52 protein-coding genes (2 of these 52 running past the window's edge) are annotated in these 56,824 nt (G+C 74.1%); 24 read left to right on the top strand and 28 right to left on the bottom strand.

What is annotated here, in order from left to right:
• Nucleotides 1-139 carry the final stretch of a VanZ family protein gene (locus AOM05_RS03320; protein WP_062519411.1) on the top strand. It extends 1,013 nt beyond the left edge of the window, so only the last 139 of its 1,152 coding nucleotides appear in the window; its start codon lies beyond the left edge, outside the window; its stop codon occupies nt 137-139.
• On the opposite strand, the gene AOM05_RS03315 is transcribed toward AOM05_RS03320, so the two are convergent.
• From AOM05_RS03315 to AOM05_RS14550, 3 genes are all read right to left on the bottom strand, one after another.
• Nucleotides 136-1,326 (bottom strand): sensor histidine kinase, encoded by a 1,191-nt coding sequence (locus AOM05_RS03315; RefSeq protein WP_062519408.1) that lies wholly within the window; start codon nt 1,324-1,326, stop codon nt 136-138. The genes AOM05_RS03320 and AOM05_RS03315 overlap by 4 nt on opposite strands.
• Nucleotides 1,323-1,994, bottom strand: coding sequence for a response regulator transcription factor (locus tag AOM05_RS03310; RefSeq protein WP_062519407.1), 672 nt, complete (start codon nt 1,992-1,994; stop codon nt 1,323-1,325). The genes AOM05_RS03315 and AOM05_RS03310 overlap by 4 nt, the downstream gene beginning before the upstream one ends.
• Nucleotides 1,995-2,108: 114 nt before the next feature.
• Entirely contained in the window at nt 2,109-3,209 is a 1,101-nt protein-coding gene (locus AOM05_RS14550; RefSeq protein WP_228373186.1) for a hypothetical protein, read from the bottom strand.
• Nucleotides 3,210-3,280: 71 nt separating this feature from the next.
• Between AOM05_RS14550 and AOM05_RS03300 the strand changes: the two genes are divergently transcribed.
• The 5 genes from AOM05_RS03300 to AOM05_RS03285 all read left to right on the top strand — a co-directional run bounded on the left by AOM05_RS03300 (nt 3,281) and on the right by AOM05_RS03285 (nt 7,490).
• Nucleotides 3,281-4,141, top strand: a complete 861-nt coding sequence (locus tag AOM05_RS03300; protein WP_062519403.1) for an ATP-grasp domain-containing protein — start codon at nt 3,281-3,283, stop codon at nt 4,139-4,141.
• 270 nt (nt 4,142-4,411) lie between these two features.
• Nucleotides 4,412-5,491 (top strand): TerC family protein, encoded by a 1,080-nt coding sequence (locus AOM05_RS03295; protein WP_082097218.1) that lies wholly within the window; start codon nt 4,412-4,414, stop codon nt 5,489-5,491.
• A gap of 70 nt (nt 5,492-5,561) precedes the next feature.
• Nucleotides 5,562-5,726: a hypothetical protein gene (locus AOM05_RS14385; RefSeq protein WP_169746526.1), complete on the top strand. Its 165-nt coding sequence runs from the start codon at nt 5,562-5,564 to the stop codon at nt 5,724-5,726.
• Nucleotides 5,727-5,821: 95 nt separating this feature from the next.
• Nucleotides 5,822-6,292 carry an SRPBCC family protein gene (locus AOM05_RS03290; RefSeq protein ID WP_062519401.1) on the top strand — a complete coding sequence of 157 codons (471 nt, stop codon included), beginning with the start codon at nt 5,822-5,824 and terminating at the stop codon, nt 6,290-6,292.
• A 28-nt stretch (nt 6,293-6,320) separates the two neighbouring features.
• On the top strand, nt 6,321-7,490 hold the full coding sequence (locus AOM05_RS03285) for a MalY/PatB family protein (RefSeq protein ID WP_062519398.1): 1,170 nt from the start codon (nt 6,321-6,323) through the stop codon (nt 7,488-7,490).
• Here AOM05_RS03285 and AOM05_RS03280 read toward each other — a convergent pair.
• Nucleotides 7,457-8,128, bottom strand: coding sequence for a class I SAM-dependent methyltransferase (locus AOM05_RS03280; protein ID WP_062519396.1), 672 nt, complete (start codon nt 8,126-8,128; stop codon nt 7,457-7,459). The two genes, AOM05_RS03285 and AOM05_RS03280, sit on opposite strands and share 34 nt — an antisense overlap.
• Before the next feature lie 74 nt (nt 8,129-8,202).
• On the opposite strand from AOM05_RS03280, the gene AOM05_RS03275 reads away from it, so the two are divergent.
• The 5 genes from AOM05_RS03275 to AOM05_RS03255 all read left to right on the top strand — a co-directional run bounded on the left by AOM05_RS03275 (nt 8,203) and on the right by AOM05_RS03255 (nt 12,106).
• Complete coding sequence (locus AOM05_RS03275) at nt 8,203-8,763, top strand: hypothetical protein (protein WP_156165009.1); 561 nt, start codon at nt 8,203-8,205, stop codon at nt 8,761-8,763.
• A gap of 83 nt (nt 8,764-8,846) precedes the next feature.
• Complete coding sequence (locus AOM05_RS03270) at nt 8,847-9,341, top strand: copper chaperone PCu(A)C (protein ID WP_062519393.1); 495 nt, start codon at nt 8,847-8,849, stop codon at nt 9,339-9,341.
• Nucleotides 9,338-10,576: a Dyp-type peroxidase gene (locus AOM05_RS03265; RefSeq protein ID WP_062519391.1), complete on the top strand. Its 1,239-nt coding sequence runs from the start codon at nt 9,338-9,340 to the stop codon at nt 10,574-10,576. The genes AOM05_RS03270 and AOM05_RS03265 overlap by 4 nt, the downstream gene beginning before the upstream one ends.
• A gap of 25 nt (nt 10,577-10,601) precedes the next feature.
• Entirely contained in the window at nt 10,602-11,210 is a 609-nt protein-coding gene (locus AOM05_RS03260; RefSeq protein WP_062519388.1) for an RBBP9/YdeN family alpha/beta hydrolase, read from the top strand.
• Entirely contained in the window at nt 11,207-12,106 is a 900-nt protein-coding gene (locus tag AOM05_RS03255; protein ID WP_062519386.1) for a phosphotransferase, read from the top strand. The genes AOM05_RS03260 and AOM05_RS03255 overlap by 4 nt, the downstream gene beginning before the upstream one ends.
• Nucleotides 12,107-12,115: 9 nt before the next feature.
• Here the strand turns inward: AOM05_RS03255 and AOM05_RS03250 are convergent, their stop codons facing one another.
• Nucleotides 12,116-12,949, bottom strand: a complete 834-nt coding sequence (locus tag AOM05_RS03250) for a siderophore-interacting protein (protein WP_062519384.1) — start codon at nt 12,947-12,949, stop codon at nt 12,116-12,118.
• A gap of 152 nt (nt 12,950-13,101) precedes the next feature.
• Between AOM05_RS03250 and AOM05_RS03245 the strand changes: the two genes are divergently transcribed.
• The 7 genes from AOM05_RS03245 (at nt 13,102) to AOM05_RS03215 (ending at nt 18,945) form a co-directional block, all read left to right on the top strand.
• A complete protein-coding gene (locus AOM05_RS03245; RefSeq protein WP_062519382.1) occupies nt 13,102-13,668 on the top strand; it encodes a GNAT family N-acetyltransferase in 567 nt (188 codons plus the stop codon).
• 93 nt (nt 13,669-13,761) lie between these two features.
• Nucleotides 13,762-14,661 carry a phosphotransferase gene (locus AOM05_RS03240; RefSeq protein WP_062519380.1) on the top strand — a complete coding sequence of 300 codons (900 nt, stop codon included), beginning with the start codon at nt 13,762-13,764 and terminating at the stop codon, nt 14,659-14,661.
• Between the two features lie 77 nt (nt 14,662-14,738).
• Nucleotides 14,739-15,185 carry a DUF6174 domain-containing protein gene (locus tag AOM05_RS03235; protein ID WP_062519378.1) on the top strand — a complete coding sequence of 149 codons (447 nt, stop codon included), beginning with the start codon at nt 14,739-14,741 and terminating at the stop codon, nt 15,183-15,185.
• 49 nt (nt 15,186-15,234) lie between these two features.
• Complete coding sequence (locus tag AOM05_RS03230; protein ID WP_062519376.1) at nt 15,235-15,714, top strand: cation:proton antiporter regulatory subunit; 480 nt, start codon at nt 15,235-15,237, stop codon at nt 15,712-15,714.
• A gap of 3 nt (nt 15,715-15,717) precedes the next feature.
• The gene (locus AOM05_RS03225; protein WP_082097215.1) at nt 15,718-16,962 is read left to right on the top strand and encodes a cation:proton antiporter; all 1,245 of its coding nucleotides are present in this window, start codon (nt 15,718-15,720) and stop codon (nt 16,960-16,962) included.
• 120 nt (nt 16,963-17,082) lie between these two features.
• Nucleotides 17,083-18,423, top strand: a complete 1,341-nt coding sequence (locus AOM05_RS03220) for an MFS transporter (protein WP_062519375.1) — start codon at nt 17,083-17,085, stop codon at nt 18,421-18,423.
• A gap of 15 nt (nt 18,424-18,438) precedes the next feature.
• On the top strand, nt 18,439-18,945 hold the full coding sequence (locus AOM05_RS03215) for a GNAT family N-acetyltransferase (protein WP_062519373.1): 507 nt from the start codon (nt 18,439-18,441) through the stop codon (nt 18,943-18,945).
• Here the strand turns inward: AOM05_RS03215 and AOM05_RS03210 are convergent.
• Nucleotides 18,935-19,657, bottom strand: coding sequence for a type IV toxin-antitoxin system AbiEi family antitoxin domain-containing protein (locus tag AOM05_RS03210; RefSeq protein ID WP_062519372.1), 723 nt, complete (start codon nt 19,655-19,657; stop codon nt 18,935-18,937). The genes AOM05_RS03215 and AOM05_RS03210 overlap by 11 nt on opposite strands.
• Before the next feature lie 419 nt (nt 19,658-20,076).
• On the opposite strand from AOM05_RS03210, the gene AOM05_RS03205 reads away from it, so the two are divergent.
• Together AOM05_RS03205 and AOM05_RS03200 are read left to right on the top strand one after the other, a co-directional pair.
• Nucleotides 20,077-20,442, top strand: a complete 366-nt coding sequence (locus AOM05_RS03205) for a VOC family protein (RefSeq protein WP_062519371.1) — start codon at nt 20,077-20,079, stop codon at nt 20,440-20,442.
• Nucleotides 20,443-20,515: 73 nt separating this feature from the next.
• Nucleotides 20,516-20,929, top strand: coding sequence for a type IV pilin protein (locus tag AOM05_RS03200; protein WP_169746711.1), 414 nt, complete (start codon nt 20,516-20,518; stop codon nt 20,927-20,929).
• A 59-nt stretch (nt 20,930-20,988) separates the two neighbouring features.
• On the opposite strand, the gene metE is transcribed toward AOM05_RS03200, so the two are convergent.
• From metE to AOM05_RS03180, 4 genes are all read right to left on the bottom strand, one after another.
• Nucleotides 20,989-23,313 (bottom strand): 5-methyltetrahydropteroyltriglutamate--homocysteine S-methyltransferase, encoded by a 2,325-nt coding sequence (gene metE, locus AOM05_RS03195; protein WP_062519368.1) that lies wholly within the window; start codon nt 23,311-23,313, stop codon nt 20,989-20,991.
• 158 nt (nt 23,314-23,471) lie between these two features.
• A complete protein-coding gene (locus tag AOM05_RS03190) occupies nt 23,472-23,969 on the bottom strand; it encodes a GNAT family N-acetyltransferase (protein WP_062519367.1) in 498 nt (165 codons plus the stop codon).
• Entirely contained in the window at nt 23,966-24,406 is a 441-nt protein-coding gene (locus AOM05_RS03185; RefSeq protein WP_062519365.1) for an OsmC family protein, read from the bottom strand. Before AOM05_RS03185 ends, AOM05_RS03190 begins: the two co-directional genes overlap by 4 nt.
• A 52-nt stretch (nt 24,407-24,458) precedes the next feature.
• A complete protein-coding gene (locus tag AOM05_RS03180) occupies nt 24,459-25,346 on the bottom strand; it encodes a methylenetetrahydrofolate reductase (protein WP_062519363.1) in 888 nt (295 codons plus the stop codon).
• Between the two features lie 132 nt (nt 25,347-25,478).
• Between AOM05_RS03180 and AOM05_RS03175 the strand changes: the two genes are divergently transcribed.
• Nucleotides 25,479-26,045: a DNA-3-methyladenine glycosylase I gene (locus AOM05_RS03175; RefSeq protein ID WP_062519361.1), complete on the top strand. Its 567-nt coding sequence runs from the start codon at nt 25,479-25,481 to the stop codon at nt 26,043-26,045.
• Between the two features lie 128 nt (nt 26,046-26,173).
• Here the strand turns inward: AOM05_RS03175 and AOM05_RS03170 are convergent, their stop codons facing one another.
• From AOM05_RS03170 to gcvP, 12 genes are all read right to left on the bottom strand, one after another.
• Nucleotides 26,174-26,686 (bottom strand): (deoxy)nucleoside triphosphate pyrophosphohydrolase, encoded by a 513-nt coding sequence (locus tag AOM05_RS03170; RefSeq protein ID WP_062519359.1) that lies wholly within the window; start codon nt 26,684-26,686, stop codon nt 26,174-26,176.
• A 16-nt stretch (nt 26,687-26,702) separates the two neighbouring features.
• The gene (gene gcvH, locus AOM05_RS03165; protein ID WP_062519357.1) at nt 26,703-27,086 is read right to left on the bottom strand and encodes a glycine cleavage system protein GcvH; all 384 of its coding nucleotides are present in this window, start codon (nt 27,084-27,086) and stop codon (nt 26,703-26,705) included.
• A 62-nt stretch (nt 27,087-27,148) separates the two neighbouring features.
• Nucleotides 27,149-28,279, bottom strand: coding sequence for a glycine cleavage system aminomethyltransferase GcvT (gene gcvT, locus AOM05_RS03160; RefSeq protein ID WP_062519355.1), 1,131 nt, complete (start codon nt 28,277-28,279; stop codon nt 27,149-27,151).
• Between the two features lie 39 nt (nt 28,280-28,318).
• On the bottom strand, nt 28,319-28,858 hold the full coding sequence (locus AOM05_RS03155; RefSeq protein ID WP_062519353.1) for a hypothetical protein: 540 nt from the start codon (nt 28,856-28,858) through the stop codon (nt 28,319-28,321).
• Nucleotides 28,855-29,670 carry a PP2C family protein-serine/threonine phosphatase gene (locus AOM05_RS03150; RefSeq protein ID WP_062519351.1) on the bottom strand — a complete coding sequence of 272 codons (816 nt, stop codon included), beginning with the start codon at nt 29,668-29,670 and terminating at the stop codon, nt 28,855-28,857. Before AOM05_RS03150 ends, AOM05_RS03155 begins: the two co-directional genes overlap by 4 nt.
• A complete protein-coding gene (locus AOM05_RS03145) occupies nt 29,667-31,379 on the bottom strand; it encodes an FHA domain-containing protein (RefSeq protein WP_062519349.1) in 1,713 nt (570 codons plus the stop codon). Before AOM05_RS03145 ends, AOM05_RS03150 begins: the two co-directional genes overlap by 4 nt.
• A gap of 25 nt (nt 31,380-31,404) precedes the next feature.
• Nucleotides 31,405-33,936, bottom strand: coding sequence for a transglutaminase-like domain-containing protein (locus AOM05_RS03140; protein WP_062519347.1), 2,532 nt, complete (start codon nt 33,934-33,936; stop codon nt 31,405-31,407).
• Nucleotides 33,933-35,300: a DUF58 domain-containing protein gene (locus AOM05_RS03135; protein WP_062519345.1), complete on the bottom strand. Its 1,368-nt coding sequence runs from the start codon at nt 35,298-35,300 to the stop codon at nt 33,933-33,935. Before AOM05_RS03135 ends, AOM05_RS03140 begins: the two co-directional genes overlap by 4 nt.
• Complete coding sequence (locus AOM05_RS03130) at nt 35,297-36,256, bottom strand: AAA family ATPase (protein WP_062519343.1); 960 nt, start codon at nt 36,254-36,256, stop codon at nt 35,297-35,299. Before AOM05_RS03130 ends, AOM05_RS03135 begins: the two co-directional genes overlap by 4 nt.
• A gap of 52 nt (nt 36,257-36,308) precedes the next feature.
• Nucleotides 36,309-42,209 carry an Ig-like domain-containing protein gene (locus AOM05_RS03125; protein WP_062519341.1) on the bottom strand — a complete coding sequence of 1,967 codons (5,901 nt, stop codon included), beginning with the start codon at nt 42,207-42,209 and terminating at the stop codon, nt 36,309-36,311.
• Entirely contained in the window at nt 42,206-43,285 is a 1,080-nt protein-coding gene (locus tag AOM05_RS03120) for a serine/threonine-protein kinase (RefSeq protein WP_062519339.1), read from the bottom strand. Before AOM05_RS03120 ends, AOM05_RS03125 begins: the two co-directional genes overlap by 4 nt.
• 97 nt (nt 43,286-43,382) lie before the next feature.
• Nucleotides 43,383-46,250 (bottom strand): aminomethyl-transferring glycine dehydrogenase, encoded by a 2,868-nt coding sequence (gene gcvP, locus AOM05_RS03115; protein ID WP_062519337.1) that lies wholly within the window; start codon nt 46,248-46,250, stop codon nt 43,383-43,385.
• Between the two features lie 110 nt (nt 46,251-46,360).
• Between gcvP and AOM05_RS03110 the strand changes: the two genes are divergently transcribed.
• Nucleotides 46,361-47,404, top strand: a complete 1,044-nt coding sequence (locus AOM05_RS03110; protein WP_062519636.1) for a glycosyltransferase family 2 protein — start codon at nt 46,361-46,363, stop codon at nt 47,402-47,404.
• Here the strand turns inward: AOM05_RS03110 and AOM05_RS03105 are convergent.
• Together AOM05_RS03105 and AOM05_RS03100 are read right to left on the bottom strand one after the other, a co-directional pair.
• Complete coding sequence (locus tag AOM05_RS03105) at nt 47,319-48,266, bottom strand: lysylphosphatidylglycerol synthase transmembrane domain-containing protein (protein WP_156165008.1); 948 nt, start codon at nt 48,264-48,266, stop codon at nt 47,319-47,321. The two genes, AOM05_RS03110 and AOM05_RS03105, sit on opposite strands and share 86 nt — an antisense overlap.
• Complete coding sequence (locus AOM05_RS03100; protein ID WP_062519333.1) at nt 48,263-49,132, bottom strand: NAD-dependent epimerase/dehydratase family protein; 870 nt, start codon at nt 49,130-49,132, stop codon at nt 48,263-48,265. The genes AOM05_RS03105 and AOM05_RS03100 overlap by 4 nt, the downstream gene beginning before the upstream one ends.
• 33 nt (nt 49,133-49,165) lie before the next feature.
• On the opposite strand from AOM05_RS03100, the gene AOM05_RS03095 reads away from it, so the two are divergent.
• The gene (locus AOM05_RS03095; RefSeq protein ID WP_062519331.1) at nt 49,166-50,347 is read left to right on the top strand and encodes a glycosyltransferase; all 1,182 of its coding nucleotides are present in this window, start codon (nt 49,166-49,168) and stop codon (nt 50,345-50,347) included.
• Nucleotides 50,348-50,496: 149 nt separating this feature from the next.
• Here the strand turns inward: AOM05_RS03095 and rfbB are convergent, their stop codons facing one another.
• Both rfbB and rfbA read right to left on the bottom strand, forming a co-directional pair.
• Nucleotides 50,497-51,489: a dTDP-glucose 4,6-dehydratase gene (gene rfbB / locus AOM05_RS03090; RefSeq protein WP_062519329.1), complete on the bottom strand. Its 993-nt coding sequence runs from the start codon at nt 51,487-51,489 to the stop codon at nt 50,497-50,499.
• Nucleotides 51,486-52,379: a glucose-1-phosphate thymidylyltransferase RfbA gene (rfbA, locus tag AOM05_RS03085; RefSeq protein ID WP_062519327.1), complete on the bottom strand. Its 894-nt coding sequence runs from the start codon at nt 52,377-52,379 to the stop codon at nt 51,486-51,488. The genes rfbB and rfbA overlap by 4 nt, the downstream gene beginning before the upstream one ends.
• A 172-nt stretch (nt 52,380-52,551) precedes the next feature.
• On the opposite strand from rfbA, the gene AOM05_RS03080 reads away from it, so the two are divergent.
• Nucleotides 52,552-54,990, top strand: coding sequence for a glycogen/starch/alpha-glucan phosphorylase (locus AOM05_RS03080; RefSeq protein WP_082097250.1), 2,439 nt, complete (start codon nt 52,552-52,554; stop codon nt 54,988-54,990).
• A 67-nt stretch (nt 54,991-55,057) separates the two neighbouring features.
• Here the strand turns inward: AOM05_RS03080 and AOM05_RS03075 are convergent, their stop codons facing one another.
• Together AOM05_RS03075 and AOM05_RS03070 are read right to left on the bottom strand one after the other, a co-directional pair.
• Nucleotides 55,058-56,611: a peroxidase family protein gene (locus AOM05_RS03075; protein WP_062519323.1), complete on the bottom strand. Its 1,554-nt coding sequence runs from the start codon at nt 56,609-56,611 to the stop codon at nt 55,058-55,060.
• 135 nt (nt 56,612-56,746) lie between these two features.
• Nucleotides 56,747-56,824 carry the 3' end of a low molecular weight protein-tyrosine-phosphatase gene (locus AOM05_RS03070; protein WP_062519321.1) on the bottom strand. It continues 429 nt past the right edge of the window, so only the last 78 of its 507 coding nucleotides appear in the window; its start codon lies beyond the right edge, outside the window; it ends in the stop codon at nt 56,747-56,749.

Here is a 56,824-nt window from a genome sequence, read left to right as displayed (position 1 = left end):
CGACCGCCGCTCCCTCAGCGACCTGGTGTCCGGCACCACGATGGTGACGCGGACGGCGTTGCGTTCCGTCCAGGCGGACGCGACGGACGCGTCCACCGCCGCGGGCGCGGGGACGATGCGCGGGCCGGGCGGGTCCTAGCCGTCGCCGTCCGCGCGGGCCGGCAGGGACACGCGGATGCTCAGGCCGCCCTCCTCGCCCGGCCACGCGTCGATGACGCCCGCGTGCACCTGGGTGACCCGCGCCACGATCGGCAGGCCCAGCCCGTGACCTGCGACCTCGGAGCGCTGGTCGCCCCGCGAGAAGCGCTCGAACAGCGCGGGGATCTCGGCGGACGCGAGCCGGGGGCCCGAGTTGGACACCTCGAGGAAGGCCCGCCCGTTCGCGCTCCACACGCGGCACCGGACCCAGCCGCCCGCCCCGGCGTTGTAGCGCAGCGCGTTGTCCACCAGGTTCGCCACCAGGCGCTCGAGGAGCACCGGGTCGCCCAGCACGGGCGCGTCGGCGAGGTCGAGGTCGATCACCAGCCCCGCCTCGGTCGCGCGCGGGGAGGCGCCGGACACCACCTCGGCGGCGACATCGGCCAGGTCCACCGGCTGGCGGGTGTGGATCACGTCGTCGGCGCGGGCGAGCGTGAGGAGGCTGGTCATGAGCGAGTCGGCGCGGCCCACCTGCTGCTCGACCTTCTCCGCGAGCTCGCGCGCCTGGCGGGACGGGCGCGCGGAGGTGAGCACGTTGTCGGCGGAGGCGCGCAGCACGGCCAGCGGCGTGCGGAGCTCGTGAGAGGCGTCCGCGGCGAAGCGCTGGCGCGAGTCGAACGCCGACTCGAGGCGCGCGAGCATCCCGTTGAAGGCGCGGCGCAGCCGCATGAACTCGTCGTCGGCGCCGGCCTCGGGCAGCCGCCGGTCCAGCGTGCGCTCGGACAGGGTGCTCGCGGCGTGCGAGATCTCGTCGATGGGACGCAGCACGCGCCCCGCGAGCCACCACGCGAGCCCGACCGCGATGAGCGCGGACAGCGCGAAGGCCACCAGCGAGCGCGTCAGCAGGTCGTCGAGCACGTTCTGGCGCGCCTGCTGCGCGATCTGCTCGAGCGCCAGCGCCACCGCGTCGTCCGGCCGCGCGGACGGCATCGGGCCGCCGTCCGGGGCGCCGGGGGCGGTGAGGCCCTGCTCCTCGAGCGCCTCCTCGAGCAGCTGCTGGCGCTCGGCCTGCTGCGCCTCGGGGGTGGTGGCGCTCGCCACGAAGAGGTAGGCGGTGGTGACCAGCACGCCCGCGAGCACCACGAACAGCAGCGCGAACAGCGCGGTCAGCTTCACGCGGATGGTCATGAGCCGCCCTCCCCGCGCAGCACGTAGCCCACGCCCTTGACGGTCTCGATGATCGCGGGCTCGCCCAGCTTGCGCCGCAGGGTGACCATGGTGACCCGCACGGCGTTGGTGAGCGGGTCCGCGTACTCGTCCCACACCTTCTCCAGCAGCGTCTCCGAGGACACCACGCGGCCGGGCTGCGCGGCGAGGACCTCGAGGACCCCGAACTCCTTGGGCGACAGCGTGATCGCCCGCTCGCCCCGGGTGACCACGTGCTCGTCGGGCCGGATCTCCAGGTCCCCGATGCGCACGTAGGGGCGCGGCGCCGCGCCCGCACGCCTGCCGAGCGTCCGCACCCGCGCCGCGAGCTCCGCCATCGCGAACGGCTTCGCCAGGTAGTCGTCGGCGCCGAGCCCGAGGCCCTCGACGATGTCCTCGAGGCGCCCCGCGGCGGTGAGCATGAGGATGCGCGGCGGCTCCGGGGCGGCGGTCAGGGTGCGGCACACGTCGTCGCCGGACACGCGCGGCAGGTCGCGGTCGAGCACCACCACGTCGTACGCGCTGGAGGCGGCCTTCTCGAGCGCCTCCGCGCCGTCCCGCGCGATGTCCACCGCCAGGCCCACGCGGCGCAGCCCCGTCGCGACCTCGCGCGCGAGGACAGCGTGGTCCTCGACCACCAGCACCCTCACGCGGGCCTCCTCTCGAGCGGGCCGTGGCCGCGCGCGCCATGCGCGTCGCGGTCGGCCGGACCAGCCTAGGCGAGCGCGGGTTCGGCGAACGTAAGGGGGCTCACGGCGCGGTCCTCACGGGCCGAAGCTCTCGACCTCCTCGGGGTCGCCGCCCACGCTCAGCCGGTACACGGATTCGCGGTCGCCCTTGGTGCAGACGGCCTGCAGCGCGCCCGGGTCCTCGTAGGCGCCGGGCGCGTACGTGCCTGGGGCGGGCCGGCACAGCAGCCGGGGCAGGGTCGCGGTCTCGACGCGCCATTCGTCGCTCTCGAGGTCCGCGACCACCCACGTGCCTGTCCCCTTGGAGCCGGGGTTCTTCACCGAGCGGTCGAGCCGCTGCGCCAGGAACACCGCGAGCGTGCCCTCCTGGTTCAGCCAGGCCTCGACGCCCGGGTCGCCGCGGTGGTTGACCGCGCCGTCCTCGATGAGGTTGTCCAACGGCTTCTGCGCCGCGAACCCCGTGAAGTCCGCGCCCGCCTCGCGCACGAACAGCGACTGCAGGTCCCCGTACGGCGAGTACCCGCCCCAGAGGGTGCCGCCCGACGCGAAGTCCCCGATCGGCCGCACGTTCCACACGGTGCCATCGCGGCCCACCTGGGGATCCGGGATGGCGCTCCCGCCCCACTCGACCGTCGAGTCCCCGGTGTCGAGGCCCACCTGCACCACCTGGAAGCCGTCGCCCGCGGAGTGCCGCGCCGTCCACGCGAGGCGCGCGTCGAGGTCGGCCTCGAGCACCTCGACCGCGACGTCGGTGCGGAGGTCGTACAGCTTGAGGAGGTCGCCTCCCGGCGCCACGAGGTACAGGGCCTGCGCGACCCCCGGGACCCACGCATCGTCCCCCGCGGAGCGGACCTCCACGGTCCATCCGTCGCCCACGCACTCCCACGTCGCGTCGGTCATCTCGCGGGCGCGCGGCATGCCGTCGGCGTCGCCCTTGACGTACGGCGGCCTGTCGCGGTTCGCGAGCGCCTCCCAGTCGCAGCCGGCGGGCTCGGTGGCGGCGGTCGCGGTGGGCGACGCGCTGGGCGTGGGGGTGGACGATGCGGCGGGCTCGGCGGCCGCGCTCTCCTGCGACACCAGCGGGGCGACAGTGAGGTACGAGCCGTACAGCAGGACGGCGCCCACGACCGCGCCAGCGGTCGCGGCGAGCACAGAACCCCAGCGCGGCATCGCCACCTCCTGACCGTGAGGGTAGCCGCGCCTCGGCGCCGCGCGGGGCCGTCCACGCCGGGCGCTAGGTTGTCCGCATGACCGCCCGCATCGCCATCGTCACCACGCTCGAGCTGTCCGTCCCCGACGCCGACGAGGACCTGCTGCTCCCGCACCTGCCCGAGGCGGCGCTGGTCGCGTGGGACGACCCGTCCGTCGACTGGTCGGCGTACGACGTCGCGATCCTGCGCAGCACCTGGAACTACCACGACCGCCTGGGCGACTTCCTCGCGTGGGCGCGCGCCGCATCGTCCCTCACGCGCCTGCTCAACCCGGTCGCGACGGTCGAGTGGAACACCGACAAGCGCTACCTGGGCGACCTGGCGGCGGCCGGCTTCCCGACGGTGCCCACCACGTTCGTGGCGCCGGGCGAGCGGGTGGACGATGCGGTGGTCGCCCTGGACGGGCACCTGGTGGTGAAGCCGTCGGTGGGCGCGGGTTCCAACGGGGCGCGGCTGTTCGACGGGGAGCCCGACGCGGCCCTCGCTCACGTGGACGCGCTGCACGCGCAGGGCAAGGTCGCGATGATCCAGCCGTACCTCGCCGAGGTCGACACCGCGGGCGAGACCGCGCTGGTCTACCTGGGAGGACGCTTCTCGCACGCCGCACGCAAGGCCGCGATCCTGTCGCGCGACATGTCGTGGGAGACGGGCCTGTACGCCGACGAGAAGGTGGTGGCGACCACCGCGACGGAGGCCGAGCGGAACCTCGCGGACCGCATCATCGCGGCGCTGCCCGGCTTGGGCCACCCCGGCCTCGCGTTCGTGCGCGTGGACCTGCTGCCCACCGCGGACGGGCCCGTGGTGCTCGAGCTCGAGCTGACCGAGCCGAGCCTGTTCCTCGCGCTCGGCGAGGGCGCGCCGCAGCGGGCGGCGGAGGCGTTCCGCGCGCTGCTCTGACCCCGCCCGCGTGCACCTCTCCACACCAGATGTGCACCTCTCCACCGAGAACCCGTGTTCTGCGGCGCGAGACGCGTCAATGAAGCGATTCACCCGCGAACGCGTGTGGAGAGGTGCACAAGCGCCGCGCATCCCTTACTCTTGTCCACCGAGGGGAGTACTTCTCAAGCCCCGTTCCGGTCAGTACGAGATCTCCGTGGATCCTCCCGGGCGGGCGCCGCATCAGCGGCGAAGGAGACCTCAGGCACTTTCGCGTACCTGAGGAGCCCCATGTCCCCCCTCGTCCTCGAGGCCGCAGCGACGGACACCGCGCTGCACTCCATCGCCACCCCGGGCCTGTGGATCGGCACCATCGCCGCCGTCATCGGCCTGCTGATCTTCGACTTCATCGTCACCCGCAAGCCGCACGAGGTCTCCTTCAAGGAGGCCGTCGGCTGGTCGATCTTCTACATCGCCATCCCCCTCGCGTTCGGCGCGTGGGTGTGGGCCGCGCACGGCTCCGACATCGGCGTGAAGTACTACACGGGCTACATCGTCGAGAAGTCGCTGTCCGTCGACAACCTCTTCGTTTTCATCCTCATCCTCAGCGCGTTCGCCGTGCCGCGAGTGCTGCAGCAGCGCGTGCTGCTCATCGGCGTCGCCGGCGCGATCGTGCTGCGCGGCATCTTCATCGCGCTGGGCGCGGGCCTCATCGCGACGTTCGACTGGACGTTCCTGCTGTTCGGCGCGATCCTGCTCGCCACCGCGATCAAGGTCTACCGCGACGCGCGCAGCGACCACGACGAGGAGATCGACCCGTCGCAGATGCGGATCGTCAAGGTCCTCAGCCGGTTCTTCCCCGTCAGCGGCGAGTACGAGGGCACCAAGGCCACCGTGATCCGCAACGGCCGCCGCGCCCTCACCCCGCTCGCGCTGGTGATGGCCGCGATCATCGTGACCGACGTGGTGTTCGCCGTGGACTCCGTCCCCGCCGTGTACGGCATCACCGCGGACCCGTACCTGGTGTTCGCGACCAACGCGTTCGCGCTGCTGGGCCTGCGCGCCCTGTACTTCGTGCTCGAGGGCGCGCTGTCGAAGCTGGTGCACCTGGGCTACGGACTGTCGATCATCCTGGGCTTCATCGGCGTCAAGCTGGTGCTCCACTGGGCCCACGGCGTGTGGCCCGGCGTCCCGACCGTGCCCACCACGTGGTCGCTGCTCGTGATCATCGGCGTGCTCGCGATCACCACCGCCACCAGCCTGCGCGCCTCGAAGCGGATGGAGCGCGAGGAGGCGATCGCCGCGGCGGCCGCCCACCACGGCTTCGTCGACCCCACGCCCGAGCCGGCGTCCGACCACCCGCGCGACTGACGTCGCCGCGGAGGCCCCGTCGGGAAGTCCCGGCGGGGCTTCTGCGTTGGACACCCACGGAGGCGCATTCATGAGACGCAGGTTCGGACGCTGGATGTTCATGGCGATCGCCATCCCCGTCGCCGCATGGGCGCTGGGCAAGGTCGCCGACAAGGTGGAGGAGCGCAACGGTCCCGACTCCAAGGCCGCCAAGGGCCTGAGGGTGGGCAAGCAGGTGCTCCGCCCGGGATCCTGAACGGCTCCCGCGGCGCTCCGGTTGACGCACGACGCGCCTGCTACCAGGCTGAGGGCAGGACGGGCCATCCGCCCGACCGACCCAGGGAGCGTGGGATGGACATCTCGTTCGAGGCGCCCGCCGAGCCTCCTGTCCTGGTGGCGACGGCGCGGCTCGCGTTTCCGCTGAGCCGCGTGTGGACGGCCGTGACCGAGCCCCTGTACGTGCAGCAGTGGTGGGCGCCCCACGGCTACGTCAACCGGTCCGTGGACATGGACGTCGAGCCGGGCGGCACGTGGCGCGTGGTGCAGTCCGACCCGGAGGGCAACACGTTCTCCTTCTACGGCCGCTACGACAAGGTCGAGCCGCAGTCGCAGCTCACCTACACGTTCATCTCGGAGCTGTTCCCCGACGTGCTCACGTGGATGCGAATCGACATGGGTGCGACGCCGGCCGGCACCATGCTCGCCACCAGCCACCTGTTCCCCGACGACTACCACCGCACGGGCTACCTCAACCTGGGCGGCGTGGCGCGCATGCGCGAGTCCGCGGAGCGCCTGGAGTCGCTCCTGCGCTCGATGTCGTGAGACGCACGGCTCGGCTAGTGTCGGGCACATGATCGCGGACCCGTTCTCCGTCCCCCTCGACCGCCTGCGCACGCGCACCTCCGCGAAGTGGCGCCACTACGAGCCCGACGTGCTCCCGCTCTGGGTCGCGGAGATGGACGTCGACCTCGCCGACCCGATCAGGGAGGCGCTCGAGGCCGCCGTCCGCGACGGCGACCTCGGCTACCCGGGCTCCACCCCGTACGTGCCGGCCTTCGTCGACTTCGCGCGCCGGACGTGGGGCTGGGAGGTGGACGATGCGCGGGTCACCCCGGTCTCCAGCGTGATCGAGGGCTACGTGGACGCCCTGGTCGAGCTCACCGACCTCGGCGGCGAGGTGATCGTCAACCCGCCGGTCTACCCGCCGTTCTTCCTGTACCTGCGCCAGGCCGGGCGGGAGATCCGCGAGGCGCCGCTGGGCAAGGACCTGCGGCTCGACCTCGCGGCGATCGAGCGCGCGATGGTCGAGGCGACCACGGGCGGGCGCCGCGCCGCCTACCTGCTGTGCAACCCGCACAACCCGGGCGGCACGGTCCACACGCGCGAGGAGCTCGAGGGCCTGGCGGCGCTGTCGCAGCGGTACGGCGTGCGGGTGGTCTCGGACGAGATCCACGCGCCCATCGTGTTCCCCGACGCGACGTTCGTGCCCTACCTCGAGGTGGACCCGACGGGCATGGCGCTGCACGCCGCGTCGAAGGCGTGGAACCTCGCCGCGATCCCGGCGGCGCTGCTGATCGGCGGCCCCGACTCCGAGGGCTTCGAGTCCCACCGCGCGGGCAAGCACCACGGCCCCACGCACCTGGGCGTCATCGCGCAGACCGCGGCGTACCAGCACGGCGGGGAGTGGCTCGAGGCGATGCTCGCGGGGCTCGACCGCAACCGGTTCCTGGTGCGCGACCTGCTCGCGGAGCACGCTCCCCAGGTGCGCTACACGGTCCCCGAGGGCACGTACCTGACGTGGCTCGACTTCGGGCAGCTGCTGGGCGACGAGCCCGCGTACGCGCTGATCGACCACGGCCGCGTCGCGCTCAACAACGGCCCTTACTTCGGCACCGGCGGGGCGGGCCACGCGCGGCTCAACATCGCGACGTCACCGGCGATCCTCGAGGAGGCCGTCCGCCGCATCGCGACGGGCATCGCGCGGGCTCAGGACGCGGGCCTGTCCCAGGTGAGCGTGTAGCGCCACAGCAGGTCGCGCGTGTAGACCGAGCCGGGGACGATGCGCGGGGCGGCCTCGCGCACGTCCGCGAACGAGTGCGGGGCGGGCCAGGTGCAGTCGCAGCCGTGGTCCCAGTAGCCGCGGAACAGGCGGTGGAACTTGTCGACGAACGTCGCCCACACGTCGCGGGGCAGGTCCTGGGGCCAGTTCGATTTGGCCATCCCCACCACGAGCAGGCGGCCGCCGGGGGCGACCAGGTCGCGCAGCCGCGCGAGACCCTGCTCGAGGTCGAGGTGGTGCAGCACGGCCGAGGCGGTCACCACGTCGTACGTGCCCAGGTCCGACGCCATCGCGTCGCCGACCTTGTAGGTGATCGACGGGGACTCGGCGGGCTCCTCCTCGGTGGAGGTGAGCAGCTCGACCGTGTGGCCCTGGGTGCGCGCACGCGCGATCGCCGCGGGGTCCGTGTCGATGCCCGTCACCTCGAGGCCGCGCGCCGCGAGCTGCCGCGCGAGGTAGCCCTCGCCGCAGCCCACGTCGAGCGCGGTCCTGGCCGTGTCGGGGATGGTGCCCAGCAGGGGCGACATCGAGTGGATGTTGTAGTTCCAGCGCTGGTGGTCGGGCCGCTCCTTCGGGGCCTCGGCGGTCTGCTCGCTCATGACGCACCATCATCCCTCACACGGAGCGGGACCTCGGTCCGCCCCGTGGGAGAATCGCGCCCGTGGAGGCGAACGTGACACGGCTCGGGCGCGCGCTCGGCGCCTCGCTGCTGTCGACGTTCTCCGCGCTCGCGCTGCACGTGCTCGCCGGGGGCGCGACCCCCGCGCCGCTCGCCGTCGCGGCGCCGCTGCTCGCGGCCTTCGCGGTCGCGTTCCAGCTCGCCGGCCGCCCGCTCGGGCGGTGGCGGCTCGCCGCGATCGTCGCCGCGAGCCAGCTCGCGCTCCACACCACGTTCTCGATGGGCGCGCACTCGTCCGCGGCCGCGACGGACCACGCGCACCACGGCGCGCCGGTCCTCGACGGCGCGGCGACCGTCCACGCGGCCATGCCCGCCGCGCACGCGGTCGCCGGCGCCGTCACCTACCTCGGCATCCGTCGCGCGAGCGCGCTGATCGCCGCGCTCTCCGCCCTGGCCGCGCTGGTCGCCCGGGCGCTCCTTCCCGGCCACGCGCCGGCGCCGGCCGTCGCGCCCGCCCCCGGCCCCCGCATCGTCCCCGCGCCGCGCGCCCCCCGCGCGGTCGCCGCGATCCTTCTCGCCTCCCTCCCGAGCCGCGCGCCTCCCGCGGCCGCCTGAGCACCGCATCCCCCGCGCGAGGCCTCGCGCACCCTCAGGCATCCCCGCGCGCCCACGCGCGCCCCCACCTCTCAGGAGAGCTCATGCACGTCCGTCCCCTCGCCCTCGCCGCCTCCGCGGCCGCCGCCCTGCTGCTCGCCGGCTGCGCCACCGACGCCGCGTCCGAGGACGCCGCCCTCACCGTCACCGACCCGTGGGTCAAGACGGCCGTCCCGGAGGACATGATGTCCGCCGCGTTCGGCACGCTCACCAACACCACAGACGAGGACATCACGGTGGTGGCCGCCACCTCCGACGCGTTCCCGACCCTCGAGCTGCACGAGGTGGTCGACGGCTCCATGCAGGCCATCGACGGCGGCTTCGCCATCCCCGCGGGCGAGAGCCTCACCCTCGAGCCCGGCGGCCTCCACCTCATGATCATGGAGCTGCCCGAGGCGATCGAGGCGGGCGACGAGGTCGACTTCACCCTCGAGCTGTCGAGCGGCGAGACGGTGGACTTCACCGCCACCGCCAAGGACTTCGACGGCGGGAACGAGGAGTACCACGGGTCCGACATGGACATGGGGTCCTCCGAGTGACCGGCCTCAGCCGGCGGCGGCTCCTCCTCGGAGGGGCCGCCGCCGGCGCGGGCGCCGCCGCCACGCTCGGCGCCGCGCGCGCCGGGATCCTCCCCGTCGCCTCCGCCGAGCCGTCCGCGGACGCCGCGGGCGTCAACGGCGAGCGCACCGTCCCGTTCCACGGCCCCCACCAGGCCGGCGTCACGTCCGCGCCGGGCGCGCATGCCGTCTACCTGGCCCTCGACCTGCTGCCCGCGACCGACCGCGACCGGCTCGCGGCGTGGCTGCGGCTGCTCACGGACGACGCGGCGCGGCTCACCCAGGGCCGGGGCGCGCTCGCCGACCTCGAGCCCGAGCTCGCGGTGCGCCCCGCGGGCCTCACCGCGACGTTCGGCCTGGGGCCCGAGGCCGTGCGCCGCGCGGGCGCGAAGGCGCCCGCGTGGCTCGGCCCGCTGCCCGCGTTCCCCGAGATCGACGCTCTCGAGGACCGCTGGTCCGGCGGCGACGCCGTGGTGCTGCTCCACGGCGACGACCCGACGTCGATCGCGCACCTCGCGCGGATGATCGTGCGCGACTCCCGGTCCTTCGCGACGCTGCGCTGGCGTCAGGCCGGCTTCCGGCGGGCGTACGGCTCCGACCCGTCGGGCACCACCATGCGCAACCTCTTCGGCCAGGTGGACGGCTCGACCACCCCGAAGCCGGGCGACGCCGCCTTCGACGCCGCCGTCTGGGCGGGCTCCGAGGCGCCCGCGTGGCTGCGCGGCGGCACGTCCCTGGTGCTGCGACGCATCGCGATGGACCTGGAGGGATGGGACGAGGTGGGCGTCGACGGCCGCGAGGCGTCAGTGGGGCGCCGGCTGTCCGACGGCGCCCCGCTCACCGGGGGCGCGGAGACCGACCCGATCGACCTCGAGGCGCGCGACGCCTCGGGGTTCACCGTCATCAACCCGGCCGCGCACGCGGCCCGCGCGCACGTCGCGGACCCGGCCCGTGGCATCGTCCGCATGGGGTTCTCCTACGACGACCCGGTCGAACCGGGCGCCACCGACTCCCAGGGACGCCCCGCGGTGTCCAACGTGGGGCTGCTGTTCGGGTCCTGGCAGCGGGACGTGGACGCGCAGTTCGTGCCGATGCAGCGGCGGCTCGCCCGGGCGGACCTGCTCAACACCTGGACCACGCCCATCGGGTCGGGAGTGTGGGCGATCCCGCCCGGCTGCGAGGAGGGCGGATTCGTCGGGGAGGGGTTGTTCGCGTGACCGGGCGCGGTGCCAGGATGGGCGCGTGACCGACACCCGCGTCCTGCTGCTCCACGGCTACGAGCACACCCGCCCCGCCTCGCACTGGCTGCGGTGGCTCGCGGCGTCGCTGCGGGAGGCGCGCGTCCCCGTCCAGTACCCGCAGCTGCCCGCGCCGGGCGCGCCCGACCTCGACGCGTGGGCGGCGGTCGCGCGCACGGAGCTCGAGATGCTCGCCGAGTCCCGCGGCGAGCGCGTACTGGTGACGCATTCGCTCGGCGGGATCCTGTGGCGCCGGATCGCCCCCGCGCTGGAGCCCGCCCTCATGCCCGATCGGGTGCTGCTGGTCGCGCCGCCGTCGGCGTCGCGCCTGGTGGGCCCGCTCGCGGGCTTCGCGCCCACGCAGGGGAACGATGCGCCGGCCGGGTCGGGCGGCCCGGCCACCCTGGTGGTGGCGCGCGCAAGCGATCCCTACCGCGACGTCCCCGTCGACGCGCTCGCGCACGCGTGGGGCGCGGGCGCGGTCGAGCTGCCCGGCACGGGTCACCTCAACCCGGACGACGGCCACGGCCCCTGGGCGTCGGTGCTCGACTGGGTGCTCGACGGCGACGCCCGGTGGCGGCTCGGGGAGGGCGCCCGTAGCCTCGACGCATGAGCACAACGGGGTGGTCGACTCCTGCCGCCGACATCGCCGTCGGTCCCGCGCTGATCCGCACGCTCCTCGAGCGTGACCATCCCGACCTCGCGTCGCTGCCGCTCGGCGAGGCGTACGAGGGCTGGGACAACGTCACCGTGCGCCTCGGGGACGATCTCGCGGTGCGGGTGCCGCGGCGCGTGCTCGCGGGCGGCGTGGTCGAACGGGAGCACGTGTGGCTGCCGCGGCTCGCCCCGGGCTGGGACTTCCCGGCGCCCGTGCCGGTGCGGCTCGGCGGGCCCTCCGACGAGGTGCCGTGGCCGTGGGCCGTGGTGCCGTGGCTCGACGGCGTCCGTGCCTATGACGCGCCGCTGAACGGACGGGGCGCCGCGGACCTGGGCCGGGCGCTCGCGCGGCTCCACGCGCCCGCGCCCCCGGACGCGCCGCGCAACCCGTTCCGCTCGCCGCCGCTCGCGGAGCGCGCCGAGCGCTTCGACGACCGCGTGGAGCGGCTGGTGGATCTCGGCGTCGAGATCGATGCCGACCTCGCGCGCGAGCACTTCCACGCCGGCGCGGTGCTGCGGCGCCCGCTCGAGACGTGGGCGCACCTGGACCTGCACGGCGCCAACGTGCTCACCGACCGCGGCAGGCTCGCGGGGATCCTCGACTGGGGCGACATGGGCGTCGCGGACCCCGCGACGGACCTGGGGCAGGCGTGGTGCCTGGTGGGCAGCGCGCACCTGCGGGACCTGCTCAAGGGCTACGACGACGCGATCACGCCGCTGGACGAGTCCGCCCTGCAGCGCATGCGCGCGGAAGCCGTCGCCTACGCCGTGACGCTGGCGTCGCTCGAGGAGCAGCCGTACCGCGACGCCGGCAGGCGCGCGCTGGTGGACCTGGAGATCGTGGCCGGCTGAGCGCCGGTCCTACGCGCCCATCTTCTGCAGGAACGGCTCGAGCTCGACCCAGTTCTCCTCGTCGGTGCGGTCCTCGCGCCACAGCGCCATGTACTGCGCCTTGGTCTCCTCGGAGGCCTCCTCCCACACGCGCACGGCGTGCTCGAGGTCCCGGTGCCAGTAGCCCACGATCCGGAAGTGGGTGAGCGGCAGGCCGTACTCGCGGCGCAGCAGCTGACGGATCGCGCGGGAGTCCTTGGACTCGCACGCGACCCAGATGTAGGCCTGCGCGGCCGGGTCGAGCAGCGTCTCCGACAGCTCGACCAGCGCCTCCTTGAGGATCGAGCGGCGGATGCCGTTGCCCCCGAGCCGCCAGTCGACGGTCACGGTCGCCGCGGAGGGCAGGTCGCGCGCGTCGGCCATGTCGGCGAGCTCGATGACCACGTGGAAGCGCTCGTCGGCGCGGGCCTCCGCGAGCGCGCGGGCGATCGCGGGCAGCGCGGTGGCGTCGCCCACCAGCAGGCGGACGCCGGCGCCCTCGGGCACCTGGTAGTACGCCTTGGGCTCGGACACGTCCGTGCGGTCGCCGGGAAGGACGGTGCGGGCCCAGGTGGCGCCGGTACCGTCGCCGTGGATGAAGATCTCCATCTCGAAGCCGTCCTCGGCCAGCGCGCTCACCGTGTAGTGGCGCGCGCTGTGGCCGTCGGCGTCCTGGGTCTCCGCGCCCACCTCGACGTGCACGAACTCGTCGGGGCGGCCGGTCGACACCCACGCGGCGGGATCGTCGAGCCGCAGGCGCAGCCTCATCATGTGAGGCGTGACCTGCTCGGCAGAGGTGACGGTGGCGCCGTGCGTGGTCTCCAAGGGGACTCCGATCGTGGGGCGGTCGAGTGCCGGAACGTAGGTGAGGCGTGCCTCACCGGTCGAGTGTAGACCACATTCGAAACGGCGACGTTGCCTAATTCAAACGTGCGAAATGCCGGGGTGACACCGTTATGTCTCGCTATCGTGTGCGCGTGGCATTCGCTCCCTTGCACACCGCGCGGCTCGTGCTCCGCCCCTTCACCGAGGCGGACGCCGAGGACTTCGCCGCGCGGCGCTCCGACCCCGAGACAGCGATGTATCAGGCGTGGCGCGTCCCGTACTCGGTCGAGAAGGCGCTCGAGCTCATCCGGGAGAGCGCCCGCCACGAGGGCCCGATGCCGGGCCACTGGTACCAGCTCGACGTGCAGCGCCTCGCGGACGACCGCACCGTGGGCGACGTCGCCGTCTACCTCCACGACCACGGCCACACCGCGGAGATCGGCTACACGCTGCACACGTGGGCGCGTCGCAAGGGCTACGCGACGGAGGCCGCCGCGGCGCTCATCGACCACCTGGTCGACGTCACGGGCGTCCACCGCATCGAGGCCGCGACGCATCCCGACAACAGGCGGTCGATCCAGGTGCTCGAGCGCCTCGGGTTCGTCGCCGAGGGGGTCAAGCGCGAGGCGTTCTGGGTCGAGGACGAGGTCTCCGACGACGCGATCTTCGGCCTCCTCGCCCGCGACTGGACCGCGAACCGGGCGGCGCTGGGGCTCTGACCCGGCCCCCGTCGGGCCGCCCGCCCGGCCCACCGCCCAGGTGAGCGTCGTGCCTGCGTGATCGCGCATCGTCCCCCCGCTAGGGTGACCAGCATGTTCCCGGGTGCGCGCACGGCTGACCCCCTGGTGGTGGAGGACGCGACCGTCCGCGCCCTCATCGACGACCAGTTCCCGCACCTCGCGGACCTCGAGCTCGGGCGGCGGTACACGCTCGAGGATCACTTCGCGATCCGGATCGGCGACCATCACGGCGCGCTGTTCCCGCGCTTCGCGCACGACGACGCGCTGTTCCGGCGGGCGGCCGACGTGATCGCGCCGCACATCGACCGGTGGGGCTTCCCCGTGAGCGCCCCGATCGAGACCGGGCTGCCCGGCCGCGGCTTCCCGTTCCACTGGTCGCTGGTCGACTGGGTCTCGGCGTCGACCGCGGCGTTCGTGCCGCTGCACGCCGCGTCCGCGCGGGACCTGGGCGCGGCGCTGCGGGCGATCCACGAGCCGGCCCCTGCCGACGCGCCCGCCAACCCGCGGACGGCCGCGGGCCTCGCCTCGCTGGTCGACGACTGGGAGCGGCTGCTGGTGTTCGCGTCGCTGCGCGGCGCCCCCGAGAACCGCGTGCTCGACGTCGAGGCGACCGACGCGCTCTTCCGCACCGGCGTCGACACCCGCGTCGACGTGCCGCCGGCCTGGACGCACGGGCGGCTCGAGCCGCGCTCCATCCAGTCCGATCGCGGCCGCTTCGCGGGCGTGCTCATCTGGCACAACTTCGGCGCCGGGGACCCGGCGGCGGACCTGGGCGGCGCGGCGACGGTGGTGCCGCTCGAGATGCGCGACGAGCTCTACGCCGGCTACGGCGAGGTCTCCGCCGCCACCGCCTGGCGGGCGCAGTCCTACCAGCTGCTCGCCTCGATGCGGCACATCGAGCTCGACGACCCGTTCCTGGCGCGCATGGCGTGGGAGCGGCTCATCGAGCTGGGCCTCGCGCACGAGGCCTGAGCCCGGTCACGATTCGGCCACACCCCTCGACCGGCCGGCTGCCAGGCGCGATGCTGGGGGATATGAGGTGGGGGACGATGCGCGAGGCCGGGTATGGCGTGATGGCGTGCGCGGTCGCGGTGGCGGGCGCGGCGACCCTGGCCGGGTGCGCCGCGCCGGCGCAGGAGCCCTCCGAGCCGTGGGACGAGCCCGACGACTACACGTACGAGGCGACCATCACGGTGTTCGGGCCGACCGCAGGCACGTGGCGGGTGACCGTACGCGATCGGGACGTCGTCGACGTCGAACCGCTCGACGCGACCGCCGAGTACGAGGCCTCACGGGAGACCTGGACCGGCGCAGAGCTGTTCCCCACGCTCGTGGAGGTCGTCGAGACGTACAACCTCGTCGTCATGGGCGACCCTCATGTGGCGGTGCTCGAGGAGGACGAGGACGGCGCACCGGTGCGCGTCGAGCTGGACCCCGACGAGAGCACGAGCGACGACGAGTACCTCATCGAGGTGTCCGAGGTCGCCGTCCCCTGATGCGGGCCGGTCGTAGCCGTCGGCCCACGTACGTGGGACAGTAGGCCGCATGGACATCTTCGAGACCCCGCTCCCCGGAGTCGGCGTCCGCTACGAGTTCACCGCGGAGGGCGGCGACCACATCGGCGTGGTGGTCCGGCGCGACGGCAAGCGCGACCTCGCGCTGTACGACCGCGAGGACCCCGACGCCTGCCGCGGCACCGTGGAGCTCACGGAGGGCGACTCGGGCAAGCTCGCCGACCTGCTGGGCGGGACCAACATCATCGCCAGGCTCGAGGACCTCCGCCACACCATCGTGGGGCTCGCGATCGAGTGGGTGACCATGCCCAAGTCCGGCGGCCTGGTGGGCCGCTCCCTCGCGGAGGGCCGGATCCGCACCGTCACGTCCGCGTCCGTGGTCGCGGTGATCCGCGGCGACCAGGGCATCCCCGGGATCGAGCCGTCCTTCATCTTCGAGCCGGGGGACGTGGTCCTCGTCATGGGCTCCGACGAGGCCGTCGACCGCGCGGCCGCGATCCTGACGGGCTGACGGATGGACGCCGCGACCGCACCCTTCACGGGACTGCGTGTCGCAGTCGAGGGCGCCCACGGGGGCGACACGGCGCTCGTGTTCATCGAGCTCGGCGTCGTGTTCCTGGTCCTCGCACTGCTGGGCCGCCTCGCGGGACGCATCGGGATCCCCTCGATCCCGCTGTACCTCCTCGCGGGCCTGCTCATGGGCGAGGGCGGCTTCATCCCCATCAGCGCGGGCGAGGAGTTCCTGTCGATCGGCGCGCAGATCGGGATCGTGCTGCTGCTGCTCCTGCTCGGGCTCGAGTACTCGCCCGACGACCTGCGCGTGGGCATGCGCACCACGTGGCAGGCGGGGCTGCTCGACCTCGCGCTCAACGCCACGCCGGGCCTCCTGGTCGGGCTGATGATGGGCTGGTCCGTCACCGCCTCGGTGCTGCTCGCGGGCGTCACCTACATCTCCAGCTCGGGCATCATCGCGCGCCTGCTCGACGACTTCGACCGGGTCGCCAACCGCGAGACGCCCGTCATCCTCAGCCTGCTGGTGATGGAGGACATCGCGATGGCGCTGTTCCTGCCCATCCTCGCGGTCATGCTGGTGGGCGCGACACTGCTGCAGGGGGCGATCGCCGCCGCGATCGCCATCGCCATCGTCGCCGCGGCGTTCCTGTTCGCGATGCGCTTCTCGCGCCAGCTGTCGACCGCGGTGCACTCGCACTCGCGCGAGCTGCTGCTGCTGAGCGTGCTGGGCCTCGCGTTCCTGGTCGCGGGACTCGCGGAGGCGGTGCAGGTGTCCGCCGCGGTCGGAGCGTTCCTCCTGGGGCTGACGCTGTCGGGCAACGTCGCCGACCAGCTGCGCAGCCTCATGCCGCCGCTGCGCGACGTGTTCGGCGGGATCTTCTTCGTGTTCTTCGGCATCAGCATCGACCCGCGCGACCTGTGGCCGGTGCTGCTGCCCGCGCTCGGGCTCGCGGTGGTGACCGCGCTCACCAAGATCGTCACGGGCGTGTGGGCCGCGCGGCGCGTCGGGATCGGCCCCAAGGGCCAATGGCGCACGGGCCTGTCGCTCATCCCGCGCGGCGAGTTCTCGATCGTCATCGCGGGGCTGGGCGTCGCCGCCGGAGCGCAGCCCCTGCTGGGACCGTTCGCGGCCGCCTACGTGCTCATGCTCGCCGTCGCCGGGTCGATCCTCATGCGCTACGCGGACCACATCCCGTCGCCCCTCAAGCCCCCCACGCCACGGTCACGGTCCCGCACGCCCGTGTGAGACCATGGGCCATCGTCCCGGCGGGCCTCACCCGGGGACGATGCGCCGGCCACGTCGCGCAGTTGGCGTGGCTTCCGCGCGAGGACGCGCGAGATGTCTTCTTCCCTGTGAGGTTCCGTCATGCTCTCCCCCTATCGGGGCATCCTCGCCCTGCCCGGCGCACGCGCGTTCACGGCCTGGGGCCTGCTCGCGCGCATCCAGATGGGGCTCACCGGGCTGGCGACCTTCCTGCTGGTGCAGATCGAGTACGGCCGCTACGAGTTCGGCGGCATGGTGGTCGCCGCCATCGCGATCTCCTACGCCATCGTGTCGCCGCAGGTGGGACGGCTGGTCGACGCGTACGGGCAGTCACGCGTGCTGCGCATCGGCTACGCGATCGCGATCGTGGGCCGCATCGCGATGATCGCGGCGGCGCTCACGCACCAGCCCATCTGGGTGCTCATCGCGCTCACGCCGCTGTTCGCGGCGGGCGGGACGCAGTCGACGCACACCCGCGCACGCTGGACGCACATCGTGCCCGACAAGGACGCGCTCAACACCGCGTTCTCCCTCGAGTCCTCGCTCGAGGAGGTGCTGTTCGTCGCGGGCCCGGCGCTCGCGACGGTGCTCGCGACGCAGGTGACGTCGTGGCTGCCGTCCGCGATCGCGGTGGTGTCGCTGGCGATCGGCGGCTACGGCTTCCTCTCCCTCAAGGCGACGGAGCCCCCGGCGCGGCGCGCGGACGCCCGCCGCTTCCAGGCCGAGCACGACCACAGCACCGCCCTCGTCATCGACGGCACCCTCGAGCGCGTGGGCCTGCCGCCGCGGCCGCGCGGCCTGCGCCGCTACCGGGGCGCCCTGCGCGGCCACCTGCTGGTCACCACCCCCGCGCTGATCGTCACCACCGTGATCTTCGCGACGCAGGGGGCGATGTTCGCCTCGGTCGACGCGGCGACGGTCGCCTTCGCGGAGGAGCTGGGTCACAAGGACATGGCCGGGCTGGTGCTGGCGGTGTGGGCGATCGGCTCGCTGGTCGGCGGTCTCGCGTACGGCTCGCGCGTGTGGGCGCGGACGCTCGCGTCGCGCCTGCTGTGGGGGGTGTCGGTGACGGGGATCGGCGCGGTGTCCTTCATGTTCGCGCCGGGCCTGCTCGCGCTCGGGGCGCTGATGTTCCTCACGGGCCTGGCGATCGCGCCGACCATGGCGGTGGGCGACGGTGTCACGCACGCGCTGGTGCCGCGTTCGCGCCTGACCGAGGGCATGACGTGGACCCGCACCGGCATGGACGTGGGCATCGCCGCGGGCGCATGGCTGGCGGGCGCGATCATCGACCGGCACGGCTCTCAGGGCGGCTTCCTGGTGACGGCGTGCGCGGGCGTCGCGGGCGTGGCGATCGCCGCGGCGTCGTGGCGGTACCTGCGGGCGCGCCGCGCCTACGAGGAGCAGATCACCCGCGACGAGGACCTGGTGGTCCCCGCCTGACCCGATAATGGGCTGGTGATCCGAGACGCCGGCCCCGCCCGCGATGCGGCCCGCATCGCCGAGATCTACGACCACTACGTCGCGGAGGCGACGGCGACGTTCGAGACCGAGCCGGTCTCGGTCGATGAGATGTGGGCGCGCATCGCGCGCATCCAGGAGCGCGGGCTGCCGTGGATCGTCTCCGAGAGGGACGATGCGGTGGTCGGATACGCGTACGCCGGCCCCTTCCGTGACCGCGCGGCCTACCGGCACACGCTGGAGTCGACCATCTACCTCGACGCGTCCGCGCGACGGGCGGGCGTCGGGACGGAGCTCTATACGGCGCTGCTGGAGCGGCTGCGCGGGCTGTCGGGCTCCGAACACGCTCCCGTGCACTCGGTGATGGGCGTGATCGCGCTGCCGCACGAGGGCTCGGTCGCGCTGCACGAGCGGCTCGGCTTCGCGCACGTGGGCACCATCGCGGACGCGGGCTACAAGTTCGACCGCTGGATCGACGTGGGCTACTGGCAGCTCATGCTCTGACGCCCCTGAGCCGCTCGTAGGCGCGCTTGCGCCGCTGCCCCGACGCGGTGGTCATGACATCGCGGGTCGGCACGTCCAGGATGAGCGCCTGGGCGACGGCGAGGGCGCTCTCGCCCACGCCGGAGCGCTCCGGACTGTGCATGAGGTCGAGCGCAGTCTGGATGCGCGACGTGTACCGGACCGTGCAGAGGTCGCCAGGCTTGGTGTCGAGCACGGGACCCGCGGGCGCCGGACGGGCGGGGATCCGGTTGTTCGGCGGCCAGCCGATCCGCGATTCGTGGCGCTGGTGGAACCGCACCACCGCGGAGATCCCCGGGAGGTCGCGGTCGCGCATCTGGCGCGGCACGGTGACGTGGACCTCGCGTCCCCAGGGTTCGCAGACGCCGTGGAGCGCGGCCGCCGAGATCCCCGACACGTAGGGCCACACCGCGCCGAAGGTGCGCGCCGCGAGCAGCCACGCGACCTGCACGGGATCCGGCTGCCACTCGGGATCGGCGTCGCGCGGGACCACCACGTGGAGCCCCGGGGCGACCGTCGCGATCGCGCCCTCGCGCCGCCTCTCGGCCAGCCACCCCTGCGGGGTGCGCGTGGCGCGTGACAGGTCCGCGGTGGCGAAGAGCGGGAAGCTCAGCGGAGCCTGCGATGCCCACCCGGCCAGCCTCGTCCACCGCGCCCGGGGCGAGTCCCGCAACGGCAGCCTGGCGACGCGCATCGTCCGTCCTCCCCTCCCCGCGAGAGCGCCCGCCCCACCTCGTGTCGCACCACTCGCCGTTTTCATGCAGTCTCGCGGCGGCACGCCGCGTGGCGCGGCCGGCCGAGGCGGATCCGGGGACAGGTCGGCGGCGCCGAGGGGTTGGGGACATCCGTGGGGCCGGCGGGAGACCAACGGCCGGACGCACGCGTCACCCCTCGTAGATGACTGATGCGAGCCCTGGTGAGCTCCGGTGCCACGTGCAGGCGCCGGGAACGCGCGGAGGTGCGCCGACGCGGCCGGCGGCGGCGCGGGAGGCGCGACCGCGCACGACGCCCGCGAAAGTGCATGAAAACGGCAAGTGGGGGTGCACGACCCTCGGCATGGAGCCTCGGGCGTTCGGCGGGCGCGCACGCCGGCCGCGTTGCACGATGGTGCGCATGGGCGTGCTGACGTGGTTCGAGATCCCCGCGAGCGACCTGGCGCGCGCGACCGCGTTCTACGAGGCGGTGCTGGAGCGTGCGCTCGTGCCGGAGGACATCGGGGACGGCAGGCCCAAGTCGCTCATCCCCGACGGGGGCCGCATGGCGGGCGCCCTCTCCCATGGCGGTGACTGGGTGCCTTCCGACCACGGCGTGATCGTGTACCTTGACGGCGGCGACGACCTGCAGGGGCTGCTCGACCGCGTGGTTGCGGCGGGCGGCGCGATAGTCGAGCCCAAGCAGACCGTCGATGCGACGTCGGGATGGTGGGCGCGCTTCACGGACACCGAGGGCAACATCATCGGGGTCCTGTCGCCGCACTGACCGCGCATCATGCCTGTTGCGCGCGGCGGTGATCGCGGGTCACACTGAGCACGGAGCCTTGAGGGGGGTTCGCATGTGGGGGAGATTCACGCGCCGTGATGGCGGGTACTCGATGGTCGAGCTGGTGGTGGTGATCGTCATCATCGGCGTCCTGGCGGCGGTCGCGATACCGCTGTACCTGAACCATCAGAACAAGGCCAACGACGCCGCCGCGCAGTCGGACGCCATGAACCTGGGCACGCTCATCCGCGCCGCCTACGACGAGAACACCACCGTGGTCGACGTCGACCTGGTGGACGGCGAGTACGTCATCGACGGCGACCCGGTGCTCGCCGCGTCGCCGGGCGTCGAGTTCGTCGCGTGGACGCCGGGCGACATCGACAGCTGGTGCGTGCAGCTCATGCACCCGAACGGCGACGTGTCCGACGACCCGGGGGTGCGCTTCGACGCCCAGAACGGGTACGTCGAGAACGCCGAGTGCTCCTGACATAGCGCCACGGCCCGGCCCCCGCGAGCGGGAAGCCGGGCCGTGGACCAGGGAGGACGCTACGCGCGGACGGCGCGGGTCGCCTCCATCATGTGCTCGAGCGTCGCGGTGGTCTCCGCGTACGCACGGGTCTTGAGGCCGCAGTCGGGGTTGACCCACAGCTGCTTGCCGGGGATCGACTCCTTCGCCAGCGTCAGGAGCTCGGTGATCTCCTGCGTCGACGGCACGCGCGGCGAGTGGATGTCCCACACGCCCGGGCCGATCTGGCGCTCGTAGCCGTGGCCCTTGATCGCCGGCAGCACCTCCATGCGCGAGCGCGCCGCCTCGATGGAGGTCACGTCCGCGTTGAGGCCGTCGATCGCGTCGATGATCTCGCCGAACTCCGAGTAGCACAGGTGCGTGTGCACCTGGGTGTCGTCGTGAGCGCCCGAGGTCGCGAGGCGGAACGAGTTCACCGACCACTCGAGGTACGCCGCCTGGTCCTTCTTCTTCAGCGGCAGCAGCTCGCGCAGCGCGGGCTCGTCGACCTGGATGATGCCGATGCCGGCCGCCTCGAGGTCGCGGACCTCGTCGCGCAGCGCGAGGCCCACCTGGTTGGCGGTCACGCCGAGCGGCTGGTCGTCGCGCACGAACGACCACGCGAGGATGGTCACCGGGCCCGTGAGCATGCCCTTCATCGGACGCTCGGTGAGCGACTGCGCGTACGCGGTCCACGCGACGGTCATCGGCGCGGGCCGGGTCACGTCGCCCCACAGGATCGACGGGCGCGTGCAGCGCGAGCCGTACGACTGCACCCAGCCGTTGACCGTCACGTCGAAACCGTCGAGCAGCTCCGCGAAGTACTGGACCATGTCGTTGCGCTCGGCCTCGCCGTGCACCAGGACGTCGAGACCCAGCTCCTCCTGGAGGGCGACCACGCGGGCGATCTCCGCCTTCATGGCCTCCTCGTAGGCAGCGTCGTCGATCTGGCCCTTGGCCCACGCGGCGCGCGCCTTGCGGATGTCCTGCGTCTGCGGGAACGAGCCGATCGTGGTGGTCGCGAGCTCCGGCAGGCCGAAGCGGGCGTCCTGAGCGGCCGCGCGCACGGCGTACGCGGGACGGTCGAGGTCCGCGGGCGTGACGGCCGCGAGGGCGGCGCGCACGTCGGCCTTGTTGGTGCCCGGGTGAGCCTTGCGCGAGGCGAGGGCCGCGCGGGCCGCCGCCAGCGCATCGTCCACCGCCGCCTCGCCCTGTGCGCGGGCCGTCGCGAGCGTGACGATCTCCGCGACCTTCTGGTCCGCGAAGGCGAGCCAGCTGAGCAGCTCGGCACCCAGGTGCTCCTCGCCCTCGAGGGTGTGGGGCACGTGGAACAGCGAGGTGGAGCTCGAGACGGCGACGGTCGCGCCGAGGGCCTCGATCTCCGCAGCCTTGCGCAGCGCGGCGTCGAGGTCGGTGCGCCAGATGTTGTGGCCGTCGACCACGCCGGCGACCACGGTCACGCCGGACAGGTCCGTGCCCGAGGGGACGGCGCCGCGCACCAGGTCGATGCCGATCGCCTCGACGCCGGAGTCCTTGAGGACCGGCAGCGCCTCGTCGAGCGAGTTGTACGGCGCGGCCACGAACAGCGCGGGGCGGTTCGCGAGCGCGGCGAGCGAGCCGTAGACCTTGGCGGCGTTGGCGAGGACCTCGTCGCGGTCGGCGTCGATGTCGGCGACCAGGATGGGCTCGTCGATCTGGACCCACGGGGCGCCCGCGGCCTTGAAGGCCTCGAGCAGGTTGCCGTAGACCTCGAGGACGTCCTCGAGGCGCTGGATGGGGCGGAAGCCCTCGGGCGCCTCGTCGCTGGCCTTCGACAGGTACAGGAACGTGAGCGGGCCGGTGATCACGGGGCGCGTGACGTAGCCCGCGTCCTTCGCCTCGACGAACTGGTCGACCCAGCGGGTGCTCGAGAGCGCGAAGTGCGTCTCGGGGCCGATCTCGGGGACCAGGTAGTGGTAGTTCGAGTCGAACCACTTGGTCATCTCGAGCGGGGCCTTGTCGCCCACGCCGCGCGCGATGGTCGAGTAGCCGGCCAGGTCCACCGAGCCGTCGGCGGCGCGGAGGTCCGCGAAGCGGGTGGGCACGGCACCGAGGGTGACGGCGGCGTCGAGCATGTGGTCGTAGAACGAGAAGTTGCTCGGGATCGCCGCGGCGTCCTTGTCGAGGCCCAGCTGCGCGAGGGTCGCGAGGTTCGCGAGGCGGAGCTCCTTGGCGGAGGCCTCGAGCTCGGACGCGGTGGTCGCGCCCTTCCAGAAGGACTCGAGGGCCTTCTTCAGCTCGCGCATCCGGCCGATGCGGGGGTAGCCCAGGATGGTGCCGCCCGGGAAGGTGTGCGCAGGGACAGAGACGTTGTTCTGCTCAGACATGATTCCTCATGGGGGTGGTGCGCGGCGGGCTCGCCATTGCGCTTGGTCGACGCGACGCGCGCCGAGTTGCGCGGTCAGACTAACGCGTCGCGGCGGCTTCCGCCAGGGGGGATGTCCGGCAAGTGGACGCGGCGTCCCACTTGGTGGACGCTTGTCGATCAGCCCTGAGGCGTCGCGGCGTCGGCCATCTCGACCACCGAGATGAGCGCGCCGGTGCGGCTGACGCGCTCGCCACTACCCGTGATCTCCATGCCCAGCCCCTGGTAGATCGCGATGTTGCCGGACTCGGAGGCGCGCACCAGGCAGCTCAGGCCCGGGCGGCCCTGGGCGTGCGCGTGGGCGCGCAGGGCGCGGACCATCGCGGCGGCGATCCCCCGGCCGCGGGCCTCGGAGGCCACGCCGAGCCTTCCGAAGTACAGCGAGCCGTCCTCCGCCGGATGATGCTTCGCGGACGCCACCGCGCGGCCGTCGACGCGGGCGATCGCGACGGCGGTGCCGGCGGCCATCTCCTCGAGCAGGGTGTCGCGCGTCTCCGTCATCGCGCCCGACGCGAGGCCCGTCGCGGCGTACTCGGCGAACGCGGCGTGCATGACGGCGATCGCCTCGGCGGCGGCCTCGGGCCCCGCGTCGATCTCGATCTCGAGCGGGACGGTCACGCCTCCGGGTCCGCGCCCTTCTCGACGAGCGCGACGGGGACGCCGGCCTCGACGGTGCGCGACACGGTGCAGTGCTTCTCGTGCGACGCGCGCAGCGCGGCGCCGATGCGCTTGCGGGCGGCGTCGCCCTGCTCGCCCTCGGGGAACGCCAGGTCGAACACCACGCGGATGTTCTCGAGGATGTTCGCGCCGTCCTCGCTGACCTTGTCGGCGGAGGCGGTCACCTCGAAGGTGTCGGGCTCGGCGCGCCGGGTGGTCATGGCGTCGACGTCGATCGAGGAGCAGCCCGCGATGGCGGCGAGCATGAGCTCGACCGGGCTCAGCAGGCCCTCGCCGCGCCCGAAGCGCAGCTGGGAGCCGTCCGCGCCGGTGGCGACGTAGACGCCCTCGGACTCGCGGGTGAGGGTGACGGAGCGGGGGGTGACGGAACGGGTCATGCGTCGATGGTCGCATGCCCCGGGGGGTGCCGGGTTCCGGCCCCGGCGCGGGTCAGCCGCGCACGAGCCCCATCGCGTCGACCAGCTCCAGCGCCGCGGCGCTCTGGTTGAACGTGATGATGTGGATGCCGGGCGCGCCCGCGTCGAGGAGGCCGCGCGCGAGGCGGGCGGCGTGGTCGACGCCCGCGGCGCGTGCCGCGGCGTCGTCCTCCGCGGCCTCGAGCGCGGCGCACAGTTCGGCGGGGGTGTCGACCCCGGTGAGCTCGGCGGCGCGCACGGCGCGGCGGGTGTTGACGATGGGCATGACCTCGGGGATGACCGGGATGCGGATGCCCGCCGCGGCCGCGTCCTCGACCAGCGCCGTGTACTGATCCACCTGGTAGAACACCTGTGTGATGGCGAAGTCGGCGCCGGCGTCCTGCTTCGCGCGGAGCACGTCGAGGCCCAGCTGGCGGAACCGCTCGAGCGCATGCTGCGCGGGGAACGCGGCCACGCCGACGCTGAGGTTGGTCACGCCGTGCGCGTGCGCGACCTCGCGGACCAGCGCGACCAGCTCGTGCGCGTAGAGCAGGCCGTCGGGGTGCGGACGCCAGTCCGCCTGGCCGCGCGGCGGGTCGCCGCGCAGCGCGAGGAAGTCCTGGACACCCTCCTCGAGGTAGGCCTCCACCACCGCGACGAGCTCCGCGCGCGACTGGCCGACGCACGTGAGGTGGGCGAGCGGCGGCACCGTGTGGTCCGCGGCGAGGCGGCGGACCACGTCGCGCGACGCCCCCTGCGTGGTGCCGGCGGCGCCGTACGTGATCGACATGAAGTCCGGTCGCGTCGCCGCGAGCACGTCCATGGTCTGCTCGAGGGTCGACTGCGCCGCGGGGGTGCGGGGCGGGAACAGCTCGTAGGAGAGCGTCGGGCGCGCGGCGGCGAGGAGATCACGGATGGTCATGGCGCGCTCACGATACCCGCCGCTCCGGCGTGCGGCCAGACCCGATGTCCCCAGCACCTCGCGAACCCGGCCCCGTCCCCAGGCGGGCGGGGCGCCCGGGCGACTGTCGCATCGTCCCGTCAGACTGGTCCCATGATCACCGAGACGAACGACCTCATCCGCTGCTTCGGCGCCGGCGACCCGCTGTACGAGCGGTACCACGACGAGGAGTGGGGCCTGCCGGTGCACGGCGACGCGGCGCTCCTGGAGAGGATCGTGCTCGAGGGGGCGCAGTCGGGGCTCGCGTGGATCACCATCCTGCGCAAGCGGGACGGCTACCGCGAGGCGTTCGCCGGCTTCGAGCCGGAGGCGGTCGCCGCGTTCGGGGACGCGGACGTGGAGCGGCTGCTCGAGGACGCCGGGATCGTGCGGAACCGGCGCAAGATCGAGTCCGCGATCGTGAACGCGCGCGCGACGGTGGGCCTGCGCGAACAAGGCACCAGCCTGGACGAGCTCTTCTGGAGCTTCGCGCCCGAGCCACGGCCGGCCGCGCCCGCCTCCTGGCAGGACGTGCCGGCCTCGACGCCGGAGTCCGTCGCGCTGGCGAAGGCGCTCAAGCAGGCCGGATTCGTGTTCGTGGGGCCCACCACCATGTACGCGGCGATGCAGGCCTGCGGGCTGGTCGACGACCACATCGCGGGGTGCGTCGCGGCGCGGTAGAGGGTGCGACCTGGGTCAGACCAGGCATGCGGGACCAAGGTCTGTCGCGAGTTGTCCACATTTGTATCCACTTGATGTGGATATGTCCGGATTGACGGTCCGGTGCGCGTGAATCGTGCGCGGGGGTGTCAGCAGTAGGCGCTGCGGTGGCGCTCGATCGCGTCGTCGAGGAGCGCCTCGACGATCCTCTTGTCCGCGGGCAGCCACGGCACGTCGCGCCAGCCGCCGGGCTCGAGCCAGCGCAGCTCGTCGTGGTCCTCGAGGGGGCGCGGCTCCACGGCCGCGCCGTCCGCGCCGGGCAGGATCCGCGCCCACCACACGCGCATGACCAGGCGCTCGAGGTCGGCGTCGCCGGGGCGGAGCATCCACACGGGGGCGTCGCCGCACGCGTCCTCGATGCCGTGGCCGTCGTCGGGGCCCACCACCTCGTCGCCGATCTCGACCTCGACGCCGAGCTCCTCGCGCAGCTCGCGGCGCAGCGCGTGCTCGGGGCTCTCGCCGCGCTCGACCTTGCCGCCGGCGAACTCCCACAGGCCCGCGAGCGCCGAGGGGGCGCTGCGGCGGGCGGCGAGGAGCCGGCGGGGGGCCTCGAGGGAGTCGGTGATGGCGGCGGCCACCACCAGACGCGTGTTGACAGGCACGGGGACGGCCCGTCCGCTACTCGACCGTCGCCGCGTAGGCCTCGGCGTCGAGCAGGTCGGTCGCGGTCTCGGAGACCTCGACCTTGAAGATCCAGCCGTCGCCGTAGGCGTCGGAGTTGATGGTCTCGGGCGAGGACTCGAGGCCCTCGTTGACCGCCGTGACGGTGCCGGAGACCGGCGAGTACAGCTCGCTCACGGCCTTTGTCGACTCGAGCTCGCCGCAGACCTCGCCCGCGATCACGGTGTCGCCCACCCGGGGCGCCTCGACGTACACGATGTCGCCGAGCGCCTGCGCGGCGTGCTCGGTGATCCCGATGGTCACCTCCGCACCCGCGTCGGGCTCGCCGGAGACCCACTCGTGCTCGGCGGAGTACGCGAGCTCCTCGGGAACGTTCGACATGGCTACCCCTCTCTGGGGACGGTTCTGCGGTGGAGCGCCGGCGGGCCGGCCCTGGGACGAGCCTACGAGGCCCGCGAGTAGAACGGTAGCGCCGTCACGGTCATGTCCTCGCGCCTGCCGCGCACGTCGATCCCGACCACCGTCCCCGGCTCCGCGAGCGACGCCGGGACGTACGCCATCGCGATGGGCCGGCCCAGCGTGGGCGACGGCGCTCCGGACGTCACCACGCCCACGGCCGCGCCGTCCGCATCGAGAACCGGGTAGCCGGCGCGGGCCGCGCGGCGGCCGTCGCCCACCAGGCCGACCAGGACCCGCGACGGACCCTCGACCTTCGCGCGCAGCAGCGCCTCGCGGCCCACGAAGTCGCCGCGCGGCTTGGCGGCGGTGCCGAACGCGACGATCCGCCCGAGGCCCGCGTCGAACGGCGTGGTGTCGCGCGTGAGCTCCTGGCCGTACAGCGGCATGCCCGCCTCGAGGCGCAGCGTGTCGCGCGAGGACAGCCCGCACGGGACGATCCCGTCGGCGGCCCCGGTCTCGAGCGCCAGCGCCCACACGGCCGCGGCCTCGTCCGCGTCGACGAACAGCTCGAAGCCGTCCTCGCCGGTGTACCCGGTGCGCGCGACGAAGGCGTGGATGTCGCCGCTGAGCAGGACGTTCGCGGCCGAGTAGTAGCGCATCGCACGGATGTCGTCGTCGCCGCGGGTGCACATGCGCGCCACGATCCCCTCGGCCAGCGGCCCCTGCACGGCGATGAGCGCGACCTCGGCGGAGATGTCCTCGAGCGTCGCGTCGAAGCCCTCGAGGCGGGCGCTGAGCTCGGCGACCACCACGTCCTTGTTGGCGGCGTTGGCGACGATGATGAAGTGGTCCCAGTCGCGGCGGTACACGATCAGGTCGTCGATCACGCCACCCGCGGGCGTGCAGAGCATCGTGTACTTCGCGCCCCACAGCGCGACCGCGGACATGCGGCCCGCGAGCGCGTGGTCGAGGAACGCCTCCGCACCGTCGCCCCGCACGGAGATCTCGCCCATGTGCGACAGGTCGAACAGCCCGGCCGCGGTGCGGACAGCGGTGTGCTCGGCGATGTCGCCCGTGTAGCGGACCGGCATCTCCCAGCCCGCGAACGGGACCAGCGTCGCGCCGAGCGCGACGTGCTGGTCGTGGAGGGGGGAGCGCAGGGTGGCGTCGGACATGCGGCCAGCCTAGCGGCGGCACCGGGGGCCGCAGCGGCGCTACAGCAGCGCGAGCGCGACGCCCGCGGCGGCCGCCAGCGCGGCGGCACCGCCCGCGACGGCGAGCACCCGGCGACGCCGCCGACCGCGCGCGTCCGCGACCCGCCGCGCCTCGCGCGCGGGCTGGTCCATCACCTGCGCGAGCGGCCCCGTGTCGCGCGGCGGCTCGGGCCACACGCCCGCGCCGGTCGCGTCCTGGGTGTGCCGGATGCGGGGGTAGTAGTGCTGCGGCGACCCGCCGAAGTCGCCCGCGCGCCCGGGAACGACGGGGACGTGATCGTCGCCGTCGTCGTCGCGCGCGGCGAGGCCCGCGGGGGGCCGCAGGATGCCGTCGGCGGGCGTCCCGAGCGGCGCCGCGGGCCGGGTGGTCGCGCCCGGCGGCTCGGCCGGCTGGGTGGCGCCGTCCGCGATGCGCCGGCGGGACAGGCGGGTGACGTCGGCGTCGCGCCGGGACGATGCGGCGGTCGCCTCGTCCGTCCCGGTCGCCTCGCTCGCGGCGCGGCGGCGCCCCGAGACGCGGGTCTCGTCCTCGCCGCTCACGCGCCGCCTCGCCTCCGCAGGCTCGGGGTGGTGTCCTCGTGCGCGACCTCGCCCCACACCGGCCAGGGCGCCGCCTCGGCGCCGTCGGGGGTGACGGAGGTGGCGTCCGCCACCACCACGGTGACGTTGTCGGTCGCGCCGCGCTCGACGGCGAGGTCGACCAGCGCCGCGGCGGCCGTCTCCGGATCGCCGATGAGCCCCGCGACCTCGCCGATCTCCCGGTCCTCGACCTCCTTGAGCAGCCCGTCGCTCGCCACCACCAGGCGGCGTCCGGGGACCTGCGGCACCAGCCACGCGTCCATCTCGGGGATGTCGTCCCCCACGGCGCGCGTGAGGATGTTCCTGTCCGGGTGCACGGCGGCCTGCGCGGGCGTGATGTGCCCGGCGTCGATGAGCTCCTGCACGTGCGAGTGGTCGACCGTGACCTGCCGCAGCTCGCCGCCGTCGAGGGCGTACGTGCGCGAGTCGCCCACGTTGACCACCATCCACCAGGGACTTCCCGCGTGGGTCACCGCGACCGCGCCGGTCAGGGTGGTGCCGGAGGCGGCCCCCACCTCGATCTGCACCTTGGTCACGTTGCGGCGCGCCTCGAGGTGCGCGCGCTCGACGTCCTCGGGGGTGGCGGCGCCGCCGACCAGGCGCTGGAACGCCTCCATCGCGGCCCAGGCCGCCTCCGCGCCCGCGAGGTGCCCGCCCATGCCGTCCGCGACCACGAACACGGGCGCCGCGGCGATGAACGCATCCTCGTTGCGCGCGCGTCCGCCCACCGCGGTCACGCCCGCGCCGGCGACCTCGGGCGCCGCGCCGCTCATGCCATGCTCCTGCGGCGGATCTCGACCTCGATGTCGCCCAGGATCAGGCGTCCCGCGACGGGCGTCGGGACGCCCTCCGGCACCTGCGCCTCGCGGCCGTCGCCGTCGACCAGGTAGGTCCCGTTGGTGGAGCCGAGATCCTCGACCCACCACGTCCCCGCCTGCAGCACCAGGCGCGCGTGCGCCTTCGAGACCGTGCGGGTCGAGTCCGCGAGGTCCAGCCGGCGCGTGCCGTCGACCGGCGGCAGCCCTCCCTGCCGGCCCAGCAGCACCGCCGAGGCGTCGAACCGGTGCACGCCGCCCTCGGAGGTGAGCAGCTCCCACGCCTCGCGCTGGCGGGTGGAGACCTGGGTGCGGTCGTCGTGGTCGACGTCGGGCGCGGGGGACGATGCGGCGGGCGCCTCCGCCGGCACCGGCGGCGCGGGCGGTGGCGGGGGCGGGATGACGGCGGCGTGGTAGCCGGGCGGCACCGCGCGCTCCTCGTCGACGGTGTCCTCGGCGACGTCAGGCGCGGGCTCGGGGGCGGGCGCGGGTGCCTGCGGCATCTCGAACGTCGGCACCGTGGTGGGAGCCTGCGGCGGGGCGGCCGCGCCGCCGCGCATGTACGGGCTGATGGGGAGGGTCGGGGTCGGCTCGACGTAGACGGGCGCGGCGACCGGCGCGGGCTCCGGCTCGGGCTCGGGCGTGGACTCCAGCTCGGGGGCGGCGGCCTCCGCCTCCGGCAAGGCCGGCGGCACGGCCTCGACCGCGGCCTCCCAGGCCGCCTCCTCGGACGGGGCGGACGGGGCGGACGGCGCCGCGGACGCGCTCGCGGCCGGCGCGACCGGCTCCGGCTCGATCGCCTCGGCGGCGGGCAGGTCGCGGGGCGCGAGCTCGGCGTACGGGGAGCGGCGCTCGGCGCGGGGATCGTCGTCGGCATCGACGCGGGCGAGGCCCGCGTACGGGGACTCGCGGACGGCGATCCGCTCCGTGGTCGGCACCGGCTCGGGCTCGGGCTCGACCGGCGGCGCGGGCTCGGGGTAGCCGTCGCTGCCAGTGAAGGGCTCGACGGGGTACATGTCCTCGACCGCGGGGGCGGCGAACCCCCACGCGGGCGTGGGCACCGGCGCCTCCTCGGCAGGGCCGTCTGCGGAGGCGACCACGGGAGAGGCGGGGGCGGGAGGCTCGGCGACCGGCGCATCGTCCCCCTGCGCGGGGGCGCGCACGGGCACCGTGCCGGACACGGGGCGTACCATGCCGCCCCACCCGACCACGGCCGCCCAGATGCCCGGCGCGACGGCGGCGAGCACCGGCAGCCCGGCGGGGAGGGAGTGATCGAGCCCGAAGCGGTGCGTCTGGACGATCCACATGATCCAGGCGGCGAGCCCCGCGACGGCGGCGACGCCCAGGCCCGCCAGCGCGATCGCGCTCGAGGAGGCCAGCAGCGCGCCGAACGCCCAGGTGGCGAGGCCCAGGAAGGCGAGGACGCGGGCGATCACGGTGCCGGCGACGGTCGACTGCGTGAGGTGCGCGAGGACGGCGTAGCGGACCACCGGGATCCACCCGAGGACGGGGCGGGCGCCCACCTTGCGGTAGACGGCGCCCAGCGCGAGGCCCATCCACACGAGGCCGAGCACGAACCCCGCGACCACCGCCCCGACGAGCGCGAACCCGCCCGGCGCGCCGACCGCGACCTCGCCGGACACCTCCGTGAGGACACCTGCCGTCATCGTCCTGCTCCTTCCCTCGAGCGCGTCATCGCCGTCCCCTCGACGTGGAGGAGGCGGGCGACGGCACGTGACGCCACCGCTCGTCGACGCGCACGGCGTCGCGACCGGACGGCGGCTCGTCGCCCCGACCCCCCAGCAGCGACCGGGTCGACAGACGCGAGGCGAGCCTACGCCACCGGCCCTGCCGTCCCCGGAGCTCCGCGCGGTCCTCCGCCAGCATCTGCCAGGCGCGCGCCGCATCGTCCCGGCCCACGCCCTCGCGGGTGAAGGTGGCCCGGTCCGCGAGCTCCGCCAGCGCGAGGCCGTTGGCCGTCCCGTACGCGGCGGCCAGCTCGCGGCGCGTCGCGAGCGGCAGGGGCGGCAGGCCCGCGTCGATGCCGACGTCCACGTACTCGTCCCAGCCGCCCTCGGCGGAGGCGCGCGGGTCGCCCCGGCGGCGGCGGCGCCTGCGGCGCACCGCCTTGGCGGCGAGGATCGCGACCACGGGGCCCAGGAGCAGCAGCAGGATCAGCCCGACGCCGAGCGCCAGGCGGACGCCGTCGGTGAACCAGCCGTCCTCGGCGTCGACCACCGAGGCGGGCTCACCGCCGCCGCTGCGTCCCTTGAGCGCCGCGACGGCGTCGATCGGCTCGGCGCGGTCCGGGTCGGTCGCGGTCGGCAGCTCGGGCTCGCGCTCGGTGGCGACGGACGGCGTGACGGGCGACTCGTGCTGCGGGGTGACGTCGACCGCGATCCACTCGCCGGCGCCCGACTGCACCTCGGTCCACACGCTCATGTTGCGGCCGCGGCACACGTCGACGCACGCCGGCGGCGCCCAGCCGTTGACGTCCGTGTCGGTCAGGCGGACGCCCACGACCACGCGCGCGGGGAAGCCCAGCTCCGCGGCCATGAGGGCGACCGCGACGGAGAACTGCTCGTCGTCGCCCACGGCGGCCACCAGGCTCGCGTCGCCCGCCTCGCCGCCGGCCTCCGCCTCGCGCTCGAGCAGGGAACCGAACATCCGGTCGATCCGGTCGAACGAGTGACCCGCGGGCGACGGCTCGAAGGAGTAGCCGCCCAGGTCCGTGATCCACCGCGGGGAGCCGTCCGCATCGAGCGCGTGGCTGAGGTAGCCGCGTGCGCGCAGCCGCTCGACCAGCGTGGCGAGGCCGGCGCCGTCGCGGGAGACGCCCTGGTCCTCGACCCAGGTGCGCAGGGACTCGGGCACCAGCTCGGCGGGGATGCCGGACGCGCCGGGGGAGGCGCCCGCGTCCGCGAGCGTGACGGTGGGCGCGGCGCCCGCCGTCACCGTGAGCGTGTCGCCCGACGCGACGCCGCCGTCGATCGCGATCACCGCGGCGGTGGCCTCGGGCGCGTAGTAGAACGAGTCGGCGAGGGCCGCGGCGCGCGGACCGCCAAACGTGGCGCCGCCCAGCGGCCCCGGCACGGGCGCCCACGGCCCCTCGAGCGCGTCGATGGTGACGGTCGCGGTCACCGTCTCCTCCGCATCGACGGCGAGCGCGGACGGCACGCGCTGGAAGCGCAGCGGCGTGTACCCGTCGGGCGCGACCGCGGTGAAGGAGCTGCCGTCGAAGAACGGCAGGGTCGCGATGCGGATCCGGTCCACCTCCCCCGTGACGTCGGTCACCTCGAACAGCGGGGCGTCGTAGACGTCGTCCGCGAAGTACGCCCGGTAGGTCGACAGGGGCGACACGGAGCGGTCCACCACCAGCCGCGGCTCGATCTCCGTGCGCGCGACCTCACGCGGCTGCGACCGCGCGACCGGTACCGCGACGGTCACCCCCACCAGCAGCGCGAGCACCAGCACGCCGGAGCCCAGCGCGAGCCGTCCCGCAGCCCGCCCGGGCGCGCGCTCGCCGCGGATCCCCCCTCCGGCGGCGCGCAGCGCCGTGCGGCGGTCGAACGCCATGCGCCACAGCATCCACGCGAGCGTCGCGGCGAACGCGCCCAGCCCGATGAGGATCTCGCGGCTCACGCCGGCGAGCGGCCCGGGCAGCGCGTCGAGGCTCGTGCGGGCCGCGGGACCGATCGCGATCGCGACGGCGAACCCGGCGCCGCCGAACGCGGCGGCCGCGCCCCACCGCCTCTCGCGGGTCCCCGCCCACACCACCGCGGCCGTGGTGGCGACGGTGAGCACCAGCGGCACGGCGAGCGTCGCGCCGTAGGACCCGAGCGGTGTGGGGAGCGTCACCACGTCCTTCCACCCGGTGACCGGTGCCTGGACCGCCGCGAGCAGCGCGGCGGCCAGCCGGTCGACGTCGGCCGTCGCGCCGGGAATCGCGACCAGCACCGCGGCGGCGAGGTAGCCCACGGCCGCGAGCGCGACCAGCACCACGATCCCGCGGCGCATCGCGATGGTGAGCACCGCAGCGAGCAGCCCGACCGCGAGGCCCACGACCACCACCAGGCCGTACCGGGACACCACCGCGTCGACCGGGAGGTACACGTGGCGCAGGGTCAGCCAGATCGCCTCGCCGATGGTGACGGCGTAGAGGCACGCGGCCACCAGCACCGCGCCGGGGACGGCGGGCCGGGCGTCGCGGTCGCGCGGGCTCATCCGCGGGCCGCCCCTCGGGCGAGCAGCTGGCGCAGGTCCTCGAGCACGCCCAGGCTCACCAGCTGCAGGCCCCCCAGGACGTGGGTGCGCGGCTCGGAGGACGGGTCGCAGACCACGGCGCCGACGGCGACGTCCGTGGGGAAGCGCAGCGCGGCCGTGCGCAGACGGTCGTGGCCCAGCGCGGACCCGGTGACGAGCACCGCGAGCGACGTGCCCTGATCGTCCTCCGCGACCATGCGGGTGACGGTCGCGAGGTCCATCGCCGCGTCGGTGGCGTCGACGCCCGTGAGGTCGTCGAGCAGCGCGCGCGGAGAGTCGACGCGCAGCGCCCGCAGCATGCGGACCGAGGCGCGCGCGAAGGCAGGCACCTCGCCGCTCGCGACGGCGCGCAGCTCGCGGCCGTCGCGGATGGCGCGCGTGCCGAGCGACGCGACGGCGCTCACGGCCATCTCGAACTCGTCGTCGTCGCGGTAGGAGGCCGCGTCGACGTCGAGGACCAGCGTGAGCAGGGACCGCCGAGTCTCCTCGAACTGGCGGACCATCAGCGTCCCGGTCTTCGCGGTGGACCGCCAGTGGATGTGGCGCCTGGCGTCGCCGCGCTGGTACTCCCGGATCGCGTGGAAGGAGATGTCCTCGTTGGTGAGGATGCGCACGGCCTGGCCCTCGAGGTCGCGCACCCAGCCCAGCGACGTGCTCGGCACCTCGACGGTGCGGGGGTGGATGTACAGCGTGCGCACCTGGTCCCATGCGAGGTGGCGGCGCAGCAGGCGTAGCGGGTCGGTACGGGTGGACGCGGCCGGACCCACCGGCACGATCCCGCGGGGGCGCGCGGGGATCACGATCCGCTCGGCCCAGCGGGCGCCGCCGCGCAGCAGCGGCACGTGCAGCTCGACGAGCGCGTCGCCCACGGGCAGCTCGACCAGCCCGGGCAGCGCGGCGCGCCTGCCCTGGTTCTCGACCACGATGTCGCCGGCGGCCTCCTCGCCCGCGACCACGGCGTCGCGCTCGAGCGCGAAGTCGACCCGGTAGCGGACCTCTCCCAGCAGGAACGGCACCGCCACCAGCAGCAGCACGGCCGCGACCACGCCGCCGACGAGCGCCTCCTCCCAGCCCCAGCCGAGCCCCAGCGCCAACCCGGCGAGCGCCCAGGCCGCGAGCGCCCACCCGGCGGGCGTCACCACGGCACGGACCGCGCCCCAGCCCGCGCCGAGCACGTCCGCGGCGGCACGCGCCGCCCGCTGCGCCTGCAGGCGCGCCCCGACCGCCCTCGCGCGCGGCACGTCGGCGACCTCCGTGCGCGTCGAGTACGTCCCGGTCGCGCCGCTGCGCGTCCGGGTCGCGGTGCGATCGGGGAATTCGGTCACGCCAGGTCCCGCTGGCTGGGCGGCGCGGTGTCGAGCAGGATCTGGCCGATCACCGCGCCCTGGCTCACGCCGTCGAACTCCGCCTCGGGGTCGAGGATGAGCCGGTGCGCGAGCACCACCTCCGCGAGCGCCTTCACGTCGTCCGGCACCACGTAGTGGCGGCCGTGCGCGAGGGCCCACGTGCGGCTCGCGCGGGCCAGCGCGATCGCGCCGCGCATCGACGCGCCGAGCCGCACCTGGGTGGCGGTGCGGGTCGCGCCCACCAGGCGCGCGATGTAGTCGGAGATCAGGGGGTGCTGCTGGACGTCGTGCGTGAGCGCCGCCATCGCGGTGATCGCGTCGAGCTCCGCGATCGCGGGCACGCTCACCCGCGGCGGCCGGCCGGGCTCGAGGATCCGCAGGGTCGCCGCGTGGTCCGGGTAGCCCAGCGACGTGCGCATGAGGAAGCGGTCCAGCTGCGCCTCGGGCAGCGAGTACGTGCCGGCCTGCTCGACCGGGTTCTGGGTCGCGATCACCATGAACGGCGCCCCGACCTCGCGCGTCACGCCGTCGACGGTGACCTGACGCTCCTCCATCACCTCGAGCAGCGCGGACTGCGTCTTGGGGGACGCGCGGTTGACCTCGTCCGCGAGCACCACGTTCGCGAACACGGGGCCGTGGTGGAACTCGAAGCGGCCCTGGTCGTACACGGTGACGCCGGTGACGTCGCCCGGGAGCAGGTCGGGGGTGAACTGGATGCGGGTGCTGGTGCCGCGCACCGTCTCCGCCATCGCGCGCGCGAGCGACGTCTTGCCGGTGCCCGGCACGTCCTCGAGGAGCAGGTGCCCCTCCGCGATCATCGCGGTGAACGCGAGCTCGACCACGTGCCGCTTGCCCACGATCGCGCGCTCGACGTTGTCGGCGAGCTTGCCGAAGGTGGTCTCGAACCACTGGGTGTGCTCGGAGGTCAGGGCCACAGCGGCCTCCTTTCGTCGGGGCTGGCAGGGGGACGATGCGGGGCGCGGGCGGTCATGGCGCCTCCGCGGGATCGGGGTCGGGTGGGGCGCCTCCGCACGTGACGGTGGCGGAGGTCCAGTCGGAGATGCCGGCGAGCGTCCCCTGGAAGCCCACGGTGACGCGGGCGGAGCGCATCGCGGAGGCGTCGGTGGTGGGCGCGCCGTCGACGTCGAGCATGGTGACGGTGGTCGCGAAGTGCGCGGCGGTGCCGCCGAGCGTGGCGGACGGAGCGGTGCCTACCTCGCACGCGGGGAACGCGACGGTGGGCCGGTACGCGGCGCCGCCGTCGGCCGTCACCTCGGTGATCTGGTCCGAGCACGTGCTCTGGCCGCCGCCGAAGTCGACGCAGTAGTACGCCACCACGGAGACGGCGCGTCCGGGCACCATGACGTCGGTGAAGGTCCGTGAGGTGGTGCCGTCGGAGCCGCGGTACCAGAGCGTCACGCCCTGACGGGGCTGCCACTGGGGCTCCCGCTCGAGCGCCGTGGTGCAGGAGGTGCCGGTGCCGACGCACACGCTCGCGACGCGGTAGCCGCGCTGCAGGACGGGCGCGCCCGGGTCCGCGAACGCCGCGAAGCTCACGTCGACGGTCGCGGCCTGCCCGAAGGTCCGCGCGTCGACGCGGCTCTCCGCGCAGACCGTGACGGTGTTGGTCGCGTTCGCGTCGACGGGCACGGTGAACTGCGCGGTGCCTCCCGAGGCGGGCGTGGTCGCGTCGCAGCGGCCGCCCACCACGCGGCCGACCCACGTGGTCGAGCCGGCGCCGCCGGAGCTCACGGCGGCGGCGATGGTCGCCTCGCCCGCCCCGCTGGAGTAGGAGTGCGTCGCGGAGGTGATGGCGGGCCGGCCGATCCCGTTGGCCGTGATGCTCACGGACGCGCCGGCCTCGGCCGCGCCGTCGAGCGGCGGCAGGTCCAGGGCCGTGAGCGGCGTGAGCACCACCTCGACGGGGGTGTTGGAGCCGATCGCGACGCCGTCGAGCCGCTGCGTGCCCGTGCCCACGGGCACCGTCTGCTCCGTGCCGCCCGCAGCCACGCGGATCGCGCTGGTCGAGGAATCGGTCACCTCGAGCACCAGGTCGATCCGCTTGCCCTCGCCGGAGGTCACCGACGGCGTCCACGAGACCACGCGCGGCTTCGCCGGCGGCGCGTACGCCCACGCGGTGGCGGAGGCGGCGGCGCGCGAGCGGCCCACCGCGTTCACCGCGTACGCCGTGTACGTCACCTTGGTGCCGTTGGTGAGGCCCTCGATCGGGGTGCACACGCCGCGCGGGGTGCACGTCGAGACCACGGTGCCCCCGGCGGTGATCTCGAAGCCGGTGAGGGCCGGGTAGGCGCCGGCCGCGCCGCCGGGGCTCACCGCGAGCGTGACGGTGCCGTCGCCGTAGGCCACCTGCGCGAGCCCGCCGGGCGCGCGCGGGTAGCCGAGCAGGTCGAGGCTGATGCTGCCCGCGCGGTCGGCGGCGCTCACGCGGCCCTGCGCGTCGCGGACGCGGAACACGGCGTCGCACACGCCGCCCGGCGCGTCGCCGGACCAGGTGGCGCGCACCTGACCGGTGCCGACCACGGTGAAGCGCACGTCCGGGCAGTCGCCGCCGCGCACGCTCACCACCTCGAGCGGCGTGCCCGGCAGGGGGTTCACCTCACCCGTCGCGCCGACCACCGTGAGGGTGCAGCCGTCGCCGTCGGCCTGCGAGCACTGCGCGACCACCGTGCCGCCCTTGGGCAGCTCGGACGGCGCGGGACCCACCACGAGCGACAGCACGCGCGGCTGCACCTCGGGGTGGTCCGCCAACGACACGGTGACGGACTCCGCCCGCCCGGGCGCCGCATCGTCCCGCGCCGCCAGCGTGAGGCGCGACCCGTCGCGCGTCACGTCGAACAGCTGCCCCGAGTAGCTCGCGACCACGTCGACGTCGTGCGCGGCGGCGCCATCGGGCCAGCGCACCATGCGTCCCAGGTCGAACGTGGCGGACGCGCCGGGGGAGATCTCGAGGGACGCGCTCACCAGCGTCGGCACCGGGTCCGTCGGCACCACCGTGACCGGGACCGGGAGCGTGGTCCACGCGTCCTGGCCGGCCAGCCGCACCGCGACCAGGCAGGTGTCCGCGTAAGGGGCGCCGTTGCCCGCGGCATAGCGGACGGCGGTCTGGCCGCGCGCCTCGCAGCGGGCCTCCTCGCGCGCGCCGCCGGCGCGCACCTGGGACGGGTCGAGCTCGATCGCGGTGCCCGGCGGTGCGGCGAGCAGCGACGCGACCTCGACCGTGACGGTGTCGCCCTCGTCGACGGCGATGCGCGCGTCCTCCCGCATGGCGAGCCGCAGGTCCTGCCCGCCGAGGACGCGGAGGAAGCCGTAGCCGGCGGTCGCGTCCCCCGTGAAGTCGGCGCCCTCGACGCGGAACGGGATGATCCGCGTCTGGTCGGGCAGCGGGCCGGAGAGGAGCGACCCGTCCACCGTGACGTCCTCGGGCTCGCCCCACAGCGACAGCGACAGCCCGGCCGCGTCGCCGCTCGCCCACGCGACGGTGCCGTCGAGGACGTCCACGCCGGTGGTGAAGGCGTCGCGGTTCTCGAGCGTGAGCACCGTGTCCGCGACGATCGGCACGTCGGCGACGGGTTCGCGGACCGCCTTGAGGACGATGCGCCCCTGAGCGAGCGACCCGGTCGCGTTGCGCGCGGTGTAGAGGAAGGCGGAGGTGCCCACCTCGTCGCCCACGGCGAAGGTGACGACGCCCTCGGCGAGGGCCGCGGCGTCGTTGTCGGCGGCGGGCAGGAGCGCGGCGAGGGCGGCGTGCTCGGCGGTGCCCTCGGCGGCGTCGGGGCGCACCTCGACCAGCTCGAGCGTGCCGCCGGTGAGGTCGAGGTCGTTGGCGAGCGGCTGGACCACCACCTTGCGGTTCGCGGCCGCCTGCGCCTGCACGAAGTCGGTGTAGGTGACCGGCGCGGGGTCCGCCTCGACCGCGACCACGCCCACGCGGGCCGTCGCGGTGGCCGTGCGGCCGCGGGCGTCGATGACGCGGAACTCGAACGCGTCCTGACCCGCGAACCCGGGGGTCGAGGAGTAGACCAGCGCCGCGCCGTCGACGCTCACGCGCGCGGCGCCGGACGCCGGCTGCGAGGTGACGGCATCGAGGCGCACCTCGTCCCCGTCGGGGTCGAGGCCGGTGCCGTCGAACTCGAGCCGCACCTCCTCGCCGGAGGACGCCCGCCCCGCGAGGTCGTGCGGCGTGGGGGCGGCGTTGTCGGCGCCGTCGGTGACGGTGAGGACCACCTCGGCGGTCGCGCGCTGCGACGGGAAGCCCAGGACGTAGGAGGCGTAGGGGATGCGGTACGTGCCGGGGGCGTCGGGCGCGAGGATGCGCACCAGCGGGCCGGCGGCGAACGCGAGCCCGCCCTCCGCGGGCGCCTCGACCGAGCCGGCGTCGAGGGCGACCACCGCGCCCGCCGCGGCGACGTCGTTGTCGAGCACCCGCACGTCCACCTGACCGCCCGCGCGGACCGTGATCGGGTCGTCCGCGGCGAGCGGCGGGGCCGGCACGGCGGCGTCGAGCAGGATCACCGTGATCTCCCCGCGCACCGTCATCGCCGCCCGGCCCGAGCCGTCGGACACGGTGTACGACACCACACCCAGCTCGCCCGGCTGGCCCTCCCCGGTGGTGCCGGACAGGCGCAGCGCGCCGTGGCCCACCACGGAGGCCGCGGTGCGGGCGCCGTCGCTCGCGGCGACGGAGGCGTCCGAGAGCAGCAGCACGCGCCCGCCGGGGTTGGTGACGGCGTCGAGCACGTCGACCGTCACGTCCTCGTGCGGGCGCACGAACGCGGTCAGCGGCACCGTCGCGAGCGCCTCGTCCTCCGGCGCGAGCACCGTGATCCGCGCGGTGCCGCGCGCCTGCAGCGAGCCGTCGACCACGGTGACGTCGACCGCGTAGGTCCCCGGCGCATCGGCCCGGAACAGGACGCCGGAGGCGTCGGGGGAGACCTCGACCTGCGCGCCGTCCGCGGGGTCGACGCTCGCCTCGGTGACCGTGGCGGCGCCGGAGCCGCCGGCGACGCGACCCGCGAAGCCGATCTCCGTGCGGACCCCCTCGAGCGCGGTCACGGCGAGCGGCTCGACCGTGAGGCGCGCGGCGCTGGCGACGCCGATGCGGAGGCGCTTGGTCGCGGTGGCGCCGCCGGCGTCCGCGACCGTCACCGCGACGTCGATCTCGCCCGCGTCGCCGCCGTGACGCACCACCACCTCGCCCTCGGGCGACGCGGCGACGGCCACCTCGGGGTCCTCGGTCGCGGCGTCGAGCACGTACACGGGGTCGCCCTCGGGGTCGACCCAGCCGTCGAGCACGTCGACCGTGACCGAGCCGCCCGCGGCGATCTGCGGCGCCGGCCACTCCGCCACACAGCCGTCGACGCCGCACCACTCCGGGGCGGTGTTGCCGCTCGCGACGGCGAGGGTCACGGTGGCGGGCTCCGACAGGCCCTGCTCGCCGCTGCCGTCCGAGATCGCGTAGGTGAAGGTGGCGGTGCCCGTCGCCCCCGGCTCGACCGTGGCGACCAGGGACTGGCCGTCGTCCGCGATCGCGACCGTGGCGAAGCCGCCGCGCGGCTGCGTGAGGCTCGCGGCGTCGATGGTGAGGAGGTCGCCGTTCGCGTCGTGGTCGTTGAGCAGCACGGGCAGGCGGACCTGGCGGCCCGCGCGGACCCCCAGGTCGTCGTCCTCCGCCACCGGCGGGCGCGGGTCGCGGATCTCCGCGGTGGGGTCCTCCTGCTCGGCGTCGGTGGTGGTCTGCTCGTCCGGCACCCAGTCCTGCGAGGACCGCGCCAGGGTGCCCGACGGCACCTCCCACACCCAGCCCGAGCGGGACTCGTTGAGGACCATGCGCGCGCCGTTGGAGCGCAGCACCGGCTCGCGCCGCTCGCCGAGCGCGACGCCGCCGTAGTCGAGCGGGACGGTGGGTCCCGCGGAGCTCCACAGCGTGCCGCCGCCCTCGCCGTCGGGCAGCCAGGCGGCGTACACCACGCCGGCGAGCTCGGTGGGCGCCGCGGGGGCGCCCGCGTCCGCCTCGGAGCCGAACACCCTCATCGCCGCGGAGCCGTCCGCCGGCATGATGACCAGCCCGCGACCGTCTGCGATGCGGACCGCCGCGTCGGAGGTGGCCCGCTGCAGCAGCGCGTCCGGGTCCGTGCCCGTCGCGATGGCACCATCGACGCCCTCGCGCCACAGGGCGCCCGTCTCGGTCTCGAGGAGCACCCAGTCCCCTGCGGCGAACGACACCTGGAAGGCGCCATCCGCGGGGACGTCGGGCACCGGGTCGATGCCGAGCACGCCGCCCGCCACGTCCGCGCGCACCACCCCGCCGAGGCCCGGCGAGTAGGCGGCGACGGCGCCGTCACGGGTCACCGCCACCGCGACGGCCCGGACCCCCTCGCCGCCGTCGAGCACCAGCTCGCGGGGGTCGAGCGCGGTGCCCTCGGAGATGGATCCGACCAGCACGTCGCCGTCGCCGGCGAGGTACGCGACCACGTCCCCGGCGGCGGCCACCTCGGTGGTCCCCGGCGGGGTCTCCACCGAGCCCGACGCGCCGGCGTCGAGGTCGACGGGCCGGCCCGCGTCCAGCTCGGTCGCGGTGGTGTAGCCGGCGGACAGCACCAGCAGGCGGTCCTCGTGCTGGAGGATCTCGGAGGGCGACTCGACGTCCTTGACGGTGTCGACCTCCGCGAGCTCGGTGTTCACGCGCGCATAGCGCTCGCCTGCGCCCGTCTGCAGCGCCCACACGGTGGGGTCCACCGCGACGGCCTCGCGCTCGTCGAAGCCGGGCGCGAGCACGGCGGCGACGGCGGCGGCCGCGAGGACCGCGCCCGCGGCGATCCGTCCCGCTCGACGGCGCCGCGCGGCCGTGGCCCGGCCGACGTCCGTCACCCGCCGCCCCACAGCGTCACCACCAGCAGCGTGGTCACCGTGGCCGCCGCGGCGGCGCCGAGCGCCCACGCCACCACCGTGCGCGGCGTCGCGTGCGGCGGGCGGGCGAGCGTGCCGGTCGCGGTGGCGCGGCGGCGAGCCGCGACAGGGACGTGCGAGCGCACGGGGCCGCGCGGCGCATCGTCCACCGTCACCCGCGACGCCTGCGCCCAGGCGTCCGTGGGCACCTCGAGCGGCGTCACCGGCAGGCCCAGCTCGCGCTGCACGGACTGCAGCGCCTGTCCGAGCGCGAGCGCCGTCGGATAGCGGTCGCCGGGGTCGCGGCGCATGCCGCCCGCGAGCGCGGCCTCGAGCGACGGCGGGACGTCCTCGCGGCCGGTGGGGCGGTAGCGGGCCTTGAGGATGCGCGCCTTGAGCTGCTCGGGCGGCAGGCGCCGGTCCGCGTCGTCGAAGGGGCTGTGCTGCGCGAGGAGCGTGTAGACGGTCGCGGCGAGCGACCACACGTCGGAGGCGACGGTGCCGGAGCTCATGCGGTCGATCACCTCGGGCGCGGACCACGGCGGGCTCATCGCGACGTCGTCCGCGTCGCCGGCCATCACGGCCGTCGCGACGCCGAAGTCGGACAGCACCGGGTGGCCGAACTGGGTGACCAGGATGTTCGACGGCTTGATGTCGCGGTGCAGCATCCCGATCCGGTGCGCGGCCTCGACCGCGGATGCGATCTGCACGCCCACGCTCAGCACGTCCTCGACCGGGATGCGCTCCGACCGGTAGCGGTTCGCGAGCGAGCCGGGGCAGTACTCGACCACCATGAACGGCCGTCCGTCGCCGGACACCGAGGCCTCGTGGACCGTGAGGATGGACGGGTGCGCGCTGAGCGCGGCCATCACGTCCGCCTCCACGCCGAGCGCGCGCGCCGATGCGTCATGCACCTTGGCGTGCAGCACCTTGACGGCGACCTGCCGGCGCGGCATGTCCTGCTGGAACAGGAACACGTCCGCGAAGCCGCCCTGCCCGAGCGGGCGCACGTACGTGTACCCGGGCAGCACCGGCGGCTGGAGGGCCTGACGCGTCATGGCCCGCCGAGCCCGGGGTGGCGACGGCAGGTCAGCGGGCTCATGCCGACAGCGTAGCCATGCGACCGGTGGGCGCGGAGGTGCGCGCGGGCGAGCCTCAGGCCTCGTACTCGTCCAGCGGCGGGCACGCGCACACCAGGTTCCGGTCGCCGTGCGCGTTATCGATGCGGCGCACCGGCGACCAGTACTTGTCGGTGCGCAGCGACGGCACGGGGAAGGCCGCCTGCTCGCGCGGGTAGGCCTGCGTCCACTCGTCGGCGACCACCATCGCGAGCGTGTGCGGGGCGTGCCGCAGCGGCGAGTCCGCGGCCGCGATCTCCCCGGCCTCGACCACCGCGATCTCCTCGCGGATGGCGATCATCGCGGCGATGAAGCGGTCGATCTCGCCCAGGTCCTCGGACTCGGTGGGCTCGACCATGAGCGTGCCCGCGACGGGGAAGGACATGGTGGGCGCGTGGATGCCGAAGTCGATGAGGCGCTTGGCGATGTCCTCCGCGGTGATGCCGGTCGCCTTGGTCAGCGGCCGGACGTCGAGGATGCACTCGTGCGCCACCAGGCCGCCGGGGCCGCGGAACAGCACCGGGTAGTGGGGCTCGAGGCGAGCGGCCACGTAGTTCGCGGCGAGCACCGCGGTCTCCGTGGCGCGGCGCAGGCCGGTGTGCCCCATGAGCGCGATGTACGCCCAGGAGATGGGCAGCACGCCGGCGGAACCGTACGGGGCGGAGGACACGGGGGCGCCCTCGCGCGCGAGCTCGGCGGGCGACTGGACGGGGGCGAGCGACCGCGGCAGGAACGGCACCAGGTGCTGCGCGACCGCGACCGGGCCCACGCCGGGGCCGCCGCCGCCGTGCGGGATCGCGAAGGTCTTGTGGAGGTTGAGGTGCGACACGTCGCCGCCGAAGTGGCCGGGCTTCGCGACGCCCACGAGCGCGTTGAGGTTCGCGCCGTCGATGTAGACCTGGCCGCCCGCCTCGTGGACGGCGGCGCAGACCTCGCCCACGTGCTCCTCGTACACGCCGTGCGTGGACGGGTAGGTGATCATGATGCAGCTGACGCGGCCCTCGTGGGCGGCGATCTTCGCGTGGAGGTCCTCGAGGTCCACCTCGCCGTCGGGGGCGGTCGCGACCACCACGACGCGCATGCCGGCGAGCACCGCGGAGGCGGCGTTGGTTCCGTGGGCCGATGCGGGGATCAGGCAGATGTCGCGCTCGCCTTCGCCGTTGGCCAGGTGGTACGAGCGGATCGCGAGCAGTCCCGCGTACTCGCCGCGCGAGCCCGCGTTGGGCTGCACGGAGACCGCGGCGTAGCCCGTGATCTGGGCGAGCCAGCCCTCGAGCTGGCCGATCATCTCGCGGTAGCCCGCGGTCTGGTCGGCGGGCGCGAAGGGGTGGATCTGCGCGAAGCCGGGCCAGCTCACGGCGGCCATCTCGACCGCGGAGTTGAGCTTCATGGTGCACGAGCCCAGCGGGATCATGGTGCGGTCGAGCGCCAGGTCGCGGTCCGCGAGGCGGCGCATGTAGCGCATGAGCGCGGTCTCCGAGCGGTAGCTCGTGAAGTGCGGGTGCGTGAGGTACTCGGAGGTGCGGCGCAGCGCGACGGGGATCGCGACGGTGGGGCCGGTGTAGACCGGGCGCTCGGCGCGGCGGTCGAGCACGGCCTCGAGCAGCGCCGTGAGGATCTCGGGCGTGGTGCGCTCGTCGCACGCGATCGCGACGGCGTCCGCGTCGAGGCGGCGCACGTTGATGCCGCGGGCGGCGGCACGCGCGACCACGGAGTCGGCGCCGCGCGGCGCCTCCACCACGATGGTGTCGAAGAAGCGGTCGTGGCGGATGGTCACGCCGCGGGCGCGCAGCGCGTCCGCCAGCGTCGACGCCATCCGGTGGACGCGCAGCGCGATCTCGCGGAGGCCGTCGGCGCCGTGATAGACGGCGTAGAAGCTCGCGACCACGGCGAGCAGCGCCTGCGCGGTGCAGATGTTGGAGGTCGCCTTGTCGCGACGGATGTGCTGCTCGCGGGTCTGCAACGCGAGGCGGTACGCCCGGTCGCCGTCGGCGTCGACGGACACGCCCACCAGCCGGCCGGGCAGCTGGCGCTCGAGGCCCTCGCGGACCGCGATGTAGCCGGCGTGCGGGCCGCCGAAGAACAGGGGCACGCCGAAGCGCTGGGTCGAGCCGACCGCGATGTCCGCGCCCAGCTCCCCGGGGGCCTTGATGACGCACAGCGAGAGGATGTCCGCGGCGACGGTCACCAGCGCGCCCGCCTCGTGCGCGAGGTCGATCAGGGTGGTGACGTCGCGCACCACGCCGGTGTTGCCGGGCTGCTGGATGACCAGGCCCACCAGGTCCTCGGGGGCCTCCCAGTCCTCGCCGAGCTCCTGGACCTCGAGCGGCAGCCCGATCGCCTCCGCCTGCGCGCTCACCACGGCGACGGTCTGGGGCAGGCACTCGGCGTCGAGGACGATCCGCCCGCCGTCCTTGCCACGGACCGCGCGGCGCATGAGCAGGACGGCCTCGGACACGGCGGTCGACTCGTCGAGCAGGGAGGCGCCCGCGACGGGCAGCGCGGTGAGGTCCGCGACCATCGTCTGGAAGTTCAGCATGGCCTCGAGGCGGCCCTGCGAGATCTCCGCCTGGTACGGCGTGTAGGCCGTGTACCAGGCGGGATTCTCGAGGACGTTGCGCTGGATGGCCATCGGCGTGATGGTGTCGTGGAAGCCCTGGCCGATCATGGAGACGTTGACCGTGTTGCGGGCGGCGAGGCCCTGCAGGGCCGTCAGCACCTCCGCCTCCGAGCGCGCCTCGGGCAGCACCAGCACGTCGTCGCCGCGGATCGACGCGGGCACCGCGGCGTCGACCAGGGAGTCCAACGACCCGTGGCCGACGGCGGCCAGCATGGTCTCGAGGGCAGGGGCGTCGGGTCCGATGTGGCGGTCGGCGAAGGAGGTCACCGGCCCATTCTTGCGCATCGTGCCGCGTACCTCGCCGGGGTGTGGCGCACTGCACCTCGGGCGACCCCGTGCGCGACGCGTCCGCGACCGCGCCGTGCGCACGCGGCGCGCGCACTAGCCTGGAGGGCGTGAAGGTGGTCATCCAGGTCCCGTGCCTCAACGAGGAGACGACGCTGCCGCTCGTCCTCGAGTCCATCCCCGACGCCATCGACGGGGTCGACGAGCTCGAGGTGCTCGTCATCGACGACGGCTCGACGGACCGCACGGCGGAGGTCGCGCGGGCGTACGGCGCGACCGTGATCAGGCACGCCCGCACCATGGGCCTCGCCCGGTCCTTCCGCGACGGCGTGGACCACGCGCTGCGCTCGGGCGCGGACATCGTGGTGAACACGGACGGCGACAACCAGTACCCGCAGGAGCGGATCGGCGACCTGGTCGCGCCCATCCTGGCGGGCACCGCCGAGATCGTCATCGGCGACCGCCAGACCCACACCATCGCGCACTTCTCGCCGTTCAAGAAGGTGATGCAGCGGTTCGGGTCGTGGGTGGTGAACAAGGCCGCCGGCACGGACCTCCCGGACGCCGCCTCGGGCTTCCGCGCCTACTCGCGCTTCGCGCTCTACCGCCTCAACATCGTCACGCAGTTCAGCTACACCATGGAGACGATCATCCAGGCGGGCAACAAGCGCCTCGCGATCGCCTCGGTGCCCATCGACACCAACCCCAAGACGCGCGAGTCGCGCCTGTTCTCCAACATGTTCGAGCACATGGCGAAGTCGGGCCTCGCGATCCTGCGGTCCTCGATCATGTTCCGTCCGTGGGCGGTGTTCACGGCCCTCGCGACGCTGTTCGGGGTCGCGGGCCTCATCCCGTTCGTGCGCTTCGCGATCCTGCGGCTCGCGGGCGAGACGGGCGACCACGTGCAGTCCCTCATCCTGGGCGGCGCGCTCATCTCCGCGGCGCTGCTCGCGGTGGCGCTGGGCGTGCTGTCGGACCTGCTGCGCACCAACCGCGTGCTCGCGGAGGATCAGCTCGAGCGGCTCAAGGAGCAGCAGTACGGCCCGGTGCACCGCATCGAGCCGGCCGTCACCCCTGAGGAGGAGCTGCTCCAGGGTCCCGAGGCGCTGCTGCAGGATCCGGACGTGCCCCGCCCGGACGCCGCGCACCGATAAGGATCCCCGCCCCCAGCCCGATCGCGTCCGCGGCGGTCATGAGGAAGCGGCTCACCAGCGCGAGGCTGAGCGCCTGCGCGGGGGTCGCGACGGGCCCGAGCGCGAGCACCAGCGCCGCCTCCCTCGCGCCCACGCCTGCGGGCGCGATCACCACGAGGAACCCCACCAGCCAGGCGAACGCGAACGCGCCCGTGGCGACCAGCAGGTCCGCGCCGGGAGCGAGCTCACGCAGCAGCAGCCACGCGTGCACGCCCAGGATCAGCCACATGAGCGTCGACCACGCGGCGGACGCCAGCAGCGCGCGGCCCCCGATCCGCGCGGGCTCCTCCGTACGGCGGGTCACGCGGAACGCCAGCGCGACCACGCGCGCGAGCACCGGCGGCACCAGCAGCGCCGCGAGCGCGGCGGCGACCACCAGCACCCACCAGTAGGTCGCGAGCGCGCCCGGCACGGACAGCAGCAGGCCCAGCGACCCGACCACCCCGGCGGTCACCACGCCCACCACCATCGCGACGATCGACCCCGTCATCGCGCGCGGCCTGCTCACGCCGTGGTCGCGCGCGAACTCGGCCTGCGCGAGCACCGGCCACACGGATCCGGGGACGTACTTGCCCACCTGCGACAGCAGGAACACGCGCAGCGCCTCGGGCACGGTCGCGGTCAGCCCGATCGCCCGCATCACGGCGCGCCAGGACAGCGCGTTGACGCCCAGCGCGACCACGCACGCGAGCAGCGAGCCTGCGATCGCGCCCCAGGTGAGGTCGCGCAGCGCCGCGGAGACCTCGTCCCAGCTCGACGCGACGGCCCAGCCGAGCAGCCCCACCGCGACCGCGAGGAAGCCCCACCTCAGCGCGCGCTTCATGCGCCCCGCCGCGCCCACATGTCGGCGACGCCCGCCGCGAGCGGCACGCGCGGCTCCCACCCGAGCGCCTCGCGCGCGAGGCTCACGTCCAGCCACGTCGAGTCCGGGTCGACGCCGCGCGACGGCAGCCGGTCCACGCGCATCGCGTCGGGCCCCACCGCCGCGTGAAGCAGCTCGACCAGCTCCGCGAGCGAGGTGGGGACGCCGGAGCCGACGTTCACCACGGCGGGCGCGTCCGGGAGCGCGAGCACGCGCGCGATGGCCTCCACCACGTCGTCCGCGTGGACGTAGTCGCGCGCGACCGCGCCGTCGCCGTGCAGCGTGATCGCCTCGCCGGCCCGCAGCTCGCGCATCCAGATCGCGAGCACGCCCTGGCCGTGCGCGCCGCGCTGCCCCGGGCCGTACGCGTTCGCGATGCGGATCGCGGTCGACCGCAGCCCCGCCTCCGCGAGGATGCGCTCCTGCGCCAGCTTGTACGCGCCGTACGCGTTGGGCGGCGCGGGCGCGTCGGCCTCGCGGTACGGCGGCCGGGCGGGCGGCCCGTAGATCGCGCCGCCCGAGGACAGGAGGACGATGCGGGGCGCGGCCGGGCGCGCGGCCGCGGCCTCCGCGAAGGTCCGGAAGGCGTCCAGCTCGGCCGCCACGGCGTCCGGATCCTCGGCCGCGACGGTCGGCGTGATGCCCCCGGCCGCCCACACGATCACCGGGACGTGGGCCGCCCGGGTGACCAGAGCATCGTCCACCAGGATGGGATCATCCCTGGTGAAACCCGTGATGCGGAGGCCACGTGCGGTCAGGCCGGCGACCAGGGCGGAGCCGAGGAAGCCGCGGGATCCGACCACCGCGGCGTCATACACTGTGCTCACCCACCAGCCCCTTCAGGTATCGGATGTCATCCTATGGCTCTGCCGCGCGTGCTCGTCCTGACGTCGACGCTGCCGGCGCGGGCGGGTGACGGGACCCCGGCGTTCGTCGAGGATCTGTCGCGCGAGCTGGGCCGCGAGTTCGACGTGCGGGTGCTCGCGCCCGCGGTGCCGGGCGGCGCCGCGCGGGAGCGGCTCACCGAGACGGTCGAGGTGGTGCGGTACCGCTACTTCCCGTCACGCTGGGAGGACCTCGCGGACGGCGCGATCCTCGAGAACGTGCGCGCGCGCCGCTCCCGGGCGGCGCAGGTGCCGTTCCTGCTGGGCGGACTCGCGACGGCGCTGCGGCGCGAGGTCCGCGACTTCCGGCCCGACGCGATGCACGCGTTCTGGATCATCCCGCAGGGGATGGTCGCGCGGCGCACCATGGCCGACGTGCCCACGGTGGTGACCACGCTCGGCGGCGACCTGTACGCGCTGGACAACGGCCCCGCGCGAGCGGCGAAGGCGCGCGTGGTGCGCGCCGCCGCCGCGGTCACCGTGATGAACGCGGACATGCGCGAGCGCGTGCTGGCGCTGGGCGCGGACCCGGAGACCACGCACGTGATCCCCATGGGCGCGAGGTTCGTGCAGGTGGACCACGACGACCGCCAGGTGTCCAAGCCCGCCACCTGGAAGCACCCCGTGCACCTGCTCGCGGTGGGGCGCCTGGTGGAGAAGAAGGGCTTCGACGTGCTGCTCGAGGCGCTGCGGCTGTCGCGCGCGCGGCTCGACCTCACGATCGTGGGCGACGGGCCCGAGCGGGCACGGCTCGAGGCGCTGGCGGAGGGGCTGCCCGTGACGTTCCGCGGGCAGCTGAGCCGGGTCGAGCTCGACGAGGTGCTGTCGCGCGCGGGCATCGCGGTGTTCCCGTCGCGACGCGCGTCGACGGGCGACCAGGACGGCCTGCCCGTCGCGATGCTCGAGGCCATGGGCGCGGGCTGCGCCGTGGTCGCGTCCGACCTGCCGGGCCTCAACGAGGCGATCGAGCCCGGCCGCTCCGGCGTGCTCGTGCCCGAGGGCGACGCGGCCGCGCTGGCGCGCTCTCTCGAGGTGCTCGCCGAGGACCAGGAGCTGCGGGCTTCGCTGGGCGCGGCGGCCCGGGTCCGGTCCCGCGCGTACTCCGTCGAGGCCGTGGGCGAGGGCTACCGGCAGCTGTTCCGGCGGATCCTCGGCTGAGAAGCGCCTTCCTCGGCACCCGCTTGCGGCCAGTCTCCACACGCCGACCCGCGTGGGAGCGCTCCCGCGGTGCCACTCGCGTCGCATCGCCCGGCCAGCACGCGTGCAGTTGCAGAATCCGTGTGGAGTCTGGTCGCCGGGGAGCCGCGCTAGCGACCCAGGCGCTGGTACCTGAGCTCGGTCTCGAGCTTCTGGGGCCGCCACCAGGATTCGTGCTCGCGGTACCAGTCGATGGTCGCGGCGAGGCCGGCGCGGAAGTCGCCGTAGACGGGCTCCCAGCCCAGCTCCTCGCGCAGCCGGGTGGCGTCGATCGCGTAGCGGAGGTCGTGGCCGGGGCGGTCGGCGACGTGCTCGAAGTCGTCGGGCGCGTGGCCCATGAGCTCGAGGACGGTGGCGATGACGACCTTGTTGGACGTCTCGCCGTCGGCGCCGATGAGATAGGTCTCCCCGATCCGGCCGGACTCGAGGATGGTCCACACCGCCCGGTTGTGGTCGTCGACGTGGATCCAGTCGCGCACGTTCAGGCCAGCGCCGTAGAGCTTGGGCCGCACCCCGTCGATGAGGTTGGTGATCTGGCGCGGGATGAACTTCTCCACGTGCTGGAAGGGCCCGTAGTTGTTCGAGCAGTTCGACAGGGTCGCCTCGAGCCCGAAGGAGCGCACCCAGGCCCGCACCAGCAGGTCCGATCCGGCCTTCGACGCCGAGTACGGCGAGCTCGGGTTGTAGGGGGTGTCCGGCGTGAACTTCTCGGGGGTGTCCAAGGGCAGGTCGCCGTAGACCTCGTCGGTGGAGACGTGGTGGAAGCGCACGCCGTGGCGGCGAGCGGCCTCGAGCAGCTGGAACGTGCCCACCAGGTTGGTGTGGATGAAGGGCGACGGGTCGTCCAGCGAGTTGTCGTTGTGGGACTCCGCGGCGAAGTGCACCACCGCGTCCGCCTCGCGCACCAGCGCGTCGACCATCTCCGGATCCGCGATGTCGCCCTTGATCAGCGTCACCCGCGGATCCTCGGGCACCGAGGCCGCGTTGCCCGCGTACGTGAGCAGGTCCAGCACCGTGACCTCGACGTCCGGCCGCGTCTCGAGGGTGAGCCGCACGAAGTTCGCGCCGATGAACCCCGCTCCACCGGTGACCAGCAGCCTCACCGGGCCGCCTCCGCGGCGCCGGCGCGCTCGCGCGCGAGCAGGTCCAGCAGGTACCTGCCGTAGCCGGACTTGACCAGCCCCTCGGCCCGCGAGCGCAGCTCGTCATCGGACAGGAAGCCGCGGCGCCACGCGATCTCCTCGGGCGCCCCGATCTTGAGGCCCTGGCGGCGCTCGACGGCCTGCACGAACTGGCTGGCCTCGAGCAGAGAGTCGAACGTCCCCGTGTCGAGCCACGCCGTGCCGCGCGGCAGCACCTCGACGTGGAGGCGTCCGCGGGACAGGTACTCGCGGTTGACGTCGGTGATCTCGTACTCGCCGCGCGCGGAGGGCCGGACGGAGCGCGCGATCTCCACCACGTCGTTGTCGTAGAAGTAGAGGCCGGGCACCGCGAACTCGGAGCGCGGCCGCTTGGGCTTCTCCTCGAGCGACAGCGCGCGCCCGGAGGAGTCGAACTCGACCACGCCGTACGCCTTCGGGTCGGCGACGCGGTACGCGAAGATCGCGCCGCCCTCGACCTCCGCGAAGCGCTGGAGGTGCAGGCCCAGGCCGGGTCCGTAGAACACGTTGTCCCCGAGCACCAGCGCGACCTTCTGGTCGCCGATGAAGTCCGCGCCGATGGTGAACGCCTGCGCCAGCCCGCCCGGCGTGGGCTGCTCCGCGTACTCGAGCCGGATCCCGAACTGCGAGCCGTCGCCCAGGAGCCGGCGGAACTGCGGGAGGTCGTGCGGCGTGGAGATCACCAGGATCTCGCTGATGCCCGCGAGGAGCAGCGTCGACAGCGGGTAGTAGACGAGCGGCTTGTCGTACACCGGCACCAGCTGCTTGGAGATGCCCTGCGTGATGGGGTGCAGGCGCGTCCCTGAGCCGCCCGCGAGGATGATGCCGCGCATGGGCGCCAGTCTGCCGTGCCGGGACTGTGCGGCGCCACCGGCCGTACGGCACCCGGCCCGCGCATCGTCCCCGGTTACGAGCGTGCACGCGAATGTTAAATGTGTGCGACGGGCTCTCCGCCTGGGACCGTTAACGCTTACATTGGCCAGTGTGAACGACTTCCCGCCTCCCATGGCCGCTCCCGATCACTCCGTCGAGGCCTTCACCTGGCACTTCCTCCACGAGATCAACTTCGGGCAGGGCGTCGACCTCTACCGCGCGTCGACCAACGACAAGTACCTCGCGCTGGCCCGCACCGTGCGCCACTACCTGGCGGCGCGCTGGCTGGTGAACCTGCGTCAGCAGTTCAACGAGCAGAACAAGTCCGTCGCCTACCTGTCCGCGGAGTTCCTGCTGGGCCCGCAGCTGGAGAACAACCTGCTCGCGGCGGGCCTCGAGGACATCGCGGCGGAGTCGCTGCGCCAGCTCGGGATCGACCTGGACGAGCTGCGCGACGTCGAGGTGGAGCCCGGCCTGGGCAACGGCGGCCTGGGCCGCCTGGCCGCATGCTTCATCGACTCGCTCGCCACCCTCAACGTGACCTCGGTGGGCTACGGCATCCGCTACGAGTACGGCATCTTCCGCCAGACGTTCGTGGACGGCAAGCAGGTGGAGAAGCCCGACAACTGGCTCGGGCTGGGCTCGCCGTGGGAGATCCCGCACCCCGAGAACGCGGTCGAGGTCAGCTTCGGCGGCCACGTCGAGGACGAGGACGGCGACCGCACCTGGGTGCCCGCGTGGTCCGTGCTCGGCGTGCCCTACAACTACATGGTGCCGGGCTACCTCAACGGCCGCGTCAACACGCTGCGCCTGTGGAGCGCGGAGGCGACCAAGGCGTTCGACCTCAAGATCTTCAACGCCGGCGACTACGCGGAGGCCGTGCGCGCGCAGACGTTCGCGGAGAACATCTCCAAGGTGCTCTACCCGGAGGACTCGACGCCGCAGGGCAAGGAGCTGCGCCTCCAGCAGCAATATTTCTTTGTCGCCTGCTCGCTGCGCGACTTCATCGAGAACGTGCTGCCCGACGACTTCGACCTCACGCACCTGCCCGAGCGGATCGTCTTCCAGCTCAACGACACGCACCCCGTGATCGCGGTGCCGGAGCTCATGCGGCTCCTCATCGACGAGCGCGGCTGGGAGTGGGACGCCGCCTGGGCCGTCACGCAGCAGGTGTTCGCGTACACGTGCCACACGCTGCTGCCGGAGGCGCTCGAGGTGTGGTCCGTGGACCTGCTCGGCCGCCTGCTGCCGCGCCACCTCGAGATCATCTACCGGATCAACGAGGAGTTCCTCGAGGAGGTCCGCGAGGCCTACCCGGGCGACGAGCTGCGCGTGCGCCGCATGTCGATCGTGGCGGAGCAGCCCGAGCGGGCCATCCGGATGGCGCACCTCGCGACCGTCGCCGGGTCCAAGGTCAACGGCGTCGCGGAGCTGCACTCGCAGCTGCTCGCCGACAAGGTGCTCCACGACTTCGCGGAGCTGTGGCCCGAGAAGTTCACCAACGTCACCAACGGCGTCACGCCCCGCCGGTTCGTGCGCCTCGCGAACCCGAGCCTCTCGGGCCTCATCACGGAGGCGATCGGCGACGGCTGGGTGACGGACCTCGAGCAGCTGCGCGGCCTCGAGCCGTTCGCGGAGGACGCGGAGTTCCGCCGCCGCTTCCGCGAGGTCAAGTCCCACAACAAGCAGCGCTTCGCGGAGACTCTGTGGGTGCGCGACGGCCTCGAGCTCGCCGGCGACGGCATGGTCGACGCGATGGTCAAGCGCCTTCACGAGTACAAGCGCCAGAGCCTCAAGCTGCTGCACATCGTGTCGCTGTACGAGGGCATCACGTCTGGCCGTGTGCCGCTCTCCTCCGTCACGCCGAGGACCTTCGTGTTCGGCGCGAAGGCGGCGCCGGGCTACGTCCGCGCCAAGGAGACCATCGAGCTCATCAACGCGGTGGGCCGCACCATCAACGAGGACAAGGCCCTCGAGGGCCGCCTCAAGGTGGTGTTCCCGCCCAACTACAACGTCACCCTCGCGGAGCGCCTCATCCCCGCCGCCGACCTGTCCGAGCAGATCTCGCTCGCCGGCAAGGAGGCCTCGGGCACGGGCAACATGAAGTTCGCGCTCAACGGCGCCCTCACGGTGGGCACCGACGACGGCGCGAACGTCGAGATCCGCCAGCTGGTGGGCGACGACAACTTCTTCCTGTTCGGCATGACCGAGCCGGAGGCGGCGGCGCTCCAGGCCAAGGGCTACGACCCGGGCAGCTGCTACGAGGCGGACCCCCAGCTCAAGGCGGCGCTCGACATGATCGTGTCCGGCGCCTTCACGGGCGGCGACCGCGGCGGCGCGGCCGGGTCGATCTTCTCCTCGCTCACGGAGCGGGACCGCTTCATGGCCCTCGCGGACTTCCGCGCCTACATGGACGCCCAGTCGCGCGTCGAGGCCGCCTACGCGGACCCCGAGGCGTGGAGCCGCTCCGCGGTCCTCAACGTCGCACGCTCGGGCTTCTTCTCCTCGGACCGGTCCATCCGCGACTACCTCGACCGCATCTGGCACGCCGAGCCGGTCCTGCCCAACTGAACCGGCGCATCGTCCCTCCCGGTCGGAGGGACGATGCGCGGGCCGGGCGCCGTACCCGGGTCGCCCGCTACTCGCCGCCCGGGAGCCCGGCCGCGGTGCCGAACGGCCCCGCCGAGAACGGCACCCCGGCGATGCGGATGATCGACGCGAGCGTCCACGGGTGCTCGGGGTTGTCCGCGCGGCCGTCGCGGTTGTCGCGGGGCCTCAGCAGCGGGTCGGAGTCGGGGGTCCAGGCGGGGTCGACCGTGAGCCACGATCCGGGGTCGCCCTTGAGCAGCCCCGCGATGGTCGCGGCGACGATGGTCGAGCCGACCGTCCCCAGCCGCCGCCCGCCCGCCATCGCCTGCGCCTCCGTGAGGACGTAGAGCCACAGCGCGTCGTGGTCCGGATCGATCGCGACGGGGCTGACGCCGAGCGCCCGCGCGACGTCGCTGCCGGAGGGCAGCCCGAAGCGCCAGCCGCGCTTGAGGTTGCGCATGGGCAGCGGCGCGTTGCCGTCGGGGAGCGCGGCGAGCGAGTTGGACACCTTGGTGTCGATCCGGTGGGCGCGCTGCGGGAAGCCCGCCTCGCCTGCGGACGTCTCCATCGGCAGGAACCAGTCCCACTCGATCGCGTTCTCGAGCGGCACGGGGCCGCCGCCGCGGAGGTCGTCGGCGCCGGCGGCCGAGGCGAAGATCGGCACGTGGGCGTCGATGCCGCGCGCGAGGTTGGTGCGGTACTCGGTGCGGATCATCGAGTGCCCGAACCGATACGCCGCCACCGAGAACTCGACCGGCATGAACGGCTGCTGCTTCCACGCGTAGAGGTCCTTGAAGCCCAGCGTGACGGGGCGCCGCCCGGTCGCGTCGGGCGCCCCGATGCGCAGCGCGTTCTCCCACACGGCGGGCTCGCAGATGCGGCGCAGGTAGTCGTGCCACACGATCCACTGGTAGAGCCAGCGCAGCGTGCGCCGGGCCCTCTCGAACGCGGTGCCGAGGTTCGCGCCGGCCTCGACCGCGCGGTCCACCAGGGCGTTGTGCGCGAGCAAGAACGCCGCCTGGAGCTGGCTGACGATCACGTTCTCGTCGTTGCGCGGGTCCCCGATGATCGCCCGGCCGTGCGGGTTGCGCGGCAGGTCCGCGAAGAACACCGGGTCCTTCGCGGTGCCCAGCCCCGGCACGCGGATCGGCTTGCCCCTGGAGTTCACGATCGCACCCATCACGAACCGCCCGCGGTGGAACAGGTACGGCTGGTCCACCGGGCCGCGCCCGTACAGGTTGTCGAGGTCCAGGCGCGGGGTGCGAAAGTTGAGCAGGCCGTTCGGGTCGTTGGCGCGGACCAGGCTCGACGCGGGGTCGAACGTGATGTCGTGGTCCACGAACTGCCCGAAGTACGTGTAGCCCGCCGGCAGCGTCCCGTCGAACGAGTCGCGGTCCTTGGCCGCCTGCGCGATCGCCACCGGGGTGCGGCCCGGCCGCTCGACCATGGTGCGGGCGAGCGCGGAGAACCGCACGTCCGCCTGCGCGTCCGTCATCGCGCCCGGCGGCCAGGCCGGCAGGTCGGGGAACAGCCGCCCGAACGGCCCCTGGTACATCCGCGAGCGCGGGGCGAGCGCCTCGATCGGGTGGTCGCCGTGGGCCATCGCAGCCCCCCTCCGTCGCGGCGCGCGTGCGGCGTCGCCTCCAGCGGTCCGGATTACACCCCGCGGGAGGGCTTCACCACCGGAGCGCCACGATGCCCCCGATAGGAGGGACGATGCGCGGGCCGAGCGGGCGCGTCACCGCTCGCCGAGGGCGCGGCGCACCTCCACGACCACGCCGTCCGCGCCCGCCTCGACCTGCGCGAGCGTGGTGCG

The sequence above is a fragment of the Demequina silvatica genome, from assembly GCF_000971215.1.
In the GTDB taxonomy this organism is placed as follows: domain Bacteria; phylum Actinomycetota; class Actinomycetes; order Actinomycetales; family Demequinaceae; genus Demequina; species Demequina silvatica.
Note: the sequence above shows the minus strand (reverse complement) of the source record. Positions and strands in the feature narration are given on the sequence as shown.

Excerpts from the sequence above, each read along its gene's own strand:
- AOM05_RS03315 (WP_062519408.1), bottom strand. The coding sequence starts at position 1,326 with ATGACCATCCGCGTGAAGCTGACCGCGCTGTTCGCGCTGCTGTTCGTG.
- AOM05_RS03300 (WP_062519403.1), top strand. The coding sequence starts at position 3,281 with ATGACCGCCCGCATCGCCATCGTCACCACGCTCGAGCTGTCCGTCCCC.
- AOM05_RS03295 (WP_082097218.1), top strand. The coding sequence starts at position 4,412 with ATGTCCCCCCTCGTCCTCGAGGCCGCAGCGACGGACACCGCGCTGCAC.
- AOM05_RS14385 (WP_169746526.1), top strand. The coding sequence starts at position 5,562 with ATGAGACGCAGGTTCGGACGCTGGATGTTCATGGCGATCGCCATCCCC.
- AOM05_RS03290 (WP_062519401.1), top strand. The coding sequence starts at position 5,822 with ATGGACATCTCGTTCGAGGCGCCCGCCGAGCCTCCTGTCCTGGTGGCG.
- AOM05_RS03285 (WP_062519398.1), top strand. The coding sequence starts at position 6,321 with ATGATCGCGGACCCGTTCTCCGTCCCCCTCGACCGCCTGCGCACGCGC.
- AOM05_RS03280 (WP_062519396.1), bottom strand. The coding sequence starts at position 8,128 with ATGAGCGAGCAGACCGCCGAGGCCCCGAAGGAGCGGCCCGACCACCAG.
- AOM05_RS03270 (WP_062519393.1), top strand. The coding sequence starts at position 8,847 with ATGCACGTCCGTCCCCTCGCCCTCGCCGCCTCCGCGGCCGCCGCCCTG.
- AOM05_RS03255 (WP_062519386.1), top strand. The coding sequence starts at position 11,207 with ATGAGCACAACGGGGTGGTCGACTCCTGCCGCCGACATCGCCGTCGGT.
- AOM05_RS03240 (WP_062519380.1), top strand. The coding sequence starts at position 13,762 with ATGTTCCCGGGTGCGCGCACGGCTGACCCCCTGGTGGTGGAGGACGCG.
- AOM05_RS03235 (WP_062519378.1), top strand. The coding sequence starts at position 14,739 with ATGCGCGAGGCCGGGTATGGCGTGATGGCGTGCGCGGTCGCGGTGGCG.
- AOM05_RS03230 (WP_062519376.1), top strand. The coding sequence starts at position 15,235 with ATGGACATCTTCGAGACCCCGCTCCCCGGAGTCGGCGTCCGCTACGAG.
- AOM05_RS03225 (WP_082097215.1), top strand. The coding sequence starts at position 15,718 with ATGGACGCCGCGACCGCACCCTTCACGGGACTGCGTGTCGCAGTCGAG.
- AOM05_RS03220 (WP_062519375.1), top strand. The coding sequence starts at position 17,083 with ATGCTCTCCCCCTATCGGGGCATCCTCGCCCTGCCCGGCGCACGCGCG.
- AOM05_RS03210 (WP_062519372.1), bottom strand. The coding sequence starts at position 19,657 with ATGCGCGTCGCCAGGCTGCCGTTGCGGGACTCGCCCCGGGCGCGGTGG.
- AOM05_RS03205 (WP_062519371.1), top strand. The coding sequence starts at position 20,077 with ATGGGCGTGCTGACGTGGTTCGAGATCCCCGCGAGCGACCTGGCGCGC.
- AOM05_RS03200 (WP_169746711.1), top strand. The coding sequence starts at position 20,516 with ATGTGGGGGAGATTCACGCGCCGTGATGGCGGGTACTCGATGGTCGAG.
- metE (WP_062519368.1), bottom strand. The coding sequence starts at position 23,313 with ATGTCTGAGCAGAACAACGTCTCTGTCCCTGCGCACACCTTCCCGGGC.
- AOM05_RS03185 (WP_062519365.1), bottom strand. The coding sequence starts at position 24,406 with ATGACCCGTTCCGTCACCCCCCGCTCCGTCACCCTCACCCGCGAGTCC.
- AOM05_RS03180 (WP_062519363.1), bottom strand. The coding sequence starts at position 25,346 with ATGACCATCCGTGATCTCCTCGCCGCCGCGCGCCCGACGCTCTCCTAC.
- AOM05_RS03175 (WP_062519361.1), top strand. The coding sequence starts at position 25,479 with ATGATCACCGAGACGAACGACCTCATCCGCTGCTTCGGCGCCGGCGAC.
- gcvH (WP_062519357.1), bottom strand. The coding sequence starts at position 27,086 with ATGTCGAACGTTCCCGAGGAGCTCGCGTACTCCGCCGAGCACGAGTGG.
- gcvT (WP_062519355.1), bottom strand. The coding sequence starts at position 28,279 with ATGTCCGACGCCACCCTGCGCTCCCCCCTCCACGACCAGCACGTCGCG.
- AOM05_RS03150 (WP_062519351.1), bottom strand. The coding sequence starts at position 29,670 with ATGAGCGGCGCGGCGCCCGAGGTCGCCGGCGCGGGCGTGACCGCGGTG.
- AOM05_RS03145 (WP_062519349.1), bottom strand. The coding sequence starts at position 31,379 with ATGACGGCAGGTGTCCTCACGGAGGTGTCCGGCGAGGTCGCGGTCGGC.
- AOM05_RS03140 (WP_062519347.1), bottom strand. The coding sequence starts at position 33,936 with ATGAGCCCGCGCGACCGCGACGCCCGGCCCGCCGTCCCCGGCGCGGTG.
- AOM05_RS03120 (WP_062519339.1), bottom strand. The coding sequence starts at position 43,285 with ATGACGCGTCAGGCCCTCCAGCCGCCGGTGCTGCCCGGGTACACGTAC.
- gcvP (WP_062519337.1), bottom strand. The coding sequence starts at position 46,250 with ATGCGCAAGAATGGGCCGGTGACCTCCTTCGCCGACCGCCACATCGGA.
- AOM05_RS03105 (WP_156165008.1), bottom strand. The coding sequence starts at position 48,266 with ATGAAGCGCGCGCTGAGGTGGGGCTTCCTCGCGGTCGCGGTGGGGCTG.
- AOM05_RS03095 (WP_062519331.1), top strand. The coding sequence starts at position 49,166 with ATGGCTCTGCCGCGCGTGCTCGTCCTGACGTCGACGCTGCCGGCGCGG.
- rfbA (WP_062519327.1), bottom strand. The coding sequence starts at position 52,379 with ATGCGCGGCATCATCCTCGCGGGCGGCTCAGGGACGCGCCTGCACCCC.
- AOM05_RS03080 (WP_082097250.1), top strand. The coding sequence starts at position 52,552 with ATGGCCGCTCCCGATCACTCCGTCGAGGCCTTCACCTGGCACTTCCTC.
- AOM05_RS03075 (WP_062519323.1), bottom strand. The coding sequence starts at position 56,611 with ATGGCCCACGGCGACCACCCGATCGAGGCGCTCGCCCCGCGCTCGCGG.